General features: G+C 67.5%; 50 protein-coding genes (1 of these 50 cut by a window edge). 17 read left to right on the top strand and 33 right to left on the bottom strand.

Features of this window, described 5'->3' with window-relative positions:
* Positions 1-144 precede the first annotated feature (144 nt).
* Positions 145-1,056, top strand: a complete 912-nt coding sequence (locus GPX89_RS35720; protein WP_157392128.1) for a hypothetical protein — start codon at positions 145-147, stop codon at positions 1,054-1,056.
* Here the strand turns inward: GPX89_RS35720 and GPX89_RS35715 are convergent.
* From GPX89_RS35715 to GPX89_RS35695, 5 genes are all read right to left on the bottom strand, one after another.
* The gene (locus tag GPX89_RS35715) at positions 988-1,692 is read right to left on the bottom strand and encodes a M56 family metallopeptidase (protein ID WP_268893425.1); all 705 of its coding nucleotides are present in this window, start codon (positions 1,690-1,692) and stop codon (positions 988-990) included. The genes GPX89_RS35720 and GPX89_RS35715 overlap by 69 nt on opposite strands.
* Before the next feature lie 80 nt (positions 1,693-1,772).
* Positions 1,773-2,159, bottom strand: a complete 387-nt coding sequence (locus GPX89_RS35710; RefSeq protein WP_157392126.1) for a BlaI/MecI/CopY family transcriptional regulator — start codon at positions 2,157-2,159, stop codon at positions 1,773-1,775.
* Positions 2,160-2,244: 85 nt separating this feature from the next.
* Positions 2,245-3,120: a class I SAM-dependent methyltransferase gene (locus tag GPX89_RS35705; RefSeq protein ID WP_198347750.1), complete on the bottom strand. Its 876-nt coding sequence runs from the start codon at positions 3,118-3,120 to the stop codon at positions 2,245-2,247.
* A 297-nt stretch (positions 3,121-3,417) separates the two neighbouring features.
* The gene (locus GPX89_RS35700) at positions 3,418-4,305 is read right to left on the bottom strand and encodes a phosphotransferase enzyme family protein (RefSeq protein ID WP_157392125.1); all 888 of its coding nucleotides are present in this window, start codon (positions 4,303-4,305) and stop codon (positions 3,418-3,420) included.
* A complete protein-coding gene (locus GPX89_RS35695) occupies positions 4,302-5,639 on the bottom strand; it encodes a helix-turn-helix transcriptional regulator (protein ID WP_157392124.1) in 1,338 nt (445 codons plus the stop codon). The genes GPX89_RS35700 and GPX89_RS35695 overlap by 4 nt, the downstream gene beginning before the upstream one ends.
* 146 nt (positions 5,640-5,785) lie before the next feature.
* Between GPX89_RS35695 and GPX89_RS35690 the strand changes: the two genes are divergently transcribed.
* From GPX89_RS35690 to GPX89_RS35670, 5 genes are all read left to right on the top strand, one after another.
* A complete protein-coding gene (locus tag GPX89_RS35690) occupies positions 5,786-6,334 on the top strand; it encodes a hypothetical protein (RefSeq protein WP_235948827.1) in 549 nt (182 codons plus the stop codon).
* 355 nt (positions 6,335-6,689) lie between these two features.
* Entirely contained in the window at positions 6,690-7,289 is a 600-nt protein-coding gene (locus GPX89_RS35685) for an MmyB family transcriptional regulator (RefSeq protein WP_157392123.1), read from the top strand.
* Between the two features lie 83 nt (positions 7,290-7,372).
* On the top strand, positions 7,373-7,921 hold the full coding sequence (locus tag GPX89_RS35680) for a carboxymuconolactone decarboxylase family protein (protein ID WP_157392122.1): 549 nt from the start codon (positions 7,373-7,375) through the stop codon (positions 7,919-7,921).
* Between the two features lie 90 nt (positions 7,922-8,011).
* Positions 8,012-8,833: an alpha/beta fold hydrolase gene (locus GPX89_RS35675; protein ID WP_157392121.1), complete on the top strand. Its 822-nt coding sequence runs from the start codon at positions 8,012-8,014 to the stop codon at positions 8,831-8,833.
* A 111-nt stretch (positions 8,834-8,944) separates the two neighbouring features.
* On the top strand, positions 8,945-9,280 hold the full coding sequence (locus GPX89_RS35670; RefSeq protein ID WP_157392120.1) for a hypothetical protein: 336 nt from the start codon (positions 8,945-8,947) through the stop codon (positions 9,278-9,280).
* Positions 9,281-9,284: 4 nt separating this feature from the next.
* Here GPX89_RS35670 and GPX89_RS35665 read toward each other — a convergent pair whose 3' ends face one another.
* Positions 9,285-9,608, bottom strand: a complete 324-nt coding sequence (locus GPX89_RS35665; RefSeq protein ID WP_157392119.1) for a hypothetical protein — start codon at positions 9,606-9,608, stop codon at positions 9,285-9,287.
* A gap of 235 nt (positions 9,609-9,843) precedes the next feature.
* Between GPX89_RS35665 and GPX89_RS35660 the strand changes: the two genes are divergently transcribed.
* Complete coding sequence (locus GPX89_RS35660) at positions 9,844-10,572, top strand: VIT1/CCC1 transporter family protein (RefSeq protein ID WP_328602677.1); 729 nt, start codon at positions 9,844-9,846, stop codon at positions 10,570-10,572.
* A 27-nt stretch (positions 10,573-10,599) separates the two neighbouring features.
* On the opposite strand, the gene GPX89_RS35655 is transcribed toward GPX89_RS35660, so the two are convergent.
* Positions 10,600-11,310, bottom strand: coding sequence for a hypothetical protein (locus GPX89_RS35655; RefSeq protein WP_198347749.1), 711 nt, complete (start codon positions 11,308-11,310; stop codon positions 10,600-10,602).
* A 186-nt stretch (positions 11,311-11,496) separates the two neighbouring features.
* On the opposite strand from GPX89_RS35655, the gene GPX89_RS35650 reads away from it, so the two are divergent.
* Both GPX89_RS35650 and GPX89_RS35645 read left to right on the top strand, forming a co-directional pair.
* The gene (locus GPX89_RS35650) at positions 11,497-12,324 is read left to right on the top strand and encodes a carboxymuconolactone decarboxylase family protein (RefSeq protein ID WP_157392118.1); all 828 of its coding nucleotides are present in this window, start codon (positions 11,497-11,499) and stop codon (positions 12,322-12,324) included.
* 39 nt (positions 12,325-12,363) lie between these two features.
* Complete coding sequence (locus GPX89_RS35645) at positions 12,364-13,161, top strand: class I SAM-dependent methyltransferase (protein WP_157392117.1); 798 nt, start codon at positions 12,364-12,366, stop codon at positions 13,159-13,161.
* A gap of 64 nt (positions 13,162-13,225) precedes the next feature.
* Here GPX89_RS35645 and nuoN read toward each other — a convergent pair whose 3' ends face one another.
* The 14 genes from nuoN to GPX89_RS35575 form a co-directional block, all read right to left on the bottom strand.
* Positions 13,226-14,851 carry an NADH-quinone oxidoreductase subunit NuoN gene (gene nuoN / locus GPX89_RS35640; protein ID WP_157392116.1) on the bottom strand — a complete coding sequence of 542 codons (1,626 nt, stop codon included), beginning with the start codon at positions 14,849-14,851 and terminating at the stop codon, positions 13,226-13,228.
* Positions 14,848-16,464 (bottom strand): NADH-quinone oxidoreductase subunit M, encoded by a 1,617-nt coding sequence (locus tag GPX89_RS35635; RefSeq protein ID WP_157392115.1) that lies wholly within the window; start codon positions 16,462-16,464, stop codon positions 14,848-14,850. The genes nuoN and GPX89_RS35635 overlap by 4 nt, the downstream gene beginning before the upstream one ends.
* Positions 16,461-18,332, bottom strand: a complete 1,872-nt coding sequence (gene nuoL / locus GPX89_RS35630) for an NADH-quinone oxidoreductase subunit L (RefSeq protein ID WP_198347756.1) — start codon at positions 18,330-18,332, stop codon at positions 16,461-16,463. Before nuoL ends, GPX89_RS35635 begins: the two co-directional genes overlap by 4 nt.
* A 19-nt stretch (positions 18,333-18,351) precedes the next feature.
* Positions 18,352-18,651 (bottom strand): NADH-quinone oxidoreductase subunit NuoK, encoded by a 300-nt coding sequence (gene nuoK, locus GPX89_RS35625; RefSeq protein WP_040808323.1) that lies wholly within the window; start codon positions 18,649-18,651, stop codon positions 18,352-18,354.
* A complete protein-coding gene (locus GPX89_RS35620; protein ID WP_157392173.1) occupies positions 18,648-19,490 on the bottom strand; it encodes an NADH-quinone oxidoreductase subunit J in 843 nt (280 codons plus the stop codon). Before GPX89_RS35620 ends, nuoK begins: the two co-directional genes overlap by 4 nt.
* Positions 19,491-19,504: 14 nt before the next feature.
* Entirely contained in the window at positions 19,505-21,265 is a 1,761-nt protein-coding gene (nuoH, locus tag GPX89_RS35615) for an NADH-quinone oxidoreductase subunit NuoH (RefSeq protein ID WP_407939530.1), read from the bottom strand.
* A gap of 82 nt (positions 21,266-21,347) precedes the next feature.
* Entirely contained in the window at positions 21,348-23,816 is a 2,469-nt protein-coding gene (locus GPX89_RS35610) for an NADH-quinone oxidoreductase subunit G (RefSeq protein ID WP_157392113.1), read from the bottom strand.
* Positions 23,813-25,138, bottom strand: coding sequence for an NADH-quinone oxidoreductase subunit NuoF (gene nuoF, locus GPX89_RS35605; protein ID WP_328602676.1), 1,326 nt, complete (start codon positions 25,136-25,138; stop codon positions 23,813-23,815). Before nuoF ends, GPX89_RS35610 begins: the two co-directional genes overlap by 4 nt.
* Complete coding sequence (gene nuoE / locus GPX89_RS35600) at positions 25,135-25,830, bottom strand: NADH-quinone oxidoreductase subunit NuoE (RefSeq protein ID WP_198347748.1); 696 nt, start codon at positions 25,828-25,830, stop codon at positions 25,135-25,137. The genes nuoF and nuoE overlap by 4 nt, the downstream gene beginning before the upstream one ends.
* Entirely contained in the window at positions 25,827-27,158 is a 1,332-nt protein-coding gene (gene nuoD, locus GPX89_RS35595) for an NADH dehydrogenase (quinone) subunit D (protein ID WP_157392112.1), read from the bottom strand. The genes nuoE and nuoD overlap by 4 nt, the downstream gene beginning before the upstream one ends.
* Positions 27,158-27,916 (bottom strand): NADH-quinone oxidoreductase subunit C, encoded by a 759-nt coding sequence (locus GPX89_RS35590; RefSeq protein ID WP_157392111.1) that lies wholly within the window; start codon positions 27,914-27,916, stop codon positions 27,158-27,160. The genes nuoD and GPX89_RS35590 overlap by 1 nt, the downstream gene beginning before the upstream one ends.
* Positions 27,913-28,467, bottom strand: a complete 555-nt coding sequence (locus tag GPX89_RS35585; RefSeq protein WP_157392110.1) for a NuoB/complex I 20 kDa subunit family protein — start codon at positions 28,465-28,467, stop codon at positions 27,913-27,915. The genes GPX89_RS35590 and GPX89_RS35585 overlap by 4 nt, the downstream gene beginning before the upstream one ends.
* A 74-nt stretch (positions 28,468-28,541) precedes the next feature.
* Positions 28,542-28,922 (bottom strand): NADH-quinone oxidoreductase subunit A, encoded by a 381-nt coding sequence (locus tag GPX89_RS35580; protein ID WP_033090134.1) that lies wholly within the window; start codon positions 28,920-28,922, stop codon positions 28,542-28,544.
* 283 nt (positions 28,923-29,205) lie between these two features.
* Positions 29,206-29,628 carry an Rv3143 family two-component system response regulator gene (locus GPX89_RS35575; RefSeq protein WP_157392109.1) on the bottom strand — a complete coding sequence of 141 codons (423 nt, stop codon included), beginning with the start codon at positions 29,626-29,628 and terminating at the stop codon, positions 29,206-29,208.
* A gap of 127 nt (positions 29,629-29,755) precedes the next feature.
* On the opposite strand from GPX89_RS35575, the gene GPX89_RS35570 reads away from it, so the two are divergent.
* The 6 genes from GPX89_RS35570 (at position 29,756) to GPX89_RS35545 (ending at position 35,362) form a co-directional block, all read left to right on the top strand.
* A complete protein-coding gene (locus tag GPX89_RS35570) occupies positions 29,756-31,300 on the top strand; it encodes a hypothetical protein (RefSeq protein WP_157392108.1) in 1,545 nt (514 codons plus the stop codon).
* A complete protein-coding gene (locus tag GPX89_RS35565) occupies positions 31,297-31,740 on the top strand; it encodes a hypothetical protein (protein WP_157392107.1) in 444 nt (147 codons plus the stop codon). Before GPX89_RS35570 ends, GPX89_RS35565 begins: the two co-directional genes overlap by 4 nt.
* Complete coding sequence (locus tag GPX89_RS35560; protein WP_157392106.1) at positions 31,737-32,840, top strand: FHA domain-containing protein; 1,104 nt, start codon at positions 31,737-31,739, stop codon at positions 32,838-32,840. Before GPX89_RS35565 ends, GPX89_RS35560 begins: the two co-directional genes overlap by 4 nt.
* Before the next feature lie 147 nt (positions 32,841-32,987).
* A complete protein-coding gene (locus GPX89_RS35555) occupies positions 32,988-33,986 on the top strand; it encodes a dihydrolipoyl dehydrogenase family protein (RefSeq protein WP_198347747.1) in 999 nt (332 codons plus the stop codon).
* Positions 33,987-34,075: 89 nt separating this feature from the next.
* Complete coding sequence (locus GPX89_RS35550; RefSeq protein WP_157392105.1) at positions 34,076-34,504, top strand: CBS domain-containing protein; 429 nt, start codon at positions 34,076-34,078, stop codon at positions 34,502-34,504.
* 9 nt (positions 34,505-34,513) lie between these two features.
* Positions 34,514-35,362 carry a dienelactone hydrolase family protein gene (locus tag GPX89_RS35545; RefSeq protein WP_328602675.1) on the top strand — a complete coding sequence of 283 codons (849 nt, stop codon included), beginning with the start codon at positions 34,514-34,516 and terminating at the stop codon, positions 35,360-35,362.
* 306 nt (positions 35,363-35,668) lie between these two features.
* Here GPX89_RS35545 and GPX89_RS35540 read toward each other — a convergent pair whose 3' ends face one another.
* The 8 genes from GPX89_RS35540 to GPX89_RS35510 all read right to left on the bottom strand — a co-directional run bounded on the left by GPX89_RS35540 (position 35,669) and on the right by GPX89_RS35510 (position 42,965).
* Entirely contained in the window at positions 35,669-36,661 is a 993-nt protein-coding gene (locus tag GPX89_RS35540) for an alpha/beta fold hydrolase (RefSeq protein WP_157392104.1), read from the bottom strand.
* 71 nt (positions 36,662-36,732) lie between these two features.
* Positions 36,733-37,350 carry a TetR/AcrR family transcriptional regulator gene (locus GPX89_RS35535; RefSeq protein WP_157392103.1) on the bottom strand — a complete coding sequence of 206 codons (618 nt, stop codon included), beginning with the start codon at positions 37,348-37,350 and terminating at the stop codon, positions 36,733-36,735.
* Complete coding sequence (locus GPX89_RS35530; RefSeq protein WP_157392102.1) at positions 37,347-38,969, bottom strand: FAD-binding oxidoreductase; 1,623 nt, start codon at positions 38,967-38,969, stop codon at positions 37,347-37,349. The genes GPX89_RS35535 and GPX89_RS35530 overlap by 4 nt, the downstream gene beginning before the upstream one ends.
* Before the next feature lie 55 nt (positions 38,970-39,024).
* The gene (locus GPX89_RS35525) at positions 39,025-39,297 is read right to left on the bottom strand and encodes a hypothetical protein (protein ID WP_157392101.1); all 273 of its coding nucleotides are present in this window, start codon (positions 39,295-39,297) and stop codon (positions 39,025-39,027) included.
* A gap of 230 nt (positions 39,298-39,527) precedes the next feature.
* Entirely contained in the window at positions 39,528-39,938 is a 411-nt protein-coding gene (locus GPX89_RS44050) for an FAD-dependent monooxygenase (protein WP_198347746.1), read from the bottom strand.
* Positions 39,935-40,495: an FAD-dependent oxidoreductase gene (locus tag GPX89_RS44045; RefSeq protein ID WP_198347745.1), complete on the bottom strand. Its 561-nt coding sequence runs from the start codon at positions 40,493-40,495 to the stop codon at positions 39,935-39,937. The genes GPX89_RS44050 and GPX89_RS44045 overlap by 4 nt, the downstream gene beginning before the upstream one ends.
* 241 nt (positions 40,496-40,736) lie before the next feature.
* Positions 40,737-41,099: a MarR family winged helix-turn-helix transcriptional regulator gene (locus tag GPX89_RS35515; protein ID WP_198347744.1), complete on the bottom strand. Its 363-nt coding sequence runs from the start codon at positions 41,097-41,099 to the stop codon at positions 40,737-40,739.
* A gap of 99 nt (positions 41,100-41,198) precedes the next feature.
* A complete protein-coding gene (locus tag GPX89_RS35510) occupies positions 41,199-42,965 on the bottom strand; it encodes an MFS transporter (protein ID WP_157392100.1) in 1,767 nt (588 codons plus the stop codon).
* A gap of 894 nt (positions 42,966-43,859) precedes the next feature.
* On the opposite strand from GPX89_RS35510, the gene GPX89_RS35505 reads away from it, so the two are divergent.
* Positions 43,860-44,273, top strand: a complete 414-nt coding sequence (locus tag GPX89_RS35505) for a Fur family transcriptional regulator (RefSeq protein ID WP_157392165.1) — start codon at positions 43,860-43,862, stop codon at positions 44,271-44,273.
* 54 nt (positions 44,274-44,327) lie between these two features.
* Positions 44,328-46,538, top strand: a complete 2,211-nt coding sequence (gene katG, locus GPX89_RS35500; RefSeq protein WP_328602673.1) for a catalase/peroxidase HPI — start codon at positions 44,328-44,330, stop codon at positions 46,536-46,538.
* Between the two features lie 96 nt (positions 46,539-46,634).
* On the opposite strand, the gene GPX89_RS35495 is transcribed toward katG, so the two are convergent.
* The 4 genes in view from GPX89_RS35495 to GPX89_RS35480 are tightly spaced (at most 31 nt apart) and all read right to left on the bottom strand, a layout consistent with a single transcriptional unit that may run on beyond the window.
* A complete protein-coding gene (locus GPX89_RS35495) occupies positions 46,635-47,162 on the bottom strand; it encodes a hypothetical protein (RefSeq protein WP_157392099.1) in 528 nt (175 codons plus the stop codon).
* A gap of 31 nt (positions 47,163-47,193) precedes the next feature.
* Complete coding sequence (locus tag GPX89_RS35490) at positions 47,194-47,412, bottom strand: ferredoxin (RefSeq protein WP_157392098.1); 219 nt, start codon at positions 47,410-47,412, stop codon at positions 47,194-47,196.
* On the bottom strand, positions 47,409-48,635 hold the full coding sequence (locus GPX89_RS35485) for an NADH-ubiquinone oxidoreductase-F iron-sulfur binding region domain-containing protein (RefSeq protein ID WP_157392097.1): 1,227 nt from the start codon (positions 48,633-48,635) through the stop codon (positions 47,409-47,411). Before GPX89_RS35485 ends, GPX89_RS35490 begins: the two co-directional genes overlap by 4 nt.
* A protein-coding gene (locus GPX89_RS35480; RefSeq protein WP_198347743.1) for a ferric reductase-like transmembrane domain-containing protein crosses the window boundary here: on the bottom strand, positions 48,632-48,981 show its 3' portion. 229 nt of this gene lie beyond the right edge of the window; only the last 350 of its 579 coding nucleotides appear in the window; the start codon falls outside the window, past its right edge — the gene reads right to left on this strand; its stop codon occupies positions 48,632-48,634. The genes GPX89_RS35485 and GPX89_RS35480 overlap by 4 nt, the downstream gene beginning before the upstream one ends.

Below are 48,981 nucleotides of genomic sequence, written 5' to 3'. Positions count from 1 at the left end.
CCCTGGCCGAACCCCGCTATGCGGCAAAGTTGTGCGTTCGCGGCGTAGGGGTTGGATCGCGTCGCTCGGCGTTGTGCATGAACCAGTCCGGCAAGATCTACGGCATCTATCAGGCCAGTTGGCGAGGCGGGAAGGCGCAGATCGGTGGCTGTGCAATGGGAGCACCTGTCGGGGCGTGGGGAACGTTGGCATGAGGTCGCGACGGCCGCAGCGGAGCTCTTGGGCAGCGAGTGGATGGTGATCGGGCGACGGGGCACGACGCGGATCGTGCATACGCCTGTGAAGTGGGTGCTGGAGCGCTACGGATACGAGACGACCTCCTCGGCTGGCCGGATGCATCTCTTCGCGGGAGTCTTCCTTCACCATGTGGCGCCGATCGGCGATGTCGGAACGACCCAGCAGACGTTCCGGATCCGTGAGCCGAGGCGGCCGTACCCTCGACTACTCGACGTTTTCGACGAGCATGCGCCCGAACTGGTGCGGGACTGGATCGCTGATGTTCACCACGTCAAGTTGTTCGAGAGTCCGCGCTACTTCGAGCAAAGGCTGGAGCAGGTCACAGCGCCGGGGAACCGATGGGAACGAGGTTTTGACCTGCTACCCGGATTGACCTGTGTGACAGGGATTGGTGACATGCTCGCCGCAGTTTCGCAAGCGCGCACAGCCCATGAGAAGTGGCCGACGCTCTTCAGCGCAGAGCAGCGAAACTTCCTGAGCGAGTTCGAAGTTGACGCGATACAGGGCGGTCGTTCGAGCGTGTTGGAGTTCATGGACCGACGACGTCGCATACAGCTGACCGACGAATTCAAGATCCCGGACAGGCACATCGAAGGTGTCTTGTGGCTACCGGCAACACCTCGCCACTGCCCGGGCGGATGGGTCGCACTAGCCGCGGTGGACCGCGCGGGATGCGGCAGAATAGTGCGTTGGCCCGAGGTGCGCGTAGTCGACCTCACTCGAGTCGCTCACGCAGGTATCGGCGATCAGCTACCGGAATCCGGCGACCGCTCCGATACACATGACCAGGCTCACCAGAATCGCGAGGTTGGTAAATGACAGCACACATATCGGCAGCGAGGGAGGTTGCGCCGCGAGACTCTCGCCCAGCAATTGCGCTACTCGCGCCGTGGCTACACCTTCGAAACTTGTTGCGCCGGTGGTGGATACAGGTGAGTCCAACGCAAGTAGCGCAGCGGCGATCGGGCGGACACCGACCACGTCGATAGCGGCCCGATCGGCCCGCAGTTCGGACTGTTCGTGTTCGCGTGCGGCCCACCAAGCCAGCAGCGGCACCAGGAAACCGGCATCGGCCAGCGACCGGAACACCAGGCGGCGCAGCGGATCTCGACGGCGGGCGTGTTCTGCTTCATGCAGCAGGACCGCATCGAGCTCTGTAGCTGACAGACGCTCGACCAGTCCGGTGGTGACCCGAATTCGGGGTCGCAGCAGACCTGCGCAAAAGGCCGACGCCTGAGGATCCGACAAGCACACGGTCGAGCTCACTCCCGTACGTTCAATCGCCGCGCGCAACGTTCTCGGGATCGGAGCAGGCACGAGGGCGCGTACCGCGCGGCGACTGCTTCGGGCCAGCCACAGCCCACGAGCAACGGCCAGCGTCAGCCCGGCGAGTACGACGATCACGGCGGCGAGAGCGAGGCATTCGGGCAGCGTCATACCCATGCACACCGACATCGGTCGCTGCCAGGTCAATCGAATCCCGCTCAGGACGGCCAGGACGATTAGTTGGATCCGCCAGTCGAAGCGCCGAGAAATCATGAACCCAGCTCACGCAATCGGCGACGCTGTTCCTCGGTCAGCTCGCCGAGCTGGGCCGCGAACGCCGCCAGTGCTGCGTCGCCGTAACGTGCGACGACTTCATTGGCTTCGCGTCGACTGGCGGCCACCAGATAGTCGGCCGCTGTCCCCGCCGCGCGATAGGTGTGCGCTCGGCGTCCGATTCGCGCTTCCGCGTGCAGCAGGCCCTTGTCGGCGAGTCGACGCAATGTGGTCATGACCGTGGTGTAAGCCAACTCCGGTACGAGTGCGGCGATATCGCGCACCACGAACTCGTCGGCGACACAGCTGGTCCAAACCAGCCGCATGATTCGCCCCTCGAGCGGCCCCAAAGCCGCGACCGCTCGATCGAGTGTGTCGGTCATTCCACCTCATTTCCGTTACTACCCCTTGATAGTAGAGGCTGATTGGCTGAGGTAGCTGCGCTCGCTACACGTCAGACGGCGCTATCTACGGCGCGGAGTAGCGGGCCTCCACCAACCAAGTCGCGGTGCCCAGCCGCAATCCGTCGGCGGTTTGTTTGGGCGCCAGCGCCATTCGCAGCTCGTTGTCGAGCGCATGGTTGGCCTCATCGTCGAGAGTGGGCAGCACTGAACGCGCGAGCGTTGTCGATCGCAGGTATGACACGGCGTCGTCGACATCACGGGCAATCCATGGGGTGTCCTCGACCGAGGTGATGGTGATCTGATCGAATCCCGCGCCGCTCAGCAAGTCCCGGATGCGATCGGGATCGGCGAGTGAGAATCCGCCGGGTCCATCAGCTTTCTGGTTCGGCAGCGGAACCCTGGCCGCCAGCACACTCAACGGCAGCGTGAAGTACTCGTTGCGCTGCGGGGACTGCCAGCTACTGAACACCAGCCGACCGCCCGGGCGCAGCGCCGTGGCAATGTTCGCGAAGGCAATCCGCGGATCGGAGAAGAACATCAGTCCGAAACGGCTGATCGCTGCATCGAAGCTACCTGCGGCGAATCCGTAAGTCTGCGCGTCGGCTCGGATGAACGTCACCTCACCCGCTTCGCGACCCGTCCGTCGCCGTTCCGCTTCAGCCAGGAGCGGGGCGGACACATCGACGCCGACCACCCTTCCGGCGCCGGCCGCCGCGGCAGCGTAGGTCGTATCCCCTGCGCCGCAACCGATATCCACGACCACAGCACCAGCCTCGATCGCCGCCGCCTCGACAATGCGCGCAGTGAGTCCGCCATGCATACGGGAGTAACGCTCGCCTTGCTCGACCCAATGCAGACCCTCCACGCCAGCCCAACCTTCCAGGGAGAACCGGTCGCCCACGCTGGGCGCGGCCGGAGAAGGTGCCGGATTCGCTCTCATGCCTGATCCTTTCAACAACTACGATCGCCAGATAGCAACTACTATTAGACGATAGTAGATCAAGCTTCGCTTATCCAGTGCAACATCGGCTTGCATTGCGTGGCAATCACTTTCGTTCCAACACGCACCGGTCCCGGTTGCGCATTGATCGGTCGCAGGCGACGATTCGAGCTCCATCAGGTGCTCGCTCATCGGCATGAGCGTGCACTCGGCCCGGGGCTGCGCTGATTCCAAGCGACCCCTGGGGGCCACATGCTGGCCTGACAACGGGGTCTATCAGCGTGCTGCAAACGACGCTCAGAGCGCTCGCCAGGTCCAGGGCTTCGGTACCAGTCCGCGGAGGCACGCGATACGGTGCTCGGCTTCGGCGGCGGCTGCTTGCCGAGTGTTCGATCGGCTAAGCGCGAAAGCGACCCATCGGAACTCTTGAATGTCGGCGAGTACTCGATAGCCCGGCCAACGGGTCACGTCATAGCCGCCGTAGGCGTCAACGAAGCCTCGATATTGATCGTTGGTGATTCGCTGGAAGTCGGTGTAGTCGACCGCCAGTTGAACGAGATCCCATTCACGCCAACCCACAGATACTTTGTCGAGGTCGAGCACTATGGGCTCACCGGAGGGCGGTACCACGAGATTCCCTTGCCAGGCGTCGCCGTGGATGACACAGGGCTGCGATGGTTCGTCGAGGGCGGCGTACAGGTGGTGCAGACGCGCATACTGCTCCAGCAGCCAAGAGCGGTCGTCTTCGGTGATAGTGGTTGCGGACTCGATGTGTTCTCGGACGCCGTCGAATGGCGCATAGCTTGGCAGCGGGAACTCAGTCGGGGGTGTCAATGCGTGCAATTGGCGGAGCATCGTGCCCAGTTCTTCGGGTGTGGACGGCCGGTGATCCGGGATCAGGGTCCACCAGGTGACGGGCCGTTCGTCCACGAGCGTCGGTTGTGGGATCGAGTTCACCGCTTCGACGGTCGCGATCCCATTTCTGTTGAGCCACTGCGAGATATGCAGCTCTCGCTGCGCTGTCCGATAGCTGTACGGCTTGCCGATCCGCGCCACGATGCCGTTAGGCAACTCGAAGATCGCGTGTGAGCCGTCGCGGACGGTCACCGCACCCTGGACATCAACGTTGCTGAGTTTCGCCGCCCGCGTCAGCACCTCGGCGGCCTGCTGGCTGGACTGGTTCATTTAGGCATCTCCGACATCTCAGTGTCGTCGGTAAGGGCGCTGTACAGTCCGTTGACCTCGGGTATGGCGAGGTGTTTGATCGACGCGCGAGACAGCACCTGCAATTCATCGCGAATACGTTGGGAGTGAAGGGTTTTCGCTTGGATAGCGGCTTGCATTCCAAGCTTGGCCGCTTCCTTGGGGTCGCCTATGCGCATGGTCAGCGTGGCCAATCGGGTGAGCGAGAATGTTCGTGACCGGGGGTAGCTTTGGCCCTGTCGTCGGATGGCTTGGCCGATCCGTGGCGCGGCCAGCTCCATTTGGTTTCGCGCCAGCGCGACCGGGATCAGTGCCTTGCCGGTGCTACCCAAGTGCTCAGCTTCGTCGTAGTAGCACATCCAGGGCGGGTCTTCGCCGGGCGTGCTGTCGGCGAAATAGTCATCTGAACGCGCGACCTCGGCCAGCGTTTCGTCAGTGCGCCCGAGTGCGGCAAGGAACTGTGCGCGTAGCGTGCTGAGCATGGCGCGGGTGGTGGCTGAGAGTCGGTCGGAGCGAACTTGGGCGAGTTCGATGAGCGACAGGGCGTTATCCGCGCCGCTGGTGTAGGCCGTCATTCGGGCCATGTCGGCGAGCGTGCTCGCTCGTAGTTCCCACGATCCGGCGGCGTCTGCGCACCAGAGAGCGAATCGGGAGTGCTGGTCTGCGGTGGCAAAGTCGGCGATATCGAAGGCAGCAAAGGCTGCGACACCGCTCAGATTGCCGACCGCTTCGAACAATGCCCGGCGCGTGTCGGGCGCGGTCCTTCTTCGCACGAGCGGCGCGAACGCGTAAAGCTGTTGACTGGCAGCAGTATTGGCAGATCCACCGCCGTGAAGGTTCTCCGCGGTCGCTGCACGACGAGTGGCTTCTTTCACCTGCTCGACGTCGGACCACGCCACAGCTCCGGCATACCCCAGCTCAGGTGCGTACTCGGCAGGCACGGACTCGAGGTTGAACGGGCTGAACACATTGGCAGTGAGCGACTTGCCGGGCTCATCCGTGGTGGCGGGCGAAGTTGCGGCAGTACGCCGCCTCGCCTGCCGATCGCCGTCCGCCTGGGCACGAAGGGCGACAAGCGCACCGTTGGCCTCTAGCGCATTGTCGATTGCGGCAATGACCTCGGGAGAAGGGAGATTGGAGTCTTCCCACTCCGTCATGGTGACGTACTGGCGCGAGTAACCGATCATCGACGCCAGCACACGCTGAGATATGTCCGCTTCTTTCCGAAGGCGTTTGACCTCACGTGCCAGTTGATCAGCAACCGTTGGCGGTCGCTGATCGGGTTCGATCGTCGGGCCACCCTCACCCCTGGTCATGGCTTCATTCTGGTCTACCGCACGGGTATGGCAAGTCCACTTTCGTAGCGACTTGCCATCTTTCTTGCCTTGCCAATGCCGGGGTTTGCTCGTTGTGAACGCACCGCGAACCGCGCGGCTCGCACTCAGTCGACCAGGGGGAAACTGTGGCTGACCAGCCTCACGATCCGCCGGACCAGGCGAAGGAACCCCGGCCACGTACACGGTTGTTCCAGTTCCCCGGCGGCGTGTTCGAACTCCAGGCCGGCGGAGGCGATGCCGAGGACTATGGCGGGTTCTATCTCCAGTTCCAAGACTTCTACGCACTCGACGGACATGACGACAGAGGGGCTGTAATGCGTTACAAGCCAACGTGTTTGGGCTATCTCCGGACTGATATTTCCGGGGTGACTCAACTCTGGGATCAGACTCAAATCCGTAAGCTCGCAACACGTTTGGGCTATGACTTCGCCGACATGGTGATCTATGATCCCCGTTTCGGGCGGCCTCCGTTGGCCCGGTTGAAGGCGCAGGCAACGCGGTTGGACGCGGAAGCAGTCATAGTCCCCAGCCCCGAGCACTTCGAGGGCGGGGAGATACCCGGGACGCTGGTGGCCCAAGTCGACGTGATCACCGTGACCCCGGAAGAGACCTACGCCCGGCGCATGATGCCGCCGCTTCGAGATCTCCCGCCCGCTCGAGCGGATGGCGCGTAGGCGCGGCGGACCGGCCCCTGAAAGCCATCCCGATGCTCGGGACCCGAAAGGGGGTGGTTGATCGACGTGTAATTCAGGACAAGCCGATGGCGTTGTTCTGCAACGCATTTCGCGATGAACCCTCGGCCAACCGCAACCGCGCCGGGGGTTTCCGCATCCCACAGGGGATGGGTCCCAGTCCATCGGAGACGGATTGGGGCCAATCCCTCATTCACACCGATAAAGGAAATTCAGACCCGGGGTTGTCGTGTCCGCGCTGGTCGAGTTCGCTGCATTGGCGCTGTCGTGCGTGGCGGTCGTGGTCGCTGTGGGGTGGGGCGTCGGCGACGACCCATAAGAGCACGAGTATTTGCGGATGCTGGTGCAGGCGCGTCCGCGGCGAGGGACGCACGAGGCGCCGGAAGTCGGTGCGGCGCTTCGGGATCTGCTCGCGGCGATCTCCGCGCCGGCGGTGGTGTTGGGGCCGCGGACCGACATTCTGGCCTGGAACGACGGGGCGGCCGCGCTGTTTCTGGACTTCGCCGAGATTCCGGTGGCCGAGCGGGCGTTGGTGCGCATGGTGTTCCTGGAGCCTCGGATGCGTGGGCTGTTCGTGCACTGGGAGCAGGTCGGCGCCGAGGCTGTCGATCGGCTGCGGATGGCGGCCGCGCGCACCCCGGGCGATCCGCGGTTGAGGCAGCTGGTCGGGGAATTGTCGGTGCGCGACGCCGACTTTCGGCGGTGGTGGGCCGGGCACGGGGTGCGCACGCTGGCCGGTGGGCGCAAGCGGATCCGGCATCCGGTGGTGGGGGAGCTGGAGCTGGATTGGCAAGTGCTGCAGGTGCTCACGGCGCAGGATCAGACCTTGGTGACCTATACCGCGCCCGCGGGCTCGCCCGATCAGGAGGCATTGCGCATTCTGTGTTCGTGGAATGCCGACGCCCCGGCGCGGCGTTCGGACGCGATCGATCGTTAGCGCCGATTCGCGAAACTTCTACTACGCAGCGTCGTTTTGATCCTAGGATGGACTGGTCCGCGAAAGCGAAGGGGAGACAACGCATGCGAGCGATCACACGAATCTGGAACTACATCCGGGCGATGCGCCGCGCCCGCCGCAATCACACCGATCTGTTCGGCTGGCTCATCCGCCGGCCGCTGTTGCTGCTGAGCACCCTGTTCCAGGAATCGATGCTGATGTTGTCGAATCGGCTGGATCCGCATCTGAAGGAACTGGCCGAGTTGAAGACAGCGGCCCTGGTCAACTGCGAGTTCTGCCTCGACATCGGCTCCACCCTCGCGCACTACTCCGGCATCACCGAGGCGCAGGTCGCCGACCTGCCGAAATACCAGGACAGTGACGCCTACAACGATCTCGAGAAACTCGTCCTCGCCTACGCCGAGGCCATGACCCTCACCCCGACCACCCTCGAGCTCGAGGAACTGCGCACCCGGCTGCTCACCCGGATCAGCAAGTCCCAGCTGGCCGAACTGGCCGCCACCATCGCCTGGGAGAACCAGCGCGCGCGGCTGAACCAGGCGCTGGGCGTGCGCCCGACCGGCATGGCCGAGGGCATGGCCTGCGCACTGCCCGAACCGCGCCGGGCCTGAGGTTCTGACACCGCAGTTCGGTTCTCGCGGCGATGAATTCGGTGCGGTCGTACCGTCATAAGTGGTGTCCGCTATCAGTTGGGAGCAACCATGACCTCGACCGCACCCGTCACCTCCGGAACCCTCGCGGTACCGGACGGCACCATCTACTACGAAGTCCGGGGCAGCGGCCCCCTCCTCGCCCTGATCGGCGCCCCGATGGATTCGGGTCCCTTCGCACCGCTGGCCGAACTGCTCGCCGCCGACCACACCGTCCTGTGCAGCGATCCGCGCGGGCACGGACGCAGCATTGTCCATGACCTGGACCGGGATTCGACTCCGGAGCTGCGCGCCGACGACCTGGCCCGGGTCATCACCCATGTCGGTCTGGGCCCGGCCACGGTGCTCGGTTCCAGCGGCGGCGCGATCACCGGCCTGGCGCTGGCCATCGCCCGCCCCGACCTGGTCCCCACCCTGATCGCCCATGAACCGCCGTTGCGCGAACTGCTCGACGATCGCGACGAGATCCGCGCGCAGACCGAGGAGATCGTCGCCGTCTACGACACCGGCGACACACTCGGCGCGATCCGCAAGTTCTTCGCCATGACCGGCCTGGACATGCCGGAGGAAGTGCTCCAGCAGGTATTCGGTGGTGAGCGCGACCCGCGGTCGATCGAATCCGACGATTTCTTCTACCGCCACGAACTGCGCACGACCTCGGGGTGGCAGCCCTCCCTCGAGGCCTTGCGAGCCACCCCCACGAGAATCATCATCGGCATCGGCGACGAATCCGGAGACAAGTTCTGCGACCGCACCTCCCGCGCGCTCGGCCGCGAATTGGGTATCGAGCCGACCCTGTTTCCCGGCGGCCACGGCGGTTTCATGGAACAGCCCGACGCTTTCGCCAAGCGCCTGCGCGAAATCCTCGACTAGGTTCCGCGCCGGCGGCCGTGCCCTTTCTTCGAATCGAGGCATGGCCGTCGGCGTTTGCCGGGAATAGGCTGGGTGTCACACACCAATCAGTGAGTTCGGAGGTGTGGGGACATGAGTATTCGCAGGATCCGGGGGATGGGTATCGGGGTGGTCTGGCTCGCGATGGTCGCGGGCACGGCGGCGATCGCACCGGCGACGGCGGCCGACACGCAACGGTATGTGTGTGATCAGGTGCAAATCGTGGACGGCCACGGCGTCGGCACCGGCAATTGTGTTTCGGCGGGCGGTGGCGCACCGGCGATGGGATTGATCACCGGAGCATTCGATATCGCCCGGCGCACCGACAATTACACCGTGCATTGCAAGGACAACGGCGGCATGGCCACGGGCGAATCCTGGCTGCCGGGTGAGGTCAACGGCGCCGCGGCGCAGTGCGCGCCCGCCTGACCGGTCACTCGACGGGCGGAATCCCCCAGCGCGCGTAGGTGTTTTCGGGGCTGACGGTAATGATGTCGGCGACCTGGACCAGGTCGTCGGGAATGCGGCCGCCGAAATGCGCGAGGCTGGGAATGATGACGGCGTCGGCCTCGAGTCGTGAGAGCAGGGTGCGCACCCGCATGATCGGTCGATCGGTCTCGGGTCCGAAGACCAGTGTCTTGCACAGGTCATAGCCGAGTCGGCGGGCCAGATGCTGGATCTGAGCCTCGTCCCACTGTTGCTGTGCCCCTGACACATCGTGCCGCAGAAATCCGATCGCTGCCGGTTGTGGCCGCATCTCGCTACTCTCTTGACTGATCCGTCTCGCGCCGATGTCAACGCTACGGCGAACCGGCCGCGTCCATGGGGTGATCCGCCGAGAAACTACGTGTCGCAAACGTGTCGCGACTGCAGTGTCTCAGCTCACGGCGTCCCGATGGGGCCCGAAAATGGTTGGTATGCAATGGGTTACCTAATTTCGGTGAGCCTCAGTTTGCTGGCGGTAAATGCTGTGAAGCATTACCGTTCCCCTGGTGAGGGACGATTTCGAAGGGTCGGTGGCGCTCGCGCATCCGGCCGAACCACATGCGCTGGGCTTGGCGACGCGGCTGAACTGGCTGCGTGCCGGTGTCTTGGGAGCCAACGACGGAATCGTCTCCGTGGCGGGCATCGTGGTGGGTGTCGCGGCGGCCACCAGCAACAGCACGGCCATCCTGACCGCCGGCGTGGCCGGACTCGCCGCGGGCGCGGTGTCGATGGCCTTGGGCGAGTACGTGTCGGTGAGCACCCAGCGCGACAGCGAACGCGCGCTGCTCGAGACCGAGCGCCGCGAATTGGCCGAGCAGCCCGAGGCCGAGTTGGCCGAGCTGGCGGCGATCTACCGCGCGAAGGGGTTGTCGGCGGCCACGGCTCAGGCCGTCGCGGAGGAGCTCACCGCGCGTGACGCGTTCACCGCGCACGCCGAAGCCGAGCTCGGTATCGACCCCGACGAGCTGACCAACCCGACGCACGCGGCCTTCTCCTCGGCGCTGTCGTTCACCGTGGGCGCGCTGCTGCCGTTGCTGGCGATCCTGACACCGCACGCCATTCGGGTGCCGTTGACCATGGCCGCGGTGCTGGCCGCGCTGGCGTTGACCGGTGCGGTCGGTGCGCGCCTGGGGCAGGCGCCGGTGGCCCGGGCGACGCTGCGGGTGCTCGCGGGCGGTGCGCTCGCGATGATCACCACCTATCTCATCGGACACCTGGTCGGCGTCGCTCTCTGAGCGAAACACGCTGGCGCCGAGCAGGTCTCAGGCGAGGGGTGTGGGTGAGTCGCCAGCGAGCAGCAGCTGCGGGATCTGGGTGAACGTCCATCCGGTGCCGTTGCGGGTGAAGACGTAGACGATGTCGAAGCGCTCGTCGGGCCACGATTTCGGCGGCGCGGGAGCGATTCCGTTGAGCTGGGCGAGGATCGCTACGATGTTCTCGTGCTGCCAGCTGATCAGCACGGGCCCGGCCGCGCCCGCCAGCGCCGACACCAGCTGCGCCTCCTGCCCCTTCGGGAAGCGCTGATCGATCTTCACATTCAGTGCGGCCGCGAGCGGGGTCACGGTCTGCTCGGGGCGCTTGCTGCCGTGGGCGCCGGGGTCGGAGGCGAAAATCGTTGCGGGCCTGAGCAGCCCGGGGCGCAGTGCGGCCGGTGAACCGTCGGGGTTGCGGGGATCGAACAGCTCCACCAGCGCGCCCGCCCGGGTCCAGCCCCGCACGGTCAGCGATTCGACGTCCTGCTCGCCGTCCTCGGTGAGGCCGTAGGGCTTTCCCGAGCCCGTCGGTTTCTCCGCGTGCCGGATGATCATCACGGTGTCGGGCAGCGACCCGGTGGCCGGCGGCGGCGCGGCCGGGCTGGTCGCCGTGTTCGGCTTGTCGTGTTTCTTGTCCTTGCCGCACGCGGTCAGTGCCGCGCTCAGCGCCACCGCCGAACCCAATCCCAACAGTGATCGTCGCCCCAACTGTCCATTCACAGCACCCGAACATACCCACGCGTGCCCGTGGGAGCCCGCGGCGCCGCCCGGCTTCAGATGATCTTCAGCGCGGCGGGGGTTTGCTGGACCCCCGGTTGCGGCGACCTCGGCAATGCAGACACTGGTACGGGTCAGCGATGTCGACGACGCTGGTTCACGACCGTCCATCGAGAAAGCGAATTCGTCATGACCGAGACCTCGACCGTTTCCACCACCCGTTTCGACCGCGGCTTCGAGCTGCTGCGAACCGTCGGCGGCCCGGCAGCGGAGAGGTTCGTGGACGGGTTGGCCGACATCGCCCCGGACCTGGCCCGTTTGACCGTCGAGTTCGGTTACGGCGACATCTACTCCCGCCCGGGCCTCACCCTTCCTCAACGCCAGCTGATCAACGTCGGCGCCCTGACCGCGCTGGGCACGGCCGCCCCGCAACTTCGCTTCCACATCGACGGCGCGTTGAATGTCGGTGTCACGCCCGCCGAAATCGTGGAGACCATCATTCACATGAGCGTCTACGCGGGCATTCCCGCCGCGCTCAACGGATTGACCGTCGCCAAGGCCGCATTCGCCGATCGCCCCGACGCGGAAAACCCGATCGTGCTCGCGGAGATGTCCCCTGAGGAGACTCTGGCCCAGCGCTACGACCGCGGCCTCGACGCCCTCAACCGCATCGACGGTGAGGCCGGACATCAGGTCGTGGCGTCCCTGGCCGACATCGCTCCCGATATGGCCCGCTACATCATCGAGTTCGCCTTCGCCGACGTCTACTCCCGCCCGGTCCTGGACCTGGCCACCCGCGAACTGATCACCATCGCGGCCTGCACCGCCATGGGCACCGCCGCGCCCCAACTCCGCGTCCACCTGCACGGTTTCCTCAATGTCGGCGGCACCCGCACCGAAGCGGTCGAAGCCATCACCCAGATGGCCGGATACGCGGGTTTCCCGGCCGCGTTGAACGGAATCGCCGCCGCGCGTGAGGTTTTCGCCGCCCGGGACGCGGAGGCCGATTCCGAGTAGAGAGTCCGGGAACGGTGACCGGGTCGCATACTGGCGAGCATGGTCGTGAAAAGCTACAGCACGAGTGCTCTGAGCCACGATATGCCGACCGAACTCCAGCGACTTCGGCTGCTCGAGGACTATCTCGAGCCCGTGACCGGACCGGTCCTGAAACGGACGGGGATTCAACCGGATTGGCACTGTTTGGATCTCGGGGCGGGCGCGGGCGCGGTTTCCCATCAGCTGGCGAGGTTGTGTCCGGTCGGTCGTGTGGTGGCCGCGGACATCGACACCCGGTTCCTCGAGCGCGGAGCCAATCTCGAGGTGCGCGAATTCGATGCCCGCACCGGCGAATTCGAGGCCGGCGCGTTCGATCTGATCCACACCCGGGCGATGCTGATGCATCTGCCCGAGCGGGTGGAGGTGGTGTCGCGGTGTCTGTCGTGGTTGCGGCCGGGCAGGTGGCTGGTGGCGACGGATCCGTCGGGGTTCACCGCGTCGTCGTCGACGTCTCCGGGGTGGCGGCGGCTGATGGACGCGTTCTGGGCGCTCATGGCCGCGCACGGCGGGGACCCGTTGTGGGGCCGGCAGCGGTTGGCGCGCACGGTCGTCGAGGCCGGATTCGTCGATGTCGGGATGTCGATCCAGACGAATGTGGTGGGCTGCGAGGGTCCGGCGGATCGGTTCTGGCGGGTGTTCTTCGCTCAGGTCGGGCCGCGGATGGTCGAGCTCGGGCTGGTCTCACAGGACGAGCTCGCGGCGGGGGTGGCCCTGCTCGATGAGCCCGGTTTCTTCGACAGCCCCGATGCCTTCGTCACCGTGTGGGGGCGGCGACCCGGAAATGCCGAGGGTGCATGATCGCAGTCGGTGAAACGTGTTGGGCCCGCTGCGCATGCGCAGCGGGCCCAACATCGTCCGAGTGTCAGTGGGTGAAGTCGGAGGCGTTCTTCGCCAGGTCCAGCAGCGGCTGGGGGAAGATGCCCAGGACCAGGGTGGCCGCGGCGGTGACGGCGATGACCGTGCTGGTCAGGGTGGGGTAGACGACGGTGGTCGGGGTGGCCGGGGTGGTCGGAGGGTCGGTGAAGAACATCAGGACGATCACGCGGATGTAGAAGAACGCCGCGATGGCGCTGGAGATGACACCGACGATCACCAGGGTGGCCGCGTCGCCGCCGGTGGCCGCGGCGAACACACCGAATTTGGCGATGAAGCCGCTGGTGAGCGGGATACCGGCGAAGGACAGCAGGAACAGCGAGAAGATGCTCGCCAGCCAGGGCGACCGCCGGCCCATGCCCGCCCAGGCGGACAGCGCCGTCGCCTCGTCACCGTTCTCGTCGCGCACCAGGCTGACCACGGCGAAGGCGCCGATGGTGCCCAGACCGTAGACGGCGAGATAGAACAGCGTCGAGGAGATGCCCGCGGTGGTGGCCGCGACCAGCGCGGTCAGGATGAAACCGGCGTGCGCGACAGAGGAATAGGCGAGCATGCGCTTCATGTCGGTCTGGGTGACGGCCAGGATCGCGCCGACGACCATGGTGGCGATGGCGACGGCCGCGAGCACCGGACGCCAGTCGTTGCGCAGTTCGGGCACCGCGACATACAGCACGCGCAACAGCGCACCGACTGCCGCGATCTTGGTGGCGGCGGCCATGAACGCGGTGATCGGGGTGGGTGCGCCCTGGTAGACGTCGGGGATCCAGGACTGGAACGGCACCGCGCCGATCTTGAAGAGCAGCCCGACCGCCAGCATGGCGACCCCGAGGATGGCCAGGATGTGGGAGTTCCCGGCGTCGCGGGTGACCGCTTCGGCGATGCCTTGCAGCCGTACGGTTCCGGCGTAGCCGTAGAGCAGCGCCATCCCGTAGAGGAAGAAGGCCGAGGAGAACGCGCCGAGCAGGAAGTATTTCAGCGCCGCCTCCTGCGAGAGCAGCCGGCGTCGCCGGGCCAGCCCGCACAGCAGATACAGCGGCAGCGACAGCACTTCCAGCGCCACGAACATGGTCAGCAGATCGTTCGAGGCGGGGAACAGCATGAGCCCGGCCAGCGCGAACAGGGTGAGCGGGAAGACCTCGGTGGTCGCGACTCCGGCTTTGGTGGCCGCGATTTCGTCCGAGCTGCCCGGTGTCGAGGCGGCCTGCGGGGTGAAGGCGTCCACGCCGCCGCGCGAGGCGGTCAGGCTCCAGGTGCCGGGGCCTTCGCGGCGCACCGGCATCCGGTCGGCGCGGCGTTCGGCGATGAACAGCAGCCCGAGGATGCCCATGACCAGGATGGTGCCTTGCAGGAACAGCGAAACCCCGTCGATGGCAACGGCTCCCACCACGGCGGTTTCGCGCACGTCGCGCAGCCCGATCACCGCGCCCAACGCGACGGCCAGCCCGCCCAAACCCAGCACGAGGTGGGTTGCGTACCGCAATCGCCGGGGCGCGAACGCTTCCACGAGCACGCCCGCGACGGCGACACCGAACACGATCAGCATCGGTGACAGGTCCCGGTATTCGATGCTGGGCGCCGGGACTGTCGCCGCGGCGAGCAGCAGAGCTCCACTCATTTGTGGGCACCTCCCGTGGTCGTCTGGGCGGCTTCCGGCTCGACGGCCGGGGCCGGGTTGTGCTGTCCGATGGTGGTGAGGGTGCGGGCGACGGCCGGATCGATGCGGTCCAGCGCCGGTTTGGGGTAGGCGCCCAGGAACAGCAGCGCCACCAGCAGCGGGACCACGACGACCATTTCGCGCGGCAGCAGGTCGTAGAGCCGTTCGTTGCCCTTCTTCACCGGGCCGGTCATCATCCGCTGGTACATCCACAGCACGTAGAGTGCCGCGAGCACCAGCGCCGAGGACGCGAAGATCGCGGCCACCGGGTAGCGGGTGAAAGTGCCGATCAGGACCAGGAATTCGCTGATGAACGGCGCGAGCCCGGGCAGTGAGAGGGTGGCCAGGCCGGAGATGAGGAAGGTGCCCGCCAGGATCGGCGCGACCTTCTGCACTCCGCCGAACTCGGCGATGAGCCGGGATCCGCGGCGCGAGACCAGGAATCCGGCGATGAGGAACAGCGCCGCGGTGGAGATGCCGTGGTTGACCATGTACAGCGTCGCCCCGGTGCCGCCCTGGGTGGTGAGGGCGAAGATGCCGAGGATGATGAACCCGAAGTGCGAGATCGAGGTGTAGGCGATCAGCCGCATCACGTCGGTCTGCCCGATGGCCAGCAGTGCCCCGTAGATGATCCCGATCACCGCGAGCACGCTGATCAACGGCGCGTAGGTCGATGTGGCGGAGGGGAACAGCAGCAGGCAGTAGCGCAGCATGCCGAAGGTTCCGACCTTGTCGACGACGGCCATCATGAGCACCGCGCTGGCCGGTGTGGCCGATACCGCGGCGTCGGGCAGCCAGGTGTGCAGCGGCCACAGCGGGGCTTTGACCGCGAACGCGAACAGGAATCCGAGGAACAGCGCGTTGAGCACGGCCGGTGCCGCGCCGAGGTGGCCGGAGTTGGCGGCCTCCATGACGGTACGGAAGTCGAAGGTGCCGCCGCCGTTGCTGCCCAGCTTGTCACGGGAGGTGATGACGTAGAGCCCGATGACCGCGGCCAGCATGATGAGCCCGCCGAACAGGTTGTACAGCAGGAACTTCACCGCGGCCCGCGAGCGCTGCTGGCGTGCGGCCAGGTCCGCGCCGCGGGGTCCGAAGCCGCCGATGAGGAAGTACATCGGGATGAGCATGACCTCGAAGAACACGTAGAACAGCAGAATGTCCAACGCGGTGAACGAGATCAGCACCATGGACTCCACGACCAGGGTGAGCGCCACGTAGATGTGGGCGACGCGGGGGCCGCTGCCCACCTCGCGCTCGTCCTGCCATCCGGCGATCAGCAGCAGCGGCACCAGTCCCGCGGTCAGCAGCACCAGGACCAGGGCGATGCCGTCCATGCCGAGGGTGTATCCGGCTCCGAAGGCCGGGATCCATTCGCGTTTCTCGACGAACTGGTATTGCGCGCCACCGGTTTCGAACTGGGTGGCCAGCCAGATTCCGATGCCGAGGGTGCCCGCCGACACCAGCAGCGCGAAACTGCGCACCCCGGTGCGCCAGCCCGCCGGGAACAGCAGACACAGTGCCGCACCGACCATGGGCACCGCCCACAGTGTGGTGAGCCAAGGGAATTCGCTCAAAGCAACCTCACCGCCAGCAGGGCGGCGACCACCAGGGCCGCGCCGGTGAACATGGACAGGGCGTAGGAGCGCACGAAACCGGTTTGCACGCGCCGGATTCGGGCCGACAGGCCGCCGATGATCGCGGCGGTGGTGTTGACCAGGCCGTCGATGCCGCGGTTGTCGACGAAGACCAGCGATCGGGTCAGGTGCTGGCCGGGCCGCATGAACGCGGCTTCGTTGGCGGCGTCGCCGTAGAGGTCACGGCGTGCGGCTTCCACGAGCGGTGTGGCGGCCGGGGCGGTTTCGGGGATCGGGCTGGACGCGTACTGGTCGTAGGCGACCCAGATGCCGGCCGCGACCACCGCGAGGGCGAAGAAGGTGATCGCCCAGGCCGGGATGAACGGCTCGCCGTGGTGGGAGCCGACGACCGGGGCCAGCCAGTTGGTGAGCGCGGACCCGTAGGCGAACAGCATGCCGGAGAACACCGATCCGAACGCCAGCAGGATCATCGGCCCGGTCATGGAGGCGGGCGCCTCGTGCGGGTGGGTGCCTTCGTTCCAGCGGCGTTCGCCGAAGAAGGTGAAGATCATGACCCGGGTCATGTAGAAGGCGGTGATGCCCGCGCCGCACAGGGCCGCGATGCCGGTGATGATGCCGCCGAACCCGCCGTGGGTGAAGGCCGCCTCGATGATGCGGTCCTTGGACCAGAAGCCCGCGAACGGCGGAACACCCAGGATGGCAAGGTATCCGAGCCCGAAGGTGGCGTAGGTGATGGGCAGCAGCTTGCGCAGCCCGCCGTAGCGGCGCATGTCGGTTTCGTCGTTCATGGCGTGCATGACCGAGCCCGCGCCCAGGAACAGTCCGGCCTTGAAGAAGCCGTGGGTCAGCAGGTGCATGATGGCCGCGGCGTAGCCGACGGGGCCGAGCCCGGCCGCGAGGATCATGTAGCCGATCTGGCTCATGGTCGAGGCGGCGAGGGCCTTTTTGATGTCGTCCTTGGCGCAGCCGATGATCGCACCGAACAGCAAGGTGACCGCACCGACGGCCATGACGGCGGCCTGTGCGCCGGGGGCGAGGTCGAAGATCGGGTTGGAGCGGGCGATCAGGTAGACACCGGCGGTGACCATGGTGGCGGCGTGGATGAGCGCCGACACCGGGGTCGGGCCTTCCATCGCGTCCCCGAGCCAGGACTGCAGCGGCACCTGCGCGGATTTACCGCAGGCCCCCAGCAGCAGCAGAAGCCCGATGGCGGTGAGGGTCGCGGTGCTCGCGTGCCCGGCGGCGCCGAACACGGTGCCGTAGTCGACGGACCCGAAGGTCGCGAACATGACCATGAGCGCGATGGCCAATCCCATGTCGCCGACCCGGTTGACCACGAACGCCTTCTTGGCCGCGGTGGCCGCGGAGGGCTTCTCGTACCAGAACCCGATCAGCAGGTAGGACGCCAAACCGACGCCTTCCCAGCCCAGGTACAGCACCAGGTAGTTCCCGGCGAGCACGAGGGCGAGCATGGCGGCCAGGAACAGGTTGAGGTAGGCGAAGAATCGCCGCCGTCCCGGATCGTGGGCCATGTAGCCGATGGAGTAGAGGTGGATCAGCGACCCGACACCGGTGATCAGCAGCGCGAAGCACATCGACAGCTGATCGAGTTGCAGCGCGAAGTCCACCTTCAGCCCGGCGACCGGCACCCATTCGAACAGGCTGTAGTGCACGGCCCGTTGCGCGTTGGAACGGTCGAGCATGTCACTGAAGGCCCATGCCGCGACCCCGAAGGAGGCCAGCGCCATGAGGGTTCCGACCATGTGTCCCCACCTGTCGCCGGCCTTGCCCAGCAGCAGCAGGAACACGGCGCCGGCGAGCGGGAGCGCCGGCAGCAGCCACAGCATCATCTGTGCGGTATCCATGTCAGTACCGCAGCAGGTTGGCGTCGTCGACCGAGGTCGAGCGGCGGGCGCGGAAGATGCTCATGATGATGGCCAGCCCGACCACGACCTCGGCGGCGGCCACGACCATGGTGAAGAACGCGAACACCTGCCCGTCGAGGTTGCCGTGCACGCGGGCGAAGGTGACGAAGGCCAGGTTGACGGCGTTGAGCATGAGCTCGATGCACATGAACACCACGATGGCGTTGCGCCGCACCAAGACTCCGGCCGCGCCGATCGTGAACAGCAGGGCCGAGAGATACAGATAGTTGTCCGGGTTCACCGCAAACCTTCCTCGTGGGAGTCGTCGCTGTCCGTGCCGCTCTCGCCGTTCTCGCTGGTGCCGTTGCCGACGGTCAGCACCACGGCTTCGGTGTGGGCGCGGTTGCGGCGGTGGCGCAGGATGGTGGAGACCGACAGCTCCTCGAAGGAGCCGTCGGGCAGCCGTGCGGGTGCGTCGACGGCGTTGTGGCGGGCGTACACGCCCGGCGTCGGCAGCGGCGTGACCCGGCTGCCGTTGCGGAAGCGTTCCTTCGACAGCGTGCGCTGATCGGTGGGCGGCCCGAACTTTTCGCGGTGGGCGAGCACCATCGCGCCGATGGTGGCGGTGATGAGCAGCGAGCCGGTCAGCTCGAAGGCCCACACGTAGCGCACGAAGATCAGCTCGGCCAGCGCGTTGACCGTGTACTGCCCGCCGAGACCGGGCCCGGTCTCGGCGACGCTGGTGCCGGTGACCCCGCGTGCGATGCCGCCGATGAGCAGCATGCCGAAGCCGATGCCCACCACGATGACCGCCAGCCGCTGCCCGCGCAGGGTCTCCTTGAGCGATTCGGCGGAGTCGACGCCGACGAGCATGATCACGAACAGGAACAGCATCATGACCGCGCCGGTGTAGACGACGATCTGCACGATGCCCAGAAACAGTGCGCTCTGGGCGATGTAGAACGCCGACAGCGTGATCATGGTGGCGGCCAGGCACAGGGCCGAGTGCACGGCCTTGCGCGCGCAGACCATGCCGAGCGCGCCGAGGACCGCGACCACGGCGAGGATCCAGAACTGGACGGCCTCGCCGGTGGAGGTGTGGGTGACGATCTGCTGGGCGGGTTGTGCCATGTCGCTCATCGCGATCGTGTCGATCACTGCTGCACCCCTTCCGCTGCGGCGAGTTCGCTTGCCGCACCGGGGACTTCACCGCGGTAGTAGGAGCCTTCGTCCGCGCCGGGGTACATGGCGTGCGGCGCGGGCACCATGCCCGGCTGCATCGGTGCGAGCAGGTCCTGCTTCTCGTAGATGAGGTCGGCGCGGTTGTCGTCGGCGAGCTCGTATTCGTTGGTCATGGTCAGCGCCCGGGTCGGGCAGGCCTCGATGCACAGGCCGCAGCCGATGCAGCGCAGGTAGTTGATCTGGTAGACGCGCCCGTATCGCTCTCCGGGGGAGAAGCGTTCGTCCTCGGTGTTGTCGGCGCCTTCGACGTAGATGGCGTCGGCCGGGCAGGCCCACGCGCACAGTTCGCAGCCGATGCACTTCTCGAGGCCGTCGGGGTGCCGGTTGAGCTGGTGGCGGCCGTGGTAGCGCGGCGCGGTCGGGGTCTTCACCTCCGGATACAGCTCGGTGTTGGGTTTCTTGAACATGGTGGAGGCGGTGACGACGAACCCGCCGAGTGGTTCGAGCAGACCGGGTTTGGCCGGGGCCGCCATCGGTTCGGCGGGCATCGGCGGCACCGGGAACTCGGAGTAGGCGCGGGTGGAGTCGGGGTCCGGTGAGGCATGGGAGCGGTCGTCACCGGCGTGCCCGGCGCGCAGTACCAGCCCGATCAGCACGGCGGCGACCACGAGCCCGCCGATCACCATGCCCGCGGTCTGGATGTGGGTTCCGTTGTCCTGCAGCACCTTCAGGGTGGCCACGAACATCACCCACGCCAGCGACACCGGGATGAGCAGCTTCCAGCCCAGGTTCATGAACTGGTCGTAGCGCAGGCGCGGCAGGGTGCCGCGCAGCCAGATGAACACGAACAGGAACGTCCACACCTTGGCGGTGAACCACAGCATGGGCCACCAGCCCGAGTTCGCGCCCGCCCACAGGCTGATCGGGAACGGTGCGTGCCAGCCGCCGAAGAACAGGGTGCTGGCCAGCGCGGACACCGTCGCCATGTTGATGTACTCGGCCATCATGAACATGGCGAACTTGAGCGAGGAGTATTCGGTGTGGAAGCCGCCGACCAGCTCGCCCTCGGCCTCGGGCAGGTCGAAGGGTGCGCGGTTGGTCTCACCGACCATCGACACCGCGTAGATCAGGAACGACGGGAGCAGCAGGAACACATACCAGGTTCCGTACTGCGCCTTGACGATTCCGGAGGTGGCCATGGTGCCCGAGAGCAGGAACACCGCCGCGAAGCACAGCGCCATGGCGATCTCATAGGAGATGACCTGCGCGGTGGAGCGCAGTCCGCCCAGCAGCGGGTAGGTGGAACCGGATGCCCAGCCCGCCAGCACGATGCCGTACACGCCGACCGAGGCCATGGCCAGGATGTAGAGCACCCCGACCGGCATATCGGTCAGCTGCAGCGGTGTGCGGTGCCCGAACATGGTGACCTCGGGCCCGAACGGGATGACCGCGAACGCCATCACGGCCGGGATGAGCGAAATGACCGGGGCGAGAATGAAGATGGGCTTGTCCACGATGGCGGGGATGATGTCCTCTTTGAGGAGCATCTTCACCCCGTCGGCGATGGACTGCAGGCTGCCGCGCGGCCCGACCCGGTTGGGTCCGACGCGCATCTGCATGAACGCCACGATCTTTCGTTCCGCGTACACCGCGATCATCGGGGTGAGCAGCAGGAACACGAAGATGCCGAGGGATTTCACCAGTACCAGCCACCACGGGTCGTGGCCGAACATGCTCAGGGGGTTCGCGTCAGCCCCGGAGGCGGCAGCGTGCGTCACCACGGAGGGGCCCGCGAACCCCCTCATCGGATAGAGCTCACTCACGGTGGTCCTCCCGTCGGATACGCACGAGGTGGCCGGGTGTGGTGCCCAGTTGCACCAGCACGTCGGAGCCGGGGGAATTCATGGGCAGCCACACCACGCGGTCGGGCATCTCGGTGACGACCAGGGGCAGGGTGATGTGGCCGTGGTCGTTGCTCACTGTCACCGGATCCCCGGTGGTGACACCGATTTCGGCGGCGGTGTGGGCCGAGAGCCGCAGCACGGGGGTGCGGGCGGTGCCGGCGAGGTTGGGTTCGCCGTCCTGCAGGCGGCCGCGGTCGATGAGCATGCGCCACGACGAGAGCACCGCGGTGCCCGGGTTGGGCTGGGCCAGCGGTTGCGGACGCAGGTCGGGGGTGGGGGCGGGCGGGCCGTCCCACACGCCGAGGTCGGCCAGTTCGGCGCGGGCGCTGGCCGCGTCGGGCAGGCCCAGGCGGATGCCCATGTCCGCGGCGATGGCGTCGAGGACCCGGTATTCGGCCATCGGCGCGGCCTCGCGGCGCACGGTGGAATCGCGCAGGGCGGCGTCGAATTGGCGGTGCCGTCCTTCCCAGGTGAGGAAGGTGCCGGTCTTCTCCATGGCCGAGGCGACGGGGAACACGACATCGGCGCGGTCGCTGATATCGCTGCGGCGCAGCTCCATCGACACCACGAAGCTGGCCGCGTCGATGGCCCGCAGCGCGGCGTGCGGGTCGGGCATGTCCCCGACTTCGACGCCGCCGATGAGCAGCGCGCCCAGCGTGGGTGCGGCGGCGAGGATGGCGGAGGTGTCGCGGCCCGGGGTCGTCGGCAGGTCGTCACAACCCCACGCTTCCCGAACCTGTTGGCGGGCACCGGAATCGGTGACGGGTCGCCCTCCCGGGAGGAGAACCGGGAGAGCGCCCGCCTCCAGCGCGCCGCGCTCGCCGGCGCGACGCGGAATCCAGGCCAGGGCGGCTCCGGTCTCGTCGGCCAGGCGGGCCGCGGCGGAGACACCGCCTGCAATGCCGCCGAGGCGTTCACCGACCAGGATGATCGCGCCCGGTTCCCGCAGCAGCGATCCGACCTCGCCCAGGCGGGTGTATCCGGCGGTGGTCTCGTCGGTTTCGCCGGTGCGGATGGATTCGAGCACGTGGGGTTCGGCGCCGGGCGCGGTCAGCAGCAGGGTGCCCGACATGCGCTGCAGGCCCCGGGTGACATAGGGGGCCAGCGAGTAGATCGGGGTGCCGTTCTTGCGGGCGGCTTTGCGCAGCCGCAGGTACACGATCGGTGATTCCTCTTCGGCCTCGAAGCCGACGAGCAGCACGAACGGGGCGCGTTCGAGGGCCGCGTAGTCGACGGTGACGCCCTGTCCGGCGATGCGGGCGGCCAGGAATTCGGCTTCCTCACCGGAGTGTTCGCGCGCCCGGAAGTCGATGTCGTTGGTGCTCAACGCGACTCGCGCGAACTTCGAGTAGGCGTAGGCGTCCTCGAGGGTGACGCGCCCGCCGAGCAGCACTCCGGCGTTGCCGCGGGCGGAGGCCAGTCCGCGGGCGGCGGCGTTGATGGCCTCCGACCAGGACGCGGGTTGCAGGCTGCCGTCCCAGCTGCGGACCAGCGGTGTGGTGAGCCGGTCGCGTTCGGTGAGGTAGGCGAACGCGAATCGGCCCTTGTCGCAGTTCCATTCCTCGTTGACCTGCGGGTCGTCACCGGCGAGGCGGCGCATGACCTTGCCGCGGCGGTGGTCGGTGCGCTGTGCGCAGCCCGAGGCGCAGTGTTCGCACACCGCCGGGCTCGACACCAGGTCGAAGGGCCGCGCCCGGAAGCGGTAGGTGCTGCCGGTGAGCGCGCCGACCGGGCAGATCTGCACGGTGTTGCCGGAGAAGTAGGAGTCCATCGGCTCCCCGGCCGCGATCCCGACCTGTTGCAGCGCACCGCGATCCATCAGTTCGATGAACGGGTCACCGGCGACCTGCTGGGAGAAGCGGGTGCAGCGTGCGCACAGCACGCAGCGTTCCCGGTCCAGCAGCAGCGCCGAGGACAGCGGAATCGGTTTGGGGTAGGTGCGTTTCTCGCCGTCGAAGCGGGATTCGGCGCGCCCGTTGGACATGGCCTGGTTCTGCAGCGGGCATTCCCCGCCCTTGTCGCATACCGGGCAGTCCAGGGGGTGGTTGATGAGCAGCAGCTCCATCACCCCTTCCTGGGCTTTGGCCGCGACCGGGGAGGAGAGCTGGGTGTGGATCACCATGCCCTCGGCCACGGTCTGGGTGCAGGAGGCGACGGGTTTGCGCTGGCCTTCGATGTCGACCAGGCATTGGCGGCAGGCGCCGACCGGGTCGAGCAGCGGATGGTCGCAGAAGCGCGGGATCTGGGTGCCGATGAGTTCGGCGGCGCGGATCACCAGGGTGCCCGCGGGCACGGACACCGTGGTGCCGTCGATGGTCACGGTCACCATGTCGGTGGGAGTCACCCCGCCACCGGTTGTGGAGCTCACTGTCGAGGTCATCGTGCTCCTTGGGCGGCCCACGCTGTTGACCGGGCCGGGTCGAACGGGCAGGCGCCGAGGCGGATGTGCTCGGCGTACTCGTCGCGGAAGTACTTCAGGGAGGAGAAGATCGGGCTGGCCGCGCCGTCACCGAGGGCGCAGAAGGATTTGCCGTTGATGTTGTCGGCGATATCGGCCAGCTTGTCCAGGTCGGTCTCGTGCCCGTGGCCGTGCTCGAGCCGCTCGAGCAGCTGGACCAGCCAGTAGGTGCCCTCGCGGCAGGGAGTGCACTTGCCGCAGGATTCGTGGGCGTAGAACTCGGTCCAGCGCAGCACCGCCCGCACGACACAGGTGGTGTCGTCGAAGATCTGCAATGCCTTGGTGCCGAGCATGGACCCCGCCGCGGACACGCCCTCGTAGTCGAGGGCGACGTCGAGGTGCTCGTCGGTGAAGATCGGGGTGGACGAGCCGCCCGGGGTCCAGAACTTCAGGGTGTGGCCTTTGCGGATGCCGCCCGCGTATTTCAGCAACTCCCGCAGTGTGATTCCGAGGGGCGCTTCATACTGTCCCGGTCGCGTCACGTGACCTGAAAGCGAGTACAGGGTGAAGCCCGGCGATTTCTCGGTGCCGAAGGACCGGAACCAGTCCACGCCATTGGCGATGATGGACGGCACGGACGCAATGGATTCCACGTTGTTGACCACGGTGGGGCTGGCGTAGAGGCCCGCCACGGCCGGGAACGGGGGGCGCAGTCGCGGCTGGCCGCGCCGGCCCTCGAGCGAATCCAGCAGCGCGGTCTCCTCCCCGCAGATGTAGGCGCCCGCACCGGCGTGCACCACGACCTCCAGGTCGAAGCCGGAGCCCTGGATATTGCTGCCGAGATAGCCTGCGGCATAAGCCTGCTGGACCGCGGCCTGCAACCGGCGCAGCACCGTCACGACTTCGCCCCGCACATAAATGAACGCGTGCGAGGCGCGGATGGCGTAGGCGGCGATGATGACGCCCTCGATCAGGGTGTGCGGGGTCGCCAGCATGAGCGGAATGTCCTTGCAGGTACCCGGTTCCGACTCATCGGCATTGACCACCAGGTAGTGCGGCTTGGTCGGTGCGCCTTCGGGACCCGGGCCCTGCGGGATGAAGCCCCACTTCATGCCGGTCGGGAACCCCGCACCGCCCCGGCCGCGCAGACCGGAATCCTTGACCGTGGCGATGACCTCGTCCGGCTGCATCTTCAACGCCTTGGACAGCGCCCGGTAGCCGCCCTGGCGGCGGTAGGCCGCCAGCGTCCAGCCGTCGGGATCCGCCCAGTGCTTGGAGAGGACGGGAGTCAGAGCGGTCGTCACTGAGCGCCTCCGTCGGTCGAGTTCTCTTCGGCCACATACAGACCGGCCAGTGTGGCCGGTCCGGCCACGCCATCGGTGGCTCCGGGCCGCTGATCCTCGTACCCGGCGAGGATGCGGGCGGTCTCGCGGAAGGTGCACAGCGGAATACCGCTGCGCGATCCGGTCACCGGCTCGCCGCGTCGCAGCGAATTCACCAGCTCCTTGGCCGATTCGGGGGTCTGGTTATCGAAGAACTCCCAGTTGACCATCACCACCGGCGCGTAGTCGCAGGCGGCGTTGCACTCGATGTGCTCGAGGGTGACCGCGCCGTCAGCGGTGGTCTCCCCGTGCCCGATGCCCAGGTGCTGCTTGAGTTCCGCGAGGATCTGATCCCCGCCCATCACCGCGCACAGTGTGTTCGTGCAGACACCGACGTGATAGTCGCCGGTCGGGGTGCGCCGGTACATCGAGTAGAAGGTGGCCACCGCGGTGACCTCGGCGTCGGTCAATCCCAGCTGCTCGGCACAGAATTCGATGCCGGTGCCCGAGACGTAGCCCTCCACCGATTGCACCAGATGCAAAAGGGGAAGCAGTGCCGAGCGCGAGACCGGATAGCGTTCGATGATCTCCTGGGCTTCGAGCTGCAGCCGGTCACGCACCTTCTCCGGGTAGGGAATCGGCCGCACGGTCAGGTTGAGCAGGATCTCGGTCATCGGTCGACACCACCCATCACCGGGTCGATGGAGGCGACCGAGGCGATGACGTCGGCGACCAGGCCGCCCTCGCACATGGCCGCCACCGCTTGCAGATTCGTGAAGGAGGGGTCGCGGTAGTGGACCCGGTAGGGGCGGGTGCCGCCGTCGGAGACCATGTGCACGCCCAGCTCGCCGCGCGGGGATTCGACCGCCACGTACACCTGCCCGGCCGGGACGCGCAGGCCCTCGGTCACCAGTTTGAAGTGGTGGATGAGCGCCTCCATGGAGGTGCCCATGATCTTGCCGATGTGCTTCGGCGAGTTGCCGAGCCCATCGGGCCCCAGCTGCAGGTCTGCAGGCCACGCAATCTTCTTGTCTTCCACCATCACCGCCCCCGGACGCAACTTGTCGAGGCACTGCTCGACGATCTTCACCGACTCCTTCATCTCATTGACGCGGATGAGGTAGCGGCCGTAACAGTCGCAGCCGGTGTCGACCTGCACGTCGAACTCGTAGTTCTCGTAACCGCAGTAGGGCTGGGACTTGCGCAGGTCGTGCGGCAGGCCGGTGGAACGCAGCACCGGGCCGGTGATTCCCAAGGCCATGCACCCTGTCAGGTCCAGATACCCGACGTTTCGGGTGCGGGCTTTCCAGATGGGGTTCTCGTTGAGCAGCAACTCCATGTCGCGCAGCCGCTTGGGCAGCAGGTCCAGAAGTTCGCGCACCTTGGTCACGCCGTCGTCGGGCAGATCCTGGGCCAGGCCGCCGGGGCGGATGTAGGCGTGGTTCATGCGCAGACCGGTGATGGTCTCGAACACGTCCAGGATCAGTTCGCGTTCGCGGAAGCCGAACAGCATCGGGGTGAGCGCACCCAGTTCCATGCCGCCGGTGGCCAGTGCGACCAGATGCGAGGAGATGCGGTTGAGTTCCATGAGCAGGACGCGGATGACGCTGGCGCGCTCGGGAATATCGTCGGTGATGTCGAGCAGCTTCTCCACCGCCAGGCAGTAGGCCGTCTCGTTGAAGAACGGCGAGAGGTAGTCCATGCGGGTGACGAAGGTGGTGCCCTGGGTCCAGTTGCGGTATTCGAGGTTCTTCTCGATGCCGGTGTGCAGATATCCGATGCCGCAGCGGGCTTCGGTGACGGTCTCGCCCTCGATCTCGAGAATGAGCCGCAGCACCCCGTGGGTGGAGGGGTGCTGCGGGCCCATGTTCACGACGATGCGTTCCTCGGCGACCCCGTCGAGGGCATTGCGGATCTCGTCCCAGTCGTTGCCGACCACGGTGACCGAGCGTTCGGGCCGTTCCTCGGTGGCGGGCCGGGACGTGGTGTCGATGTCGTTCATCAGGAGTACGACCTCCGCTCATCGGGCGGCGGGATGCGCGCGCCCTTGTATTCGACCGGGATTCCGCCGAGCGGATAGTCCTTGCGCTGGGGGTGGCCACGCCAGTCGTCGGGCATGGCGATGCGGGTCAGCGAGGGGTGACCGTCGAACAGGATGCCGAAGAAGTCGTAGGTTTCGCGCTCGTGCCAGTCGTTGGTCGGATACACCGAGTACAGCGACGGAATGTGCGGATCCCCGTCCGGTGCCGAGACTTCCAGGCGCACCCGCCGGTTGTGGGTGATGGAGTTCAGGTGATACAGCGCGTGCAGTTCGCGTCCGGTGTCCTCGGGGTAGTGCGCCCCGCTGACGCCCAGGCACAGTTCGAAGCGCAGCGCCTCGTTGTCGCGCAACGTCTTCGCTACCAGCACCAGGTGCTCGCGGCGCACGTGCAGGGTGAGTTCGCCGCGGAAGACGACGATCTTCTCGATCGCCTCCTCGAACGTCTTGGCCAGCGCCAGGCGCAGATTGGCGATGATCTCGTCGAAGGCGGGCCCGTAGGGCGGCGGGGTGCTGCCGGGCATGTTGATGGTGCGCACCAGCCGGCCGTAGCCGGAGGTGTCGCCGGTGCCTTTGACTCCGAACATGCCCTGGCGCACGCCGATCACTTCCTCGGCGGGCGCGCTGGGTTCGGCGGATTCGGTTGTCGGCGGGGTGTTCTCGTCAGGTTCCACGGCATCCTCCGGGGGACTCTCCGTGCCTGCAGGTGCGTCGAAGCTCATCGCAGCAGCCCCTTCAGCTGAATGGTCGGGGTGCTGGCGAGCGCGGCGCGCTCGGCCTCGCGAATCGCTTCCTCGCGATTGACGCCCAGCGGCATCTGCTGAATCTTCTCGTGCAGCTTCAGGATCGCGTTCAACAGCATCTCCGGCCGCGGGGGGCAGCCGGGCAGGTAGATGTCGACCGGCACGATGTGGTCGACGCCCTGCACGATGGCGTAGTTGTTGAACATGCCGCCCGAGGATGCGCAGACACCCATGGCCAGCACCCATTTCGGTTCGGTCATCTGGTCGTAGACCTGGCGCAGCACCGGGGCCATCTTCTGGCTCACCCGGCCCGCCACGATCATCAGATCGGCCTGGCGCGGGGAGGCGCGGAACGCCTCCATGCCGAAGCGGGCGATATCGAATCGCCCGCCGCCGGTGGCCATCATCTCGATCGCGCAGCACGCCAGGCCGAACGTCGCCGGCCACAGCGAACTCTTGCGCAGATAGCCGGCCAAATCTTCCACCGTGCTCAGCAGGAACCCGCTGGGCAGTTTCTCCTCGAGACCCATGTCGGACTACATCTCCCGGATCGGGACGCCCCGGCGAGTGCGGGGTGTCTTGTGTGAATTGGCTTGCGCGCCAATCAGTCCCAGCTGAGCCCGCCACGCCGCCATTCGTAGGCGTAGGCGACCGAGACGTTGAAGATGAACAACGCCATCGCCGCCAGCCCGAACACTCCGAGCGCATCGAAGTGCACGGCCCACGGGTAGAGGAACACGATCTCGATGTCGAAGATGATGAACAGCATGGCGGTCAGGTAGTACTTCACCGGGAAGCGTTGGCCCGCAGCATTTCCCGGTCCACCCGCGACGGCGTGGGGGGTGGGTTCGATGCCACACTCATAGGCTTCGAGCTTGGCCCGGTTGTAGCGCTTGGGGCCGATGAGGGCCGCAAGGAAGATCGAGAACACCCCGAACGCGGCGGCGACCGCGCCAAGTACAAGGGTCGGCACTTCTATATTCACAACAGAACTACCCCTCCTGCGAGCTGGACAACGCACTACGGATGGCAGCGGCGAGCGAGGCGGCGGCGTCATTGATACCGTGGCCCGCACTCGTGTGAGCTACGGCACAGATTACAACCCGGACCAGAAGATACATGACGATTCGCGGCTGCGTTTGATCGCATTCGGAAAGGTCTTTTATGACCGAATCGACGCAATCGCGAATGTCACGTGACGTGGATATGCCCTGATCACAGGGCACACGAAGAGCGGCCGAAGATCAGGCCGTGAAGCAGGTCGCCGATCAGGCGGCGGAGCTATTGCCGAGCACACCCAGCACGGCGTCGGTGAGCCGGATGGGATCGATGGGGTGCGAGACCGCGGCCTCGGCGCGCGACCAGTTGGCCAGCCAGGCATCGTCGGGGCGGCCGGTCACCACGACTATCGGTGGGCAGTCGGCGATTTCGTCCTTGAGCTGCTTGGCCAGGCCGAGGCCGCCCTCGGGGGCCGATTCGCCGTCGAGGATCAGCAGATCCAGGCCGCCGGAGTCCATGTGCTCGAGCACGACCGGTCCGGTCGCGACCTCGAGGTATTCGAGGGGCGGCAGGTCCGGGTGCGGTTTTCTGCCCAGCGCCAGCATGATCTGGCTCCGGGTATCGGCGTCATTGCTGTAGACGAGGACCCGCACCGCGGCGGGGCGTTTCGCATCGGCGGCCACGTTCGGCATGCTACGTGCCCGGTGGGCGAGCGCGGGGCAGCTTCGCTCGAAACTGGCGCGCGCGTCGCGGAATCGCCTGTCGGGCAATAAGTCGTTGGCAGGTGGTCGGTAGGCCGTGACAGGTACCATCCGGCCAATGAGGGGAGACATCACGCAACACCTCATCGAAACCGACGTGTGGACCGATGAATTGGTGGGGCGGGCGGGGATTCCGGTCATCGATGTGCCGCTGGTGACGGTGGGCAGCGGGCTGGGCTCCTTCGCGGTGTTCGACGCGTTGCGGATCTACGGGGTGCCCGCCGCGGCGATGGCGGTGCTGGGGCCGCAGCCGGTGCCGTGGGCGTCGTATGAGTATCTGACCCGGGTGTCGCAGATTCCGCGGGAGGTGCGGCTGCGCAGCGACTCGAGCGGGACACCGGACAATCTGTGGGGGTTTCCGTCGTACGCACTGCGCGAGGCGATAGCGGACAAATCACTGAAACCGTTGTGGAATGTGTTGGTGGAACCGGTGTTCGCCGACTACTACACCCCGAGGGCGGGTCAGGTGTTCGCGGCGTTGGAGCGCGAATTCCATCGGGTCGAGTTCGCGCGCTCGTTGCACACCGGGCAAGTACGCATGGTGCGCAAACGCTACGGGGGCGGCTACTTCACCGTCCTCACCCCGCCCGAGGGACGCTCGCCGACCAAGCGAATCGCGTTCCGCAGCAGCTATGTTCACCTCGCCGTCGGCTATCCGGGGCTGCGGCTGCTGCCGGATCTGCAGCAGTACCGGGAGCGCTATCGCGATCCGACGCGGGTGGTCAACGCCTACGAGCCGCACGAGCACGTGTACGAGGCGCTGCAGCGGCGCCCGGGCACGGTCATGGTGCGCGGCAGCGGGATCGTCGCCAGCCGGGTGCTGCAACGGTTGATCGACGACCGGGACCGGCTGCGGCTCGATACCCAGATCCTGCATCTGTTCCGCACCTATGTGTCCGGACCGCACGGGCCTAAAGCGCTGGCCCGGCGCGCGGGCGGTGACGGCTGGGCGTATCAGGCGTTCAACTTCCCCAAGGGCAGTTTCGGCGGACAGATCAAGCAACGCTTGCGCACCCTCGAGGGGCGCGAGCGGGCCGAGGCGCTGCAGGCCATGGGCGGCACCACGACTCCCCGACGCGCCCACTGGCAGGAGCAGCTGGCGCGCGGGCGGGCCCAGGGCTGGTATCAGGTCATGGTGGGGTCGGCGCGCAATCTGCGGCCGGATCGGTCGCGGCCCGGCGTGGTGACGACGGTGCTGCCCGAATCGGATACGGCGGCGTTCGGGGCGGCGCATCATCCGATCGACACCCATGCCGACTACATCATCGACTGCACGGGGTTGGAGGCCGATATCCGCGAGCATCGCCTGCTGGCCGATCTGCTCGATCATGGCGGGGCGCGGCGCAATCCGCTCGGGCGCCTGGATGTGGACCGCAGCTTCGAGCTGCTGGGCACCCGCAACGGCGGGGGCCGCGTGTACGCCTCGGGCAGTGCGACGCTGGGCGGGTACTTCGCGGCGGTGGACTCGTTTCTGGGGTTGCAGTACGCGGCGTTGGAGATCGCCGATGATCTGGCCGGGCTCGGTTTCTGCCCGCGGCTGACCTGGTGGCGGTCGCTGCGGCAGTGGTGGTTGTGGGTCAACGACCGCAAGATCGCGGCATGACCCCGACGCTGCACGGGCGCATCCAGACTCGGGTGCTGGTGCTCGGGGTGATCGGGTTGCTGGTCGCGGTCGTGGTGACGCCGCTGCTGCCGATGCGGGGATTGTCGGTGGGGCAGGGCTATCGGGTGACCCTGACCGTGCTGATCGCGGTGATACTGGTCGGTGTGGGGTGGGAGTTGTTGTATCACGGGCTGCAGCAGTTCCGATGGGACAAGGACTGGCCGACCCTGTTCGGTCTGGTGACCATTGTGAACGAGGGCCTGCTCATGTGGGTGCTGGTGCGCTACACGACGATCGTGCTGCCGCGCGGGCTGCGACCGCCCGCGCTCGCCTTCGCCGTCGACTTCACACTGACCTGGCTTTCGGTGTGGCTGTTCGTCAACGGTCCGATCCGGGTGCTGCTGCCGCGCTGGCGCTACAACGGGGGCCGGGTGATATGAGCGGCCGGGTGGAGGTCGTGCCGGGACGGCATCTGGTGGCCAGCACCGACGGCGTGGTCGTGGTTGTCGCGCACCGGGATTCGACGGCGCTGAGCGTCGACTCCGAGGCGGTGGTGGTGCTCGAGCAGCTGCTGGCCATGGTGGCCGATGCGGCCTCGCGCGAGACCCGGCGCACCGGGCGCGCCTTCGCGCGGATGGTCAGCACCTGGCTGATGAGCCGCGAGGACGAGGAGCGGGTGGAATTCGGGGTGCTCACCCCGGGCACGCGCGGGTTGTCGGTGTTGCTGCACGGCGGGGTGACCGCGGTGCTCGAGGGCGCGGACCGGCGCGAGGTGTTGCGCGGGCGCGACGCGGGATTCACCGTCGACCGGGTGGTCAGTCCCGCACCGGATCGGGCGGCGGCGGTCTTCGTCGACGAGGACCGGACCCGTGAGGTGCTGCCGGCGCCGGGGGTGTGGTCGCTGCGCGACGGGCGCATGCCCGGGTCGGGCGCGGTGGTGTGGCTGGGCGAGCAGGACCCGACACCGATCCGGCGCAGCATTCCCGATCTGCGCACACCGCCGCGGCGCAACGGGCGAGCCGATGCCGGCGGTGCGCGCACACCCGCACCGACTGCCACTCCCGGCTCCGGGGCGCGGGTGCTGGGATACAAGTGCGCGCGTGGACATCTCAACGATCCGCGGGTGTCGTTCTGCGCGGTGTGCGGGATCCGGATGGAACAGCTGACCCTCGTGCTCACCGAGGGGGTGCGCCCGCCGCTGGGGGTGCTGCTGCTCGATGACGGCAGCTCCTATGTCCTCGACACCGATCTGGTGATCGGGCGGGAACCGGAGCGCTCCGAGCAGGTGCGCCGCGGCGCGCAGGCGATCCGGATTCCCGACGCCTCGGGCGGCATGTCCCGGGTGCACGCGGAGATCCGGCTCGTGGAATGGGATGTGCAGGTGATGGATCGGGGTTCGGCCAACGGCACCCACGTCCGGTTGCCGGGCCGCAGCGACTGGGTGCGCGCCACCCCCGGGCACGCGACGATCCTCGAACCCGGCAGCCAGCTACTGCTGGGCGGCCGGGTCTTCACCTTCGACTCCCAGCACGGCCGTTAGCGTCGGAGAGGTTGTATCGCGAGCCACCGGGACGAGAATCGCGATACAACCTCAACCCCTCGATCGATCCCGGGACCCACATCCCGCGACCGACGCAGAATCTAGCCGCCGCAGACCGACCTTTCGGTGCTGCGACTATGACCGATCGTGCCAATCAGCAAATCTTCAGAAAACGGTCAGGGGCGCGGCATCGTGCTGAATCCCGGGACGGCTCCGGCGGTTCCGCCGCTGCCGGGGCTCGAGGGGACGCCGTACTGGACCAACCGGGAGGCGGTGGCGACCACCGAGGTGCCGCGGTCGCTGATCGTGCTCGGCGGCGGACCGGTGGGGGTGGAGTTCGCGCAGATCTTCGCGCGGTTCGGGGCGCGGGTGAGCGTGGTGGTGCCGCGTCGGCTGCTGCCGCAGGACGAGCCGCAGGCCGGTGAGCTGCTGGCGAAAACGTTCGCCGAGGAGGGGATCACGGTGCGCGGCGGTGCGCGCGGCACCGGGGTCGGCTACGACGGCCGCGAGTTCACCCTCACCCTCGACGATGGTGAGCCGTTGCGGGCCGAGCGGCTGCTGGTCGCCACGGGACGGCGAACCGACTTGGCGGCGTTGGGAATCGGGGCGGTCGGGCTCGACGAGGCCGCGAAATCAATCCCGGTGGACAACCGGATGCGGGCCGCCGAGGGGGTGTGGGCGATCGGCGATGTCACCGGTGCGGGCGCGTTCACCCATGTGTCGATGTATCAGGCGCGCATCGCCGCGCACGACATTCTCGGCGACGGCACCGAGGTCGCGCACTATCGTGCGGTGCCGCGGGTGACGTTCACCGATCCGGAAGTCGGGGCGGTCGGCATGACCGAGGAGCAGGCGCGCGCGGCCGGGCTGCGAGTTCGCATCGGGTGCACCGAAGTGCCCTCGTCCGTGCGTGGTTGGATCCACCAGGCCGGCAATGCGGGGTTCATCAAACTCGTCGAGGACGCCGACCGCGGTGTGCTCGTCGGGGCGTGCTCGATGGGCCCGCAGGGCGGGGAGGTGCTCGGCGCGCTGGCGGTCGCGGTGCACGCGCAGGTCCCCACGGCGAGGCTGCGCGAGATGATCCTGGCCTATCCCAGCTTCCATCGCGCCATCGAATCCGCGCTCGATGCTCTCGCGTCCGGTTAGGCATCGGTTCGTAATCTTTGCTGTTCACGCCCGGAGATCAGCGGCATCCTGGTAACCATCGATAGTCCCGAGCGTTGGGCGGTGGGCAGATGCGAATCTCGGAAATACTGCGCCGTAAGGGCAGCGGCGTCGTCACGATTGCACCGGATGCAACAGTGCGCGAGCTGCTCAGAGTCCTGGCGGCACACAATGTGGGCGCGGTGGTCGTCTCGCCCGACGGTGCGGTCATCTCCGGCATCGTCTCCGAGCGCGACGTGGTGCGCCGACTGCACAGCCACGGCGCGGACCTGCTCGACGCCCCCGTCTCCTCGATCATGACCGCCGCCGTGCACACCTGCGCACCCGACGACGACGTCGAAACCCTCAACGCCACCATGACCGAGCACCGCGTCCGCCACCTGCCGGTCATGGACGAGGGCCGCATGATCGGCATCGTCAGCATCGGCGACGTGGTCAAGAGCCAGATCTCCGAACTGGAAACCGAGCGCGAGGCCCTGGTCCGCTACCTCCACGGCTAACATCCCACTGTGGAGTCCGAAAACCCAACGCCCGATGACACTCTCGCCGATTTCGACCAGCGAGTGATCAGCCTCGAGGGCGACGACAAGACCGTGTACGTCGCGGGCCGCGGCCCCGCGGTGATCGTCATGCCCGAGATGCCCGGCATCAGCCCCGACGTACTGCGTTTCGCCCGCTGGGTCCGCGACGCGGGATTCACCGTGTATGTGCCGTCGCTGTTCGGTGTCGACGGCGCCTACCCCACCGTCGAGCTCGGCGGCCCCATCTCCCGCAAAACCTGCATCAGCAAGGAATTCCGCGCCTTCGCCGGCGGCGGAACCAGCCCGGTGGCCGTGTGGCTGCGCGCCCTGGCCCGCCTGGCCCACACCGAATCCGGCGGCCCGGGCGTGGGCGCGGTCGGCATGTGCTTCACCGGAAACTTCGCCCTCACCATGACCCTCGAACCCGCGGTCATCGCCCCCGTCCTCAACCACCCGTCCCTCCCACTCGACGACCCCGCCGGCCTCGAGCTGTCCCCCGAGGACGCGACGGCGATCGCCGAGCGCTTCGAACGCGACGACCTGCGCGCCCTGGCCTACCGCTTCGACAACGACAAATGGTGCACCGGCCAACGTTTCGCCGCCTACACCCAACTCCTCGGCGACCGCTTCGACGGCCGGGTCCTCTCGGGCGAGCACGCCAACCCCACACCGCCGCCGTTCTTCGCCGACATCGTCCAAACCCCGCACAGCGTGGTGACCGCGCACCTGGTCGACGAGGAAGGCCACCCCACCCTCGAGGCCCGAGACGAAATCCTCGCCTACCTCCACGACCGGCTCGACCCAGCCGTCGGTGTCCGACGAGCACAAGACGCCTAGATCGGGAAGAGAGGCCGGCTGGGTCGAGAGCCCAGCCTCCTCACTTCAGGTCCATCCGATCACCACCCACCCCCTGCAGCGACGAGCATGCATCCAGAAACGGAAACACCGAGAAGACCTGGACCTCAGTGCATTCTGGTGAAGGCCACTCTGGGGGTGGATGCGGTGATGGTGCGGAGTCTCGCGCATTGCGAGGGGGGATCGGGTGCCTGATGGGTTGGCAGAGAGGGCTGATGTGATCGCCCTCGGCCCTGAGCAGATCTTTGCGCGGTGGCTGATTCCGCCCGACTCGCCCGCGGATCTGGGTTATCTGGTGGTGGCGGCGAAATGGGTTGTGAGGGAACGGATTACCAGGTCGGGGTCCTCGTCGCAGAGCCAGTGGCGGGCCTTGTCGACTTCGATGATGTCGCGCAGGTCGGTGGCGAGCTTGGGCAGGGTCTGTTGGAAGGCCGGGTAGGCGATGGGGGAGCACAGGCCCAGGGTGGGCGCGGTGAGTTCCGGGTAGGCGCGCATGTCGATGATGTCCTGATGGAAGCCCTGGTACCAGGCGTTCGCGCAGCGGACCGCGCCGGGTCGGTTGTAGCGGTCGGCGACGACGGCGCGGTCGAAGTCGGTGATGGTGGCCTGGTCCACCAGGCCGATGCCCAGGTGCCAGTCGATGAGCTCGCGGGCGCGCCCGGCGAGGAGTTTCTCGGGCAGGGACTGGACTTGGTTGAAGGCGTACCACCACACGCTCACCCCGCTGCCCGGCGGTTGCAGCATGGGGATGCGGTAGAAGCTGTCGTCGGGGTGCAGGACATCGAGCAGCGACAGCGAGCGGGTCGCGTCGGGGTGGTTGGCCGCGAAGCTGAACGCCACCATCGATCCGATGTCGTGGCCGACGAGGTGGACCCGGTCGAAACCGAGGGTTCTGATCAGTTCGTGGATGTCGCCGGCCATGGTCTTCTTGTCGAACCCGCCCGAGGGTTTGTCCGAGCCGCCCATGCCGCGAATGTCCACCGCCACCACGCGATAGCGTTGCGCGAGCGCGGGCATGATCTTGCGGTAGCTCCACCAGGTCGTCGGCCAGCCGGGGACCAGCACCACGGGATCGCCCGAACCGCCTGTCACGTAATGCATCCGGAAACCGTTGACCAGTGCGGTGTCGCTGCGGAAATCGCCCAGGGCGCGGGCCAGCTCGGCGTCGTCGGGCACCGCGGCATCAGCCGGGCGGGTGGTCTCCCAGGCCGTGACCGCGCTCGCGGCTCCCACCGCGGCGAAGGCTCCCGCCCCGAGTTGCAGCATCGCCCGTCGTCGCATCCGCGTTCCTTTTCTCGCCCAGCAGGTCCGGGTTCAACCCTGAACCGCCGGGCGATAAGTTCGCGATGCGTTCACGATGTGCGCGATCGCCGGAGGGCGGTGAACAGTCTCAGGCAGCGCGCGGTCATGTCGTCGGGAGTGCTCTCGGGGTGATCGGCCCACCAGGAGACCGTGGTGGAGACGATGCTGAACCACAGTGTCAGCAGCAGGGAATGGTCCTCGGGACTGTGGTTTCCGGCTCCGGCGAGGATTTCGGCGACACCCGCCGAGCCCATCGCGTTGAGCGCGTCCTGGTAGTGGCGGGCGGTGTCGTGGGCGGGGCTGGGCCGGGGGAGGGTGTGGTCGTAGATGATGCGCCAGTTCTGGATGCGGCCGTCGAGCGCGTGGAAGATCGCGGCGAGGGTGGCCAGGGCCTTGCCGTCGGCGCCGTGCACTGCTTGGGCGTCGGCGACCGCGGCGACCAGGCTCGTGCCCGCCCGGTGCACACAGGCTGCGTGCAGTTCGTCCCGCGAGCCGAAGTAGGCGTAGATCAGGGGTTTGGAAACCCCTGCGGCGGAGACGATCTCGGCGAGTGAGGCGTTGCCGTAGCCGCGGTTGCCGAATTCGAGGGTGGCGATGTCGAGGAGTTGTTGTTCGCGCTGTTCGCGGGGGACACCCTTGGTGCCGGCGCGGCTCACGGGAGCGTTCATCGCCTTGCCGCGCCGCGGGGGGCCGGATCGATCAGCACGCCCGGGTTGAGGATGTGCGCCGGATCCAGTGCCGTCTTCGTGGCCTGCAGTGCGCGCGCGAAGGGTTCGGGCCGCTGCCGGTCGTACCAGGGTCGGTGGTCGCGGCCGACGGCATGGTGGTGGGTGATGGTGGCGCCGGTGCTCGCCAGCGCCTCGGACACCGCGGCTTTGATCTCGTCCCACTGCTCGACGGTCCGGCCCCAGGTGCCCGCGGCGTAGACACCGAAATAGGGTGCGGGACCATCCGGGTACACGTGGGTGAACCGGCACGTCACCACGCCCGTGATGCCCAGCGTCGCGAACGCGCCCTGCGCGGCGTCGAGCACGGTGGCCCGTAGCTGCTCGAATCGATCCCAGGTGCAGGCGGTTTCGAAGGTCTCCACGATCATCGACTGCGCGGCCAGCGCGTCCCGCTGATACGGCATCCGCAGGAACGACGACCGCCAGGTCCCGGCCGCGCCTTCGTGCACGGCATTGCCCGACGAGTCGGTGCTCGTGATCGCCTCGGGTGCCTTGCCGCCGCAGTCACCGCAGATCTCCAACGCCCGCCGCATGGGCTCGTCGACGGGATGGTCCGCGGATTCGAAACCCAGCACGAGCACACCGCCGGAGGTGGCGGTCGCGGCATTGAGGAACGCTTCGGCCGGATCGAGCAGCCGGCAGTTGGTCGGGAACAGTCCCGACTGTGCGATCACGCGGGTCGCGTTCACCGCCGCGGCGTAGTCGTCGAACAGCACCGAGGCGGTGGCGCGCCACCGCGGCCGGTCCTGCAACCGCATCCACGCCTCGGTGATCACACCGAGGGTGCCCTCCGAGCCGAGGAACATCCGGTCCGGTGAGGGCCCCGCCCCGGAACCGGGCAGCCGCCGCGATGCGCTGATCCCGCTCGGCGTCACGACCCGCATCGATTCGACCAGGTCGTCGATGTGGGTGTAGACGGTCACGTAATGCCCGCCTGCCCTGGTCGCCAGCCACCCGCCGAGGGTCGAGAACTCGAACGACTGCGGAAAGTGCCGCAGTGTCAAACCTTCCGGCCGCAGCGCCGCTTCCAGCGCGGGCCCCAGCATCCCCGCCTGAATCCGCGCGGCCCGGCTGGTGCGATCGACCTCGAGCACGCGGTCGAGCCGACCCAGATCCAGCGACACCACCCCCGCGTAGTCGCCGAGCCCCCGCGGCTCCACACCGCCGACCACCGACGTGCCTCCGCCGAACGGGATCACCGCGATTCCCGCACCCGCACACCACTCCAGCACGTCGGCGACCTCTTGTTCGCTGCCGGGCCGCACCACCAGGTCGGGCACGTCGGCGACACGGCCGAGCAGATTGCGCACCACATCCCGGAACGCCTGTCCACGCCCGTGCGACACCCGATCGCCGAGCTCCTGGGAGGCCAAGTGGGCCAACGTGTCCGGCGGCGCCACACGCGGCGCGGCGACACTCAGCGACTCCAGGGCGGGAGCCTCGTGGGCGGTGAGATCGGCCCGGGGCATCAGCGCCGCCACCCGCGCGGTCAGGGCGGCCCGCTCCGATCCGGTCACGGCGTCCTCGACATTGCCCCAACCCCACCACGACCGTGCCATCAGGCCCACTCCTCCGAGCTCCACTCAATTGAACGGTCCGTAATTTACTGCCAAGTCAATTCGATGTCCACAGCTGGATCGGCAGGGCACCGCGACGCATTCGGTGCTCGATCACCATGGCGCCGAGTGCGCGGCGATCCTCCTCCGCGACAAGGCGATCCAGCCCATTCCGGGTCCGCCGCCCGATCTCCGGGTCCGCGTCCGCGGCGAGGGTGCTCGCCTGCTCCAGCAGTGCGCCGCCCTCCCCGCTGCGCAGCTGCCACCAGGTTTCGGAGCGAGAGTGCTCGGACAACAGCACCCGCACCCTGTCGAGGTCGATCGCCGTCACCTCGACAACCTACTAGCGGCCCGCACCCGGCGGCCTGCCCCTGAAACTGCTGCCCCACAAGGCATCCTCGCGATGGACGTCGACTCTTGCCGAACTGCCCGACACCCTGGCCTAGTTGTTGGCGCGTTGGATGGCGCGTTGGATCAGAGTCCGGATGCCGGGCAGGCCGATGGCGCGCAGCATCAGTTCACCGGCCCAGACGTGCATCCGGGACGGCGGGGCGAATCGGGCTATTCCCTTGCGGGCCAGTGCTTGTCGTTTGCGGACTTCGGGCGCAGCGCGGCCTCCCACGCCTCCAGCGCCGCGTCGATGTCCTCGCCGTACGCTCCCAGGGCGGCACCGAGCCGATCCGCGCCGTCGAGAGCGAGGGCCGCCCCGTACCCGGCGAACACGGTCCCACACCACGCCGCGTCGCCGAGCAGGACCACGCGCCCGCGGCTCCACCGGTCCATGACGACCTGGCCGACGGTGTCGAAATACGCGGAGGCAGGGTCGTTCTCGAGCTGGCGCAGGGCATCGGCGACACCCCGGCCGAGATCGCCGAAGGCTCGGGCGAGCGCGGGGCCGAGCGCGAGGTCACCGGCCGGGTCGGGACTGCGGTAGGCGAAGAACGCCGAGGAGCGATCCGGCCCCAGGTTCATGACCGCGGCCGTGCGCCGGGGTCCGAGGAAGGTCGTGCCCGCACCTGCGGGTACGTGTGCGGGGGCGTGCGCGAGCGGGAACGCTCCAACCATGTGGCCCAGATCCAGACGTCGTCGGTGTCCTGGGTTACCGCCTGCACCGTGGTGCCGAAACGGATATCGGCGACCTCGGCCACCGTGTCGTAGAGCGCCGACTCCAGATCGCCGCGAAACAGGCTCAGTGCCCGATTCCCCACGGCGGCTTGGGCGACAGCGGCCGGAATCGTGAACTTCTCGCGCCCGTCCGCGTGAACCAGGATCGAGGTGTACAACCCGATATCGCGCGGTGTCAGACGCGGCAGCAGCCCGAGCCGCTGCGCGGCGTCGAATCCGGGTCCGTGCAGGTTCACCAAATAGCCACTGCTGCGCCGGGATTGCGCGCGTTCGACGACGACGACATCCCAGTTCTGCTGGTGCATCCGCAGCGCGGCGGCCAGCCCGGCGATCCCGGCGCCCACCACCAGTACCCGCTTGTTGTTCTTCGCTTCGCCACCCGGTACCGCGTTCTCGACAGCCATCACTTCCACTCCTGGATCGGTCCGCCATCAGCGAAAGCCAGGGATTGCACACTCCCGCCTCATCGTCAACTAATAGTTGACGTATGGGGTTATGGTCAACCCAGGGTTGACACCGGGTTGTGAGGAGGGTCAGGGCATGGATAGCAAAAAGGGCCTGAACGTGCACTGCGGCAAAGATTTCGGCGGGAAACCACCGATTCTCCGGGTGCAGTGCACGAACAGGCCCATTCGTGCGCCTCGGCTACCGGTCGAGCGCCTCGATGAGGGTGTTGAGGCCGGACATGACCGCCTCGCGCTGACCCGGCGCCAGATGCTCCATCGCCCCCGCGAAGCGCTGAATACGCGCCGAGGTCAGACCGGTGACCAGATCATGGGCGGCCGCGGTCGCGGTCAGCAACTGGGCGCGGCCGTCCTCGGGATCGGCATCACGGGTCAGGTAGCCGCCCTTCTCGAGACCGGTCACGATCCGCGACATCGTTGGGGCACTGACCCGTTCGATACCGGCCAGATCACCCAGGCGCAGCGGGCCCTGACGGGCCAGCGACGCCAGGGCCGAGGCCGCGCCGGGGCTCAGCGCCCCGAGGTCACCGGAATTGCGCAACAAACGCAGCAGGCGGCCGATAGCGTGATAGAGCTCGGCGGCTTCGGTGAGCTGGTCGGGATCGGCGACGCTCGTGGGCTCGGGCAGGGTCCTCTCCTCCGTTCAGATTCCCTCGCGGGCGGCTTCACGAAGCTCGGCGGCCTCGTCCGCAACCGACGGGCTGCCGGCGAACCACGAGGCCACCGCGCCGATCAGCATCATAATCGCGGCTCCCAGGAAGACCACGACCAGACCCGAATGGAACGGGCCGGAGATCAAGTGCGGGAAGAACTCCTGACCGGTGAGCACATCCTTGTGCACGCCCGGGTGATCGAGGATGCCGGTCGGACCCAGCAGCGCCTGAATCGGATTCACGCCGAGGAACGCCGCGAACAGGCTGCCGACCGGCGGCAGCCCGGCCACTTCCCCCGCCACGTTCGCGGGCACACCCTGCGCCTGCAGACCCGAATTCATCGCCCCCGGCAGGCTGTTGGACAGGCCGATGATCATCAGCGAGAAGAACACGCCGATCGACAGCGCCATACCGCCGTTGAGCAGCGTGCCACGCATACCGGAGGCGACACCGCGCTGCGAGGCGGGCACCGCGGACATGACCTCGGCGGTATTGGGGGAGGCGAACATACCCGAACCCATACCGTTGAGCGCGATCACGACCGCGAACGCCCAGTAGGAGAAGTCGACCGGCAGCACCACCAGCAGCACGAACGTCACCGCGGTGATCGTCATGCCCAGCGTCGCGAACAGCCGCGGACCGTAACGGTCGGACAGCTTGCCCGAAACCGGTCCCGCCACCAGGAATCCCACCGTCAACGGCAGCAGATAGATGCCCGCCCACAACGGCGTGGACTCGTAGTCGAACCCGTGCAGCGGCAGCCAGATGCCCTGCAGCCAGATGATCAGCATGAACTGCAGGCCACCGCGGCCCAGCGAGGACATCAGGCCCGCCAGGTTACCGAGCCCGAACGCGCGGACCTTCAGCAGCGACAGGTGGAACATCGGCTGCTCCACCTTGGTCTCGATCCAGCAGAACAGCGCCAGCACCGCCAGACCGCCGAACACCGCGGCCAGCACCCACGGGTTGGACCAGCCGGTATTCGAATCCCCGTACGGCTGAATGCCATAGGTGATGCCGGTCAGCAACGCGGTCAGACCGACCGCGAAGGTGACGGTGCCCGGAATATCGAGCGAGCCCGCATTGCGCTGCCCGTTGTCGTGCAGCGACCGGTACGACCACACCGTGCCGAGAATGCCGAACGGCACGCTCACCCAGAACACGGCCTTCCAGTCCCACTGCGCCAGCAGACCGCCCAGCAGCAGGCCCAGGAACGAACCGGCCACGGCCGCAACCTGATTGATGCCGAGCGCGAACCCGCGCTGCTCGGCCGGGAACGCGTCGGTGAGGATCGCGGCCGCATTGGCCATCAGCATCGCGCCGCCGACACCCTGCAGCACGCGCCACCCGATCAGCCACACCGCGCCACCGCCGTGGGTGAACGGATCGAACGACAACGCGATCGCGGTGACCGTGAAGATCACGAACCCGTAGTTGTAGATCTTGACGCGCCCGACCATGTCCCCGAGCCGCCCGAACATCACCACCAGCACCGCCGACGCCAGCAGGAAGCCCATCATCATCCACAGCAGGTAGCTCACATTGCCCGCCGCCAGCGGATTCAGATCGATCCCGCGGAAGATGTCCGGCAGCGAGATGATCACGATCGAGGAGTTGATCGTCACCATCAACATGCCCAGCGTCGTATTCGACAACGCCACCCACTTGTAGTGCGGGTGATCGTGCTCGATCCGGAGCCGCCTCCGAATGGTCTGGACATCACCGGGATCCACCCCGGTCGTTGGGGCCGCAGCCATCAGAGCCTCCCACAAGTCAACGAACGAACAACGCCCAAATATAGTTGCATGAGGCTAACTAATGAAATGGTGTGACTCACCACTCAGCAGCCATCGAACCAACACCTGGAACCCTGACCCCTGGAGCCGAACCCGCAGCAGCGGAGACGCGCCTCGACGATCGCTTCGGATGCCCGGTTTCGCGAGCTGATGTCGATATCCAGCTACGAGGGAATCGACGGGGTCCAGCCACCCCACCTCAATACGTCACTGTGACGTATTGAGAGCTGGAAACCCGCCAGGGGAGCGGCATCAAGAGAGGGACCGGGGCCGCCGAGAGCCGCAATCAGCCGCCTCGGCGGAATCCGGAAATTTTCCACCAAAGGCCCAAGAAGCCGAAATATTTCGTTTCGCCGGAACTGACCAACAACGACGACAGGCAAACAACGCGGAGGATCGGCAACCCGGCCGGAGCGCGCCGCCGGACAGAGCACCGCACAAAGCGCGAACACCGATGTCACACACCATCTTTCAAGATCATTCCCAATGCCGTAACCGCGCCGATAATGCACATTATGTCAAGTAAGGGTGGTGTGGTGACGGAGTCACTCCCAGCACCCCGCCACCAGCCCTCCCCTGAACCGCCGCCTCGAACAGGGCTGTCCGGGCACAGGCAATCATTGTGGGTGGAATCTGCGTAATCGGCTGCCGGTCAGCGTCTTTCGCTGCAACGCAATCTGACATGCCCGGTTCCGGGTATCTTCGGGCAAGCATCAACGCTCCCCTGCTCTCGATGGCGCACCGGAAGGCGGGGCATGTCGAGCGGGCTTCCCAACCCGGCTCGATGAAGACTTGATTCATTCCAGAAAAAGAGGCAGACTTCCGGGTGTGCCCACGCCTACGGAGTTCGAGCGCATGTTGCGCGGGGCCGCTCTGCGTGTGACCGCACCGCGCATGGCGGTGCTGACCGCGGTCCACGAACACCCCCACTCGGACACGGACTCCATCCTCGGGTTCGTGCGCCAGACCCTGGGTGGGGTGTCCCATCAGGCCGTCTACGACGTCCTGCGTGCCCTGACCAGCGCCGGGCTGCTGCGGCGCATCCAGCCCATGGGCTCGGTCGCCCTGTATGAGACCCGCGTCGGCGACAACCACCACCACGTCGTGTGCCGCTCGTGCGGCGTCATCGCCGACGTCGACTGCGCCGTCGGCGACGCACCCTGCCTGACCGCCTCCGACAACCACGGCTTCGCGCTCGACGAGGCCGAGGTCGTGTACTGGGGCCTGTGCCCCGACTGTTCCAAAACCGCTGCCACACAAGAGAAGTAGCGGCCACACTCGTGGTCGACAACCAGATCACACCACTCGAAAGGACGACACACCGTGCCTGAACACCCGCCCATCGGTGAAGCCAATACCGAACCCGCCGGCGGCTGCCCGGTCCTGCACGACAAGATGACCGCCCCGGTCGAGGGCGGCAACGCCAACCGTCAGTGGTGGCCCAACCAGCTCAACCTGAAGATCCTGCAGAAGAACCCGGCCGTCGCGAACCCCATGGACGAGGGCTACGACTACCGCGCCGAGTTCAAGACCCTCGACCTGGCCGCGGTGAAGGCCGACATCGTCGAGGTCATGCACACCTCCCAGGAGTGGTGGCCCGCCGACTTCGGCCACTACGGCCCCTTCTTCATCCGCATGGCCTGGCACGCCGCGGGCACCTACCGCGTGCAGGACGGCCGCGGTGGCGCCGGTGCCGGCATGCAGCGCTTCGCGCCCCTGAACTCCTGGCCCGACAACGCCTCCCTCGACAAGGCGCGCCGTCTGCTGTGGCCGGTCAAGAAGAAGTACGGCAAGAAGCTGTCGTGGGCCGACCTCATCGTCTACGCCGGCAACGTCGCCCTCGAGGACATGGGCTTCGAGACCTTCGGCTTCGGCGGCGGCCGCGTCGACCAGTGGGAGCCCGAAGAGGACGTGTACTGGGGCCCGGAGACCGAGTGGCTCGGCGATGCCCGCTACACCGGCAAGCGCGACCTCGAGAACCCCCTCGCCGCGGTCCAGATGGGTCTGATCTACGTCAACCCCGAAGGCCCCAACGCCAACCCGGACCCGGCCCTGGCCGCCATCGACATCCGCGAGACCTTCGCGCGCATGGCGATGAACGACGAGGAGACCGCCGCCCTGATCGTGGGTGGCCACACCTTCGGCAAGACCCACGGCGCCGGCCCGGCCGATCACGTCGGCCCCGAGCCCGAGGCCGCCCCGCTCGAGGAGCAGGGCCTGGGCTGGAAGTCCTCCTTCGGCACCGGTTCCGGCCGCTTCGCCATCACCTCCGGCCTCGAGGTCACCTGGACCCCGACCCCGACCAAGTGGGACAACAGCTTCCTCGAGACCCTCTACGGCAACGAATGGGAGCTGACCAAGTCCCCCGCCGGCGCCCACCAGTGGGTCGCCAAGGACGGCCAGGCGATCATCCCCGACGCCTTCGACAACACCAAGCGGTGGCTGCCGACCATGCTCACCACCGACCTGTCGATGCGGGTCGACCCGATCTACGAGCAGATCACCCGCCGCTGGCTCGAGCACCCCGAAGAGCTGGCCGCCGCCTTCGCCAAGGCCTGGTACAAGCTCACCCACCGTGACATGGGCCCCAAGGTCCGTTACCTGGGCCCGGAGGTTCCGGCCGAGACCCTGCTGTGGCAGGACCCGGTCCCGGCGCACCAGGGCGCGCTGCCCTCCGACGCCGACATCAAGGCCCTCAAGGCCAAGATCGCCGACTCGGGTCTGACCGTCGCACAGCTGGTGTCGACCGCGTGGGCGGCCGCGTCGTCCTTCCGTGGCTCGGATATGCGCGGCGGCGTCAACGGCGGCCGTATCCGCCTGCAGCCGCAGGCCGGCTGGGAGGTCAACCAGCCCGACGAGCTGGCTCAGGTCATCCGGGTGCTCGAGGGCATCCAGGCCGACTTCGGCAAGCCGGTCTCCTTCGCCGACCTGGTCGTGCTGGCCGGTAACGTCGGTGTCGAAACCGCCGCCAAGGCAGCCGGATTCGACGTCACCGTCCCGTTCCACGCGGGCCGCACCGACGCCACCCAGGAGCAGACCGACGTCGAGTCCTTCGCGGCGCTCGAGACCGCGGCCGACGGCTTCCGCAACTACGTCGGCAAGGGCACCACCATCCCGGCCGAGTACCTGCTGCTCGACAAGGCCAACCTGCTGACCCTGTCCGCGCCGGAGATGACCGTCCTGGTCGGTGGTCTGCGTGTGCTGGGCGCGAACTACAAGGGTTCGCAGCAGGGTGTGTTCACCGACCGTCCGGGCGTGCTGTCCACGGACTTCTTCGTGAACCTGCTCGACATGTCCACCAAGTGGGCCCCGGTCGACGCCGACAACACCAGCTACGAGGGCACCGACCGCGCCACCGGCAAGACCGTGTGGACCGCCTCGCGTGTCGATTTGGTGTTCGGCTCCAACTCGCAGCTGCGGGCGCTGGCCGAGGTGTACGCCGAGGACGACTCGAACGAGAAGTTCGTCCGCGACTTCGTCGCCGCCTGGACCAAGGTCATGGAGCTCGACCGCTTCGACCTGACCGGCGCGTAGTCACCGCTGAAGCGATGCCCCGGACCCTCACGGTCCGGGGCATCGCCCGTTTGCGGGGCGAATCGGGTTGTGCGGCAGGCGTATTCGCTTACGCCGCTACTCCCCTGCCGCCCGCACCTCGACGCGGCCGTGGTAGCGCTGGTCGATATCGGTGCCGTCATGGTTGTAGGCGTTCATGATGTCGGTGACCTCGGCGATCAGATCCCGCAGCGCCGGTGATTCGGTGTAACCGTCGGGCCAGCCCCACCCGCGCGGCACCGCGGCGACGCTGACGCGGATACCCGCGTCGAAGGGGGCGTCGACGGTGTAGGTCAGTTGCGCGGGGGCGTCGCGGATCGCGCTGCGGGCCACCAGTTCTCCCGGGACGGCCGCGTCGGCGAAGACCCGCGCCAAGGCCAGGTCCTCGCGGATCATGTCCGCGATGCGCGACAGGCTCGCATGCCGTCCGGGCTTGTCGTGGCGTGCGCCGTAGGTGCGGTCCCCGCGCACGGAACGGCTCGCCGCGCTCGTGCCCTGGATCCGGTCCAGCATGCGTTGGGCCGCGGCGCGTTCGGCGGCTCCGGTACGCGGATGCTCGATCAGGTTGCGCAGCCGTTGGATTCGCGTCGCGCTCACCGTCGCCATGGTCTCCCCTTCCGCCGCCTTCGACCTCCGATCATGCCAGCGGCAGCAACCGCAACGCCAGGCGCGGGCACAGCCGCACCGCCTCCCGCGCGGCCGCCAGATCGGCGGCACCGATGACGGGGTCACGGTGGTCACGCGTGAGCGGGTAGCCCCAGTCGTCGCGGGCCAGCTGCCCGGGCAGCAGTTCCCCGCACAGGCCGCGACCGTCGCAGCGAGTCCAGTCGATGTGCAGGCGTTGTGGGGTACTCATCGTGCGGCTCCGATCGGGGCCAAGGGGATTCCCGCCGTGCAGCTGCCGCGTCGATGGCGGGCCAGATCGTCGGCGAACACCGTCAATGCCGAACCCACCAGGCGCGCGGTCCCGTCGGGGTGATGGCAGGCGCCTCGGCCCACGACCAGCCGCGCCACCCGGGCCACCTCGCCCGGGTCACCGCCGCCGTCGACGAGCTCAGCGAATCCGGCAGCCAGGGTGGGCAATCCGTTGCGGCAGGGCCCGCACTGGCCGGCGCTCTGCCGCGCCAGGTAGTCCACGATCTCGGCGGTCGCGCGCAACCCGCACTGCCCGTGCGGCAGCACGCGCAGCACACCGGCACCCGGGTGGGCGTGCAGATGCTCGAGACCCGGTCCCGACAGCGACGCACCCGCCACCGCCAGACCCGAGATCCAGCTGCCGTGCCAGCCGCCGACCAGCACCGCCCGCACCGTCGCAGGATCGGTGCCACCCCAGCGGGACAGCAGCTCACCCAACCCGATGCCCGACGCGACCTCGAAGACACCAGCGTTCCTGGTGCCCGACAAGCTGATCAGCCGGGTACCCGGTTCGGTATCGACACCCACCGCACGGAACCAGCCCGGCCCGTACCGGGCGATCAAACCCACCTGAGCCAGCGTCTCGACGTTCTGCACCAGGGTCGGGCGACCGTGCAGTCCCGAACGCGACAAGCTCACCACCTGATCGACAGGGACGGCCGCACGCCCGGCCAACCGGTTGACCACCGCCGACTTCTCCCCCGCCAGAAACGTCTCCGTCGCGGCGGTCAGCTCGATCTTCGGCTCCCGGTATCCGGCCGCGCGCCGCTCGGCGATGGCCCGACGCACCGCGCTCAGCACCGCTTCGGGCGCATACAACCGGCAGTCGCGGCTCCCCACCGCCGCGGCCGTCGCCACCAGCCCGTCCAACACCAGATGCGGTGCGCGCGTGAGCAGCACGGCGTCCTTGTGACTGTCGGGTTCGCCCTCGGCCCCATTGGCGATCACGATCGGGCGTGCCGCCGCGGCGACCGCGCCCAGCTTGCGCGCCGTCGGGAACCCGGCACCCCCGCGCCCGCGCAGCCCCGACGCCGCGACCGCATCGAGCAGCGCCGCCGTCACCACCGGCAGCCGACCGTGCGTCGCCTCGTGCGCGGTCAGCTCCGCCGCCGGCGCGGCCAGCAGCCGAACCCCCGGCGCACGCATACTTCCCAGGCCGTTCATCCGAGCACCCGCCCTGCCACGTTCCCGACAGCGCCGATCTCGGTGAAGCCGCGGCTGATCCGCCACCCCACCACGGCCGCCACCGCCCCTGCGCACACCACCAGCACCGCCAGCAGCCACGGCCGGAACGAGTCGGTCCCCGCACCCAGCACGTGCACCAGCGCGACCGGCCACAACCCGTAGGTCGCCCAATGCACCGCCCGGAACGCGCCCGGCCCGATCCGATGCCGCAGTAACCCCGAAACCGTCACCGCCGCCAACAGATCCACCGCCACCGTCCCGAACCCCACCCACACCGGCCGATACGAGCCCGCGAACGGCACCACCACATCCACCAGCCGCAACT

The sequence above is a fragment of the Nocardia terrae genome, assembly GCF_009760405.1.
GTDB lineage: Bacteria > Actinomycetota > Actinomycetes > Mycobacteriales > Mycobacteriaceae > Nocardia > Nocardia terrae.
Note: the sequence above shows the minus strand (reverse complement) of the source record. Positions and strands in the feature narration are given on the sequence as shown.

Coding starts and splice junctions, on each gene's coding strand:
- GPX89_RS35650 (WP_157392118.1), top strand. CDS start 11,497: ATGACCGAGACCTCGACCGTTTCCACCACCCGTTTCGACCGCGGCTTC.
- GPX89_RS35510 (WP_157392100.1), bottom strand. CDS start 42,965: ATGGCTGCGGCCCCAACGACCGGGGTGGATCCCGGTGATGTCCAGACC.
- GPX89_RS35585 (WP_157392110.1), bottom strand. CDS start 28,467: ATGGGTCTCGAGGAGAAACTGCCCAGCGGGTTCCTGCTGAGCACGGTG.
- GPX89_RS35715 (WP_268893425.1), bottom strand. CDS start 1,692: ATGTCGGTGTGCATGGGTATGACGCTGCCCGAATGCCTCGCTCTCGCC.
- GPX89_RS35620 (WP_157392173.1), bottom strand. CDS start 19,490: ATGAGCGACATGGCACAACCCGCCCAGCAGATCGTCACCCACACCTCC.
- GPX89_RS35645 (WP_157392117.1), top strand. CDS start 12,364: ATGGTCGTGAAAAGCTACAGCACGAGTGCTCTGAGCCACGATATGCCG.
- nuoH (WP_407939530.1), bottom strand. CDS start 21,265: ATGTTCGGCCACGACCCGTGGTGGCTGGTACTGGTGAAATCCCTCGGC.
- GPX89_RS35535 (WP_157392103.1), bottom strand. CDS start 37,350: ATGAACGCTCCCGTGAGCCGCGCCGGCACCAAGGGTGTCCCCCGCGAA.
- GPX89_RS35695 (WP_157392124.1), bottom strand. CDS start 5,639: ATGACCAGGGGTGAGGGTGGCCCGACGATCGAACCCGATCAGCGACCG.
- GPX89_RS35665 (WP_157392119.1), bottom strand. CDS start 9,608: ATGCGGCCACAACCGGCAGCGATCGGATTTCTGCGGCACGATGTGTCA.
- GPX89_RS35530 (WP_157392102.1), bottom strand. CDS start 38,969: ATGGCACGGTCGTGGTGGGGTTGGGGCAATGTCGAGGACGCCGTGACC.
- GPX89_RS35560 (WP_157392106.1), top strand. CDS start 31,737: ATGAGCGGCCGGGTGGAGGTCGTGCCGGGACGGCATCTGGTGGCCAGC.
- GPX89_RS35570 (WP_157392108.1), top strand. CDS start 29,756: ATGAGGGGAGACATCACGCAACACCTCATCGAAACCGACGTGTGGACC.
- GPX89_RS35670 (WP_157392120.1), top strand. CDS start 8,945: ATGAGTATTCGCAGGATCCGGGGGATGGGTATCGGGGTGGTCTGGCTC.
- GPX89_RS35495 (WP_157392099.1), bottom strand. CDS start 47,162: ATGGCGACGGTGAGCGCGACGCGAATCCAACGGCTGCGCAACCTGATC.
- GPX89_RS44050 (WP_198347746.1), bottom strand. CDS start 39,938: ATGAACCTGGGGCCGGATCGCTCCTCGGCGTTCTTCGCCTACCGCAGT.
- GPX89_RS35540 (WP_157392104.1), bottom strand. CDS start 36,661: ATGCGACGACGGGCGATGCTGCAACTCGGGGCGGGAGCCTTCGCCGCG.
- GPX89_RS35710 (WP_157392126.1), bottom strand. CDS start 2,159: ATGACCGACACACTCGATCGAGCGGTCGCGGCTTTGGGGCCGCTCGAG.
- GPX89_RS35590 (WP_157392111.1), bottom strand. CDS start 27,916: ATGAGCTTCGACGCACCTGCAGGCACGGAGAGTCCCCCGGAGGATGCC.
- GPX89_RS35680 (WP_157392122.1), top strand. CDS start 7,373: ATGCGAGCGATCACACGAATCTGGAACTACATCCGGGCGATGCGCCGC.
- GPX89_RS35675 (WP_157392121.1), top strand. CDS start 8,012: ATGACCTCGACCGCACCCGTCACCTCCGGAACCCTCGCGGTACCGGAC.
- nuoD (WP_157392112.1), bottom strand. CDS start 27,158: ATGAACGACATCGACACCACGTCCCGGCCCGCCACCGAGGAACGGCCC.
- GPX89_RS35575 (WP_157392109.1), bottom strand. CDS start 29,628: ATGCCGAACGTGGCCGCCGATGCGAAACGCCCCGCCGCGGTGCGGGTC.
- GPX89_RS35485 (WP_157392097.1), bottom strand. CDS start 48,635: ATGAACGGCCTGGGAAGTATGCGTGCGCCGGGGGTTCGGCTGCTGGCC.
- nuoE (WP_198347748.1), bottom strand. CDS start 25,830: ATGACCGAGATCCTGCTCAACCTGACCGTGCGGCCGATTCCCTACCCG.
- GPX89_RS44045 (WP_198347745.1), bottom strand. CDS start 40,495: ATGGCTGTCGAGAACGCGGTACCGGGTGGCGAAGCGAAGAACAACAAG.
- nuoL (WP_198347756.1), bottom strand. CDS start 18,332: ATGCTGTGGCTGCTGCCGGCGCTCCCGCTCGCCGGCGCCGTGTTCCTG.
- GPX89_RS35685 (WP_157392123.1), top strand. CDS start 6,690: ATGCTGGTGCAGGCGCGTCCGCGGCGAGGGACGCACGAGGCGCCGGAA.
- GPX89_RS35550 (WP_157392105.1), top strand. CDS start 34,076: ATGCGAATCTCGGAAATACTGCGCCGTAAGGGCAGCGGCGTCGTCACG.
- GPX89_RS35610 (WP_157392113.1), bottom strand. CDS start 23,816: ATGACCTCGACAGTGAGCTCCACAACCGGTGGCGGGGTGACTCCCACC.
- nuoN (WP_157392116.1), bottom strand. CDS start 14,851: ATGAGTGGAGCTCTGCTGCTCGCCGCGGCGACAGTCCCGGCGCCCAGC.
- GPX89_RS35490 (WP_157392098.1), bottom strand. CDS start 47,412: ATGAGTACCCCACAACGCCTGCACATCGACTGGACTCGCTGCGACGGT.
- GPX89_RS35505 (WP_157392165.1), top strand. CDS start 43,860: ATGTTGCGCGGGGCCGCTCTGCGTGTGACCGCACCGCGCATGGCGGTG.
- GPX89_RS35565 (WP_157392107.1), top strand. CDS start 31,297: ATGACCCCGACGCTGCACGGGCGCATCCAGACTCGGGTGCTGGTGCTC.
- GPX89_RS35705 (WP_198347750.1), bottom strand. CDS start 3,120: ATGAGAGCGAATCCGGCACCTTCTCCGGCCGCGCCCAGCGTGGGCGAC.
- GPX89_RS35700 (WP_157392125.1), bottom strand. CDS start 4,305: ATGAACCAGTCCAGCCAGCAGGCCGCCGAGGTGCTGACGCGGGCGGCG.